53 protein-coding genes and 1 pseudogene (2 of these 54 only partly in view) are annotated in these 56994 nt (G+C 69.3%); 21 read left to right on the top strand and 33 right to left on the bottom strand.

Annotation, left to right across the window (positions count from 1 at the left end; all coding sequences use genetic code 11):
• Together NLX86_RS22645 and NLX86_RS22640 are read left to right on the top strand one after the other, a co-directional pair.
• On the top strand, positions 1–425 hold the end of the coding sequence (locus NLX86_RS22645; RefSeq protein ID WP_254373588.1) for a hypothetical protein. 532 nt of this gene lie to the left of the window's left edge; only the last 425 of its 957 coding nucleotides appear in the window; the start codon falls outside the window, past its left edge; it ends in the stop codon at positions 423–425.
• 284 nt (positions 426–709) lie between these two features.
• Positions 710–1192: an ATP-binding protein gene (locus NLX86_RS22640; RefSeq protein ID WP_254373587.1), complete on the top strand. Its 483-nt coding sequence runs from the start codon at positions 710–712 to the stop codon at positions 1190–1192.
• 137 nt (positions 1193–1329) lie between these two features.
• Here the strand turns inward: NLX86_RS22640 and NLX86_RS22635 are convergent, their stop codons facing one another.
• Both NLX86_RS22635 and fdxA read right to left on the bottom strand, forming a co-directional pair.
• Positions 1330–2424, bottom strand: coding sequence for a bifunctional succinyldiaminopimelate transaminase/glutamate-prephenate aminotransferase (locus NLX86_RS22635; protein ID WP_254373586.1), 1095 nt, complete (start codon positions 2422–2424; stop codon positions 1330–1332).
• A gap of 99 nt (positions 2425–2523) precedes the next feature.
• On the bottom strand, positions 2524–2844 hold the full coding sequence (gene fdxA, locus NLX86_RS22630) for a ferredoxin (protein WP_003985062.1): 321 nt from the start codon (positions 2842–2844) through the stop codon (positions 2524–2526).
• A 141-nt stretch (positions 2845–2985) separates the two neighbouring features.
• Here fdxA and NLX86_RS22625 point away from each other — a divergent pair, with 141 nt between their 5' ends.
• Positions 2986–3984, top strand: a complete 999-nt coding sequence (locus NLX86_RS22625) for a GNAT family N-acetyltransferase (RefSeq protein WP_254373585.1) — start codon at positions 2986–2988, stop codon at positions 3982–3984.
• Between the two features lie 31 nt (positions 3985–4015).
• The gene (locus NLX86_RS22620) at positions 4016–4852 is read left to right on the top strand and encodes a transglutaminase-like domain-containing protein (protein ID WP_254373584.1); all 837 of its coding nucleotides are present in this window, start codon (positions 4016–4018) and stop codon (positions 4850–4852) included.
• 69 nt (positions 4853–4921) lie between these two features.
• Here NLX86_RS22620 and NLX86_RS22615 read toward each other — a convergent pair whose 3' ends face one another.
• The 4 genes from NLX86_RS22615 to NLX86_RS22600 all read right to left on the bottom strand — a co-directional run bounded on the left by NLX86_RS22615 (position 4922) and on the right by NLX86_RS22600 (position 8656).
• Positions 4922–6970, bottom strand: a complete 2049-nt coding sequence (locus tag NLX86_RS22615; RefSeq protein WP_254373583.1) for a hypothetical protein — start codon at positions 6968–6970, stop codon at positions 4922–4924.
• A 165-nt stretch (positions 6971–7135) separates the two neighbouring features.
• Positions 7136–7534 (bottom strand): DUF6113 family protein, encoded by a 399-nt coding sequence (locus NLX86_RS22610; protein WP_254373582.1) that lies wholly within the window; start codon positions 7532–7534, stop codon positions 7136–7138.
• Entirely contained in the window at positions 7531–8424 is an 894-nt protein-coding gene (gene mshB, locus NLX86_RS22605) for an N-acetyl-1-D-myo-inositol-2-amino-2-deoxy-alpha-D-glucopyranoside deacetylase (protein ID WP_254373581.1), read from the bottom strand. Before mshB ends, NLX86_RS22610 begins: the two co-directional genes overlap by 4 nt.
• A 37-nt stretch (positions 8425–8461) precedes the next feature.
• Positions 8462–8656 (bottom strand): hypothetical protein, encoded by a 195-nt coding sequence (locus NLX86_RS22600; RefSeq protein ID WP_254373580.1) that lies wholly within the window; start codon positions 8654–8656, stop codon positions 8462–8464.
• Between the two features lie 203 nt (positions 8657–8859).
• On the opposite strand from NLX86_RS22600, the gene NLX86_RS22595 reads away from it, so the two are divergent.
• From NLX86_RS22595 to NLX86_RS22570, 6 genes are all read left to right on the top strand, one after another.
• On the top strand, positions 8860–11013 hold the full coding sequence (locus NLX86_RS22595; protein WP_254373579.1) for an alpha/beta fold hydrolase: 2154 nt from the start codon (positions 8860–8862) through the stop codon (positions 11011–11013).
• 323 nt (positions 11014–11336) lie between these two features.
• Positions 11337–12410 (top strand): ABC transporter permease, encoded by a 1074-nt coding sequence (locus tag NLX86_RS22590; protein ID WP_254373578.1) that lies wholly within the window; start codon positions 11337–11339, stop codon positions 12408–12410.
• 48 nt (positions 12411–12458) lie between these two features.
• Positions 12459–14255, top strand: coding sequence for an ABC transporter substrate-binding protein (locus NLX86_RS22585; RefSeq protein WP_254373577.1), 1797 nt, complete (start codon positions 12459–12461; stop codon positions 14253–14255).
• Positions 14256–14341: 86 nt separating this feature from the next.
• The gene (locus NLX86_RS22580; RefSeq protein WP_254373608.1) at positions 14342–15319 is read left to right on the top strand and encodes an ABC transporter permease; all 978 of its coding nucleotides are present in this window, start codon (positions 14342–14344) and stop codon (positions 15317–15319) included.
• A 12-nt stretch (positions 15320–15331) separates the two neighbouring features.
• Positions 15332–16402, top strand: coding sequence for an ABC transporter ATP-binding protein (locus tag NLX86_RS22575; RefSeq protein WP_254373576.1), 1071 nt, complete (start codon positions 15332–15334; stop codon positions 16400–16402).
• 12 nt (positions 16403–16414) lie between these two features.
• Complete coding sequence (locus NLX86_RS22570; RefSeq protein ID WP_254373575.1) at positions 16415–17536, top strand: ABC transporter ATP-binding protein; 1122 nt, start codon at positions 16415–16417, stop codon at positions 17534–17536.
• 65 nt (positions 17537–17601) lie between these two features.
• Here the strand turns inward: NLX86_RS22570 and NLX86_RS35120 are convergent, their stop codons facing one another.
• The 3 genes from NLX86_RS35120 to NLX86_RS22560 are packed head-to-tail and all read right to left on the bottom strand — an operon-like array spanning position 17602 to position 19665.
• A complete protein-coding gene (locus NLX86_RS35120) occupies positions 17602–17862 on the bottom strand; it encodes a hypothetical protein (RefSeq protein ID WP_374213936.1) in 261 nt (86 codons plus the stop codon).
• Positions 17751–18119, bottom strand: a complete 369-nt coding sequence (locus tag NLX86_RS22565) for an aldo/keto reductase (RefSeq protein WP_254373607.1) — start codon at positions 18117–18119, stop codon at positions 17751–17753. Before NLX86_RS22565 ends, NLX86_RS35120 begins: the two co-directional genes overlap by 112 nt.
• Before the next feature lie 37 nt (positions 18120–18156).
• Positions 18157–19665, bottom strand: a complete 1509-nt coding sequence (locus NLX86_RS22560; RefSeq protein ID WP_254373574.1) for an MFS transporter — start codon at positions 19663–19665, stop codon at positions 18157–18159.
• A gap of 58 nt (positions 19666–19723) precedes the next feature.
• On the opposite strand from NLX86_RS22560, the gene NLX86_RS22555 reads away from it, so the two are divergent.
• Positions 19724–20623 (top strand): helix-turn-helix transcriptional regulator, encoded by a 900-nt coding sequence (locus tag NLX86_RS22555; RefSeq protein WP_254373573.1) that lies wholly within the window; start codon positions 19724–19726, stop codon positions 20621–20623.
• Between the two features lie 98 nt (positions 20624–20721).
• On the opposite strand, the gene NLX86_RS22550 is transcribed toward NLX86_RS22555, so the two are convergent.
• The gene (locus NLX86_RS22550; RefSeq protein ID WP_254373572.1) at positions 20722–21174 is read right to left on the bottom strand and encodes an ATP-binding protein; all 453 of its coding nucleotides are present in this window, start codon (positions 21172–21174) and stop codon (positions 20722–20724) included.
• Positions 21175–21396: 222 nt separating this feature from the next.
• Between NLX86_RS22550 and NLX86_RS22545 the strand changes: the two genes are divergently transcribed.
• The 3 genes and pseudogenes from NLX86_RS22545 to NLX86_RS22535 form a co-directional block, all read left to right on the top strand.
• Positions 21397–22248 carry a helix-turn-helix transcriptional regulator gene (locus NLX86_RS22545; protein ID WP_254373571.1) on the top strand — a complete coding sequence of 284 codons (852 nt, stop codon included), beginning with the start codon at positions 21397–21399 and terminating at the stop codon, positions 22246–22248.
• 11 nt (positions 22249–22259) lie between these two features.
• Entirely contained in the window at positions 22260–22463 is a 204-nt protein-coding gene (locus tag NLX86_RS22540) for a DUF397 domain-containing protein (RefSeq protein WP_254373570.1), read from the top strand.
• Between the two features lie 105 nt (positions 22464–22568).
• Positions 22569–23016: pseudogene (locus NLX86_RS22535) on the top strand (serine hydrolase domain-containing protein); the annotation flags it as partial.
• 177 nt (positions 23017–23193) lie between these two features.
• On the opposite strand, the gene NLX86_RS22530 reads toward NLX86_RS22535, so the two are convergent.
• The 20 genes from NLX86_RS22530 to NLX86_RS22440 form a co-directional block, all read right to left on the bottom strand.
• On the bottom strand, positions 23194–23622 hold the full coding sequence (locus NLX86_RS22530; protein WP_254373569.1) for a hypothetical protein: 429 nt from the start codon (positions 23620–23622) through the stop codon (positions 23194–23196).
• 23 nt (positions 23623–23645) lie between these two features.
• Positions 23646–24044, bottom strand: a complete 399-nt coding sequence (locus tag NLX86_RS35115; protein WP_374213935.1) for a DUF4279 domain-containing protein — start codon at positions 24042–24044, stop codon at positions 23646–23648.
• Between the two features lie 58 nt (positions 24045–24102).
• A complete protein-coding gene (locus tag NLX86_RS22525; protein ID WP_254373568.1) occupies positions 24103–25761 on the bottom strand; it encodes a putative T7SS-secreted protein in 1659 nt (552 codons plus the stop codon).
• Complete coding sequence (locus NLX86_RS22520; protein WP_254373567.1) at positions 25761–26426, bottom strand: hypothetical protein; 666 nt, start codon at positions 26424–26426, stop codon at positions 25761–25763. Before NLX86_RS22520 ends, NLX86_RS22525 begins: the two co-directional genes overlap by 1 nt.
• Positions 26423–26851, bottom strand: a complete 429-nt coding sequence (locus NLX86_RS22515) for an SseB family protein (protein WP_374213933.1) — start codon at positions 26849–26851, stop codon at positions 26423–26425. Before NLX86_RS22515 ends, NLX86_RS22520 begins: the two co-directional genes overlap by 4 nt.
• Positions 26852–26905: 54 nt before the next feature.
• Positions 26906–27979, bottom strand: a complete 1074-nt coding sequence (locus NLX86_RS22510; RefSeq protein ID WP_254373566.1) for an ABC transporter ATP-binding protein — start codon at positions 27977–27979, stop codon at positions 26906–26908.
• The gene (locus NLX86_RS22505) at positions 27972–28961 is read right to left on the bottom strand and encodes an ABC transporter ATP-binding protein (RefSeq protein WP_374213934.1); all 990 of its coding nucleotides are present in this window, start codon (positions 28959–28961) and stop codon (positions 27972–27974) included. Before NLX86_RS22505 ends, NLX86_RS22510 begins: the two co-directional genes overlap by 8 nt.
• Positions 28962–28977: 16 nt before the next feature.
• Positions 28978–29967 (bottom strand): ABC transporter permease, encoded by a 990-nt coding sequence (locus tag NLX86_RS22500; RefSeq protein ID WP_254373564.1) that lies wholly within the window; start codon positions 29965–29967, stop codon positions 28978–28980.
• Positions 29960–30883: an ABC transporter permease gene (locus tag NLX86_RS22495; RefSeq protein WP_254373563.1), complete on the bottom strand. Its 924-nt coding sequence runs from the start codon at positions 30881–30883 to the stop codon at positions 29960–29962. The genes NLX86_RS22500 and NLX86_RS22495 overlap by 8 nt, the downstream gene beginning before the upstream one ends.
• Positions 30884–30937: 54 nt before the next feature.
• Positions 30938–32566, bottom strand: coding sequence for an ABC transporter substrate-binding protein (locus NLX86_RS22490; RefSeq protein WP_254373562.1), 1629 nt, complete (start codon positions 32564–32566; stop codon positions 30938–30940).
• A 157-nt stretch (positions 32567–32723) separates the two neighbouring features.
• A complete protein-coding gene (locus NLX86_RS22485; RefSeq protein ID WP_254373561.1) occupies positions 32724–33305 on the bottom strand; it encodes a Uma2 family endonuclease in 582 nt (193 codons plus the stop codon).
• 58 nt (positions 33306–33363) lie between these two features.
• Positions 33364–33621: a hypothetical protein gene (locus NLX86_RS34800; protein ID WP_308409627.1), complete on the bottom strand. Its 258-nt coding sequence runs from the start codon at positions 33619–33621 to the stop codon at positions 33364–33366.
• 58 nt (positions 33622–33679) lie between these two features.
• A complete protein-coding gene (locus NLX86_RS22475) occupies positions 33680–34504 on the bottom strand; it encodes a peptidoglycan recognition family protein (RefSeq protein WP_254373560.1) in 825 nt (274 codons plus the stop codon).
• Between the two features lie 150 nt (positions 34505–34654).
• Positions 34655–35815 (bottom strand): ABC transporter ATP-binding protein, encoded by a 1161-nt coding sequence (locus NLX86_RS22470; protein WP_254373559.1) that lies wholly within the window; start codon positions 35813–35815, stop codon positions 34655–34657.
• Positions 35808–36866, bottom strand: a complete 1059-nt coding sequence (locus tag NLX86_RS22465) for an ABC transporter ATP-binding protein (RefSeq protein ID WP_254373558.1) — start codon at positions 36864–36866, stop codon at positions 35808–35810. Before NLX86_RS22465 ends, NLX86_RS22470 begins: the two co-directional genes overlap by 8 nt.
• Positions 36867–36877: 11 nt before the next feature.
• Positions 36878–37822 (bottom strand): ABC transporter permease, encoded by a 945-nt coding sequence (locus tag NLX86_RS22460; protein WP_254373557.1) that lies wholly within the window; start codon positions 37820–37822, stop codon positions 36878–36880.
• Positions 37815–38744, bottom strand: coding sequence for an ABC transporter permease (locus tag NLX86_RS22455; RefSeq protein WP_254373556.1), 930 nt, complete (start codon positions 38742–38744; stop codon positions 37815–37817). Before NLX86_RS22455 ends, NLX86_RS22460 begins: the two co-directional genes overlap by 8 nt.
• Before the next feature lie 124 nt (positions 38745–38868).
• A complete protein-coding gene (locus NLX86_RS22450; protein WP_254373555.1) occupies positions 38869–40488 on the bottom strand; it encodes an ABC transporter substrate-binding protein in 1620 nt (539 codons plus the stop codon).
• 479 nt (positions 40489–40967) lie between these two features.
• Positions 40968–42839, bottom strand: coding sequence for a translational GTPase TypA (gene typA, locus NLX86_RS22445; RefSeq protein ID WP_254373554.1), 1872 nt, complete (start codon positions 42837–42839; stop codon positions 40968–40970).
• Between the two features lie 289 nt (positions 42840–43128).
• Positions 43129–45327, bottom strand: coding sequence for an ABC transporter family substrate-binding protein (locus NLX86_RS22440; protein WP_254373553.1), 2199 nt, complete (start codon positions 45325–45327; stop codon positions 43129–43131).
• A 368-nt stretch (positions 45328–45695) separates the two neighbouring features.
• On the opposite strand from NLX86_RS22440, the gene NLX86_RS22435 reads away from it, so the two are divergent.
• The 7 genes from NLX86_RS22435 to NLX86_RS22405 all read left to right on the top strand — a co-directional run bounded on the left by NLX86_RS22435 (position 45696) and on the right by NLX86_RS22405 (position 53397).
• Positions 45696–45944, top strand: coding sequence for a hypothetical protein (locus NLX86_RS22435; RefSeq protein WP_254373552.1), 249 nt, complete (start codon positions 45696–45698; stop codon positions 45942–45944).
• A gap of 60 nt (positions 45945–46004) precedes the next feature.
• Positions 46005–46832 carry a hypothetical protein gene (locus NLX86_RS22430; RefSeq protein ID WP_254373551.1) on the top strand — a complete coding sequence of 276 codons (828 nt, stop codon included), beginning with the start codon at positions 46005–46007 and terminating at the stop codon, positions 46830–46832.
• 14 nt (positions 46833–46846) lie between these two features.
• Positions 46847–48790, top strand: a complete 1944-nt coding sequence (locus tag NLX86_RS22425; RefSeq protein ID WP_254373550.1) for a fumarate reductase/succinate dehydrogenase flavoprotein subunit — start codon at positions 46847–46849, stop codon at positions 48788–48790.
• On the top strand, positions 48787–49572 hold the full coding sequence (locus tag NLX86_RS22420; RefSeq protein ID WP_254373549.1) for a succinate dehydrogenase/fumarate reductase iron-sulfur subunit: 786 nt from the start codon (positions 48787–48789) through the stop codon (positions 49570–49572). Before NLX86_RS22425 ends, NLX86_RS22420 begins: the two co-directional genes overlap by 4 nt.
• 232 nt (positions 49573–49804) lie before the next feature.
• Complete coding sequence (locus NLX86_RS22415; protein ID WP_254373548.1) at positions 49805–50095, top strand: hypothetical protein; 291 nt, start codon at positions 49805–49807, stop codon at positions 50093–50095.
• Positions 50096–50506: 411 nt separating this feature from the next.
• The gene (locus tag NLX86_RS22410) at positions 50507–52630 is read left to right on the top strand and encodes a TPM domain-containing protein (protein ID WP_254373547.1); all 2124 of its coding nucleotides are present in this window, start codon (positions 50507–50509) and stop codon (positions 52628–52630) included.
• A gap of 50 nt (positions 52631–52680) precedes the next feature.
• On the top strand, positions 52681–53397 hold the full coding sequence (locus NLX86_RS22405) for a PspA/IM30 family protein (protein ID WP_254373546.1): 717 nt from the start codon (positions 52681–52683) through the stop codon (positions 53395–53397).
• Positions 53398–53418: 21 nt separating this feature from the next.
• Here NLX86_RS22405 and NLX86_RS22400 read toward each other — a convergent pair whose 3' ends face one another.
• From NLX86_RS22400 to NLX86_RS22390, 3 genes are all read right to left on the bottom strand, one after another.
• Positions 53419–56052, bottom strand: coding sequence for a SpoIIE family protein phosphatase (locus tag NLX86_RS22400; protein WP_254373605.1), 2634 nt, complete (start codon positions 56050–56052; stop codon positions 53419–53421).
• 242 nt (positions 56053–56294) lie between these two features.
• Entirely contained in the window at positions 56295–56711 is a 417-nt protein-coding gene (locus NLX86_RS22395; protein ID WP_254373545.1) for an ATP-binding protein, read from the bottom strand.
• 138 nt (positions 56712–56849) lie between these two features.
• A protein-coding gene (locus NLX86_RS22390) for a (deoxy)nucleoside triphosphate pyrophosphohydrolase (protein WP_254373544.1) crosses the window boundary here: on the bottom strand, positions 56850–56994 show its 3' end. 260 nt of this gene lie beyond the right edge of the window; the window shows 145 of its 405 coding nt (coding positions 261–405); its start codon lies beyond the right edge, outside the window — the gene reads right to left on this strand; its stop codon occupies positions 56850–56852.

The following is a 56994-nucleotide window of genomic DNA, read 5'->3' as shown; positions in this document are numbered from 1 at the left end:
ACGCGGCGCTGCTGGCCGGCGCACTCACCGGCCGCAGTGCCGCGACCCTCACCTGCACCGCGCCCGGGGACGGCAAGCCGGGCGACCCGGCCAAGGTGCGGGCGGAGCTGGTACGCACCTTCGGGCCGGGGACGCTGCCCGGCACCGGGAAGGCCGGCGCGTCCGCCACGGCCGGCGGCAAGGGCGCGACGATCAGCGTGCCGGTGCGCACCACCGACCGGGCCGCGCGCGGGGGCGCCGCCCAGGAGCGGGGCTGGGAACTGGCCCACTGGGCGGTGGCCCACTCCGCCGCGCTGCGCATCGAGCGGGTCTCCTTCGCGGGCCGCGAGTGGACCGCCGGGGATTCCGGGGACGAATGGCGCGAGGCGGCCGATTCGGAACAGACGGCCGGTCCGGACGAGGTACGGATCAACATCGCGCACTAGTGCGGACCCTCACTCGGCAGGGGTAGTCCGGGCATTTTCGGCGCCCTGCGGAACCGTATCTCCGGAGCCTTTTTCCGCGCTCCGCGCGCATTCCGGAAAACCCTTGAGAGCAAAGGGATGTGACGATTCCGCAGGACGAAGACGCGGCAACACTTTGTCCGTTTTTAACCGGAACCGATAATGCGACGCATTGCCAACTCTTTACCTTGGCTCACCGCAACTTCTCCCTCCCCCACAGCGGTTGTCACTGCGTCGTCAACGTCGTCTCCCGTCGAAGGAGCAACATGTCCCTCCCCCTGACCCGCCGGATCGCCCGTGCCGCACTGCTGATCGCAGCGGGTGCAGCACCCGTGGTCGGTGCGGCCGGCTCGGCAAGCGCCGCGGGCCTCCCCGCCGCCCCCGACCTGGGTGGGCTGACCGCCGTGGACGCCGCGAGCGTCGGCGGCACGGTCGACGGCGCCACCCAGCAGGCCACCGGGCTCGCCGGTGAGACCGGCGGCAAGGCCGTCCAGACGGCCGTCCCGGCCGCGGGCAAGACCGGCGGCAAGATCGTCGGCACCGCCACCCCCGCCGCTCAGGAGGCCACCGGTGAAGCCGCCGGCAGCGCCGGCAACCTCCTCGGCGAGACCGCCGGAACCGCCACGGAGGGCGGCCTGCCCACCGACAGCCTCGGCTCGGTGGCCGCCCAGGACAGCCTGGGCGGCCTGACCGAGAGCGGCCTGCCGGGCGCCGGGACGCTGCCGGTCAACGCGCTGCCGATCGGCTAGTCCGCCCGCCCGCGCGTCGCGGGTACGCGAAGGGGCCCGGGGAGCACGAACTCCCCGGGCCCCTTCGTACGCACAGCCCCTTCGTACGTCAGCCCATGCGCGCGTACAGCCCATGCGCGAACAAGACCGGACGAGCCTCAGCCGAGGCGCTTGACCGCCGCCGCGACGCGCTCGTCGGTGGCCGTGAACGCGACCCGTACGAAACGGTGCCCCGCCTCGCCGTAGAAGTCGCCCGGCGCGACGAGGATGCCGAGCTCCGCCAGGTACGCCACCGTCTGCCAGCACGGCTCGTCCCGCGTCGCCCACAGGTACAGGCTCGCCTCGCTGTGCTCGATCCGGAAGCCGTGCGCCTCCAGCGCGCTGCGCAGGGCGGTGCGGCGGGCCGCGTACCGGGTCCGCTGCTCCGCGACATGCGCGTCGTCGCCGAGCGCCGCGACCGTGGCCGCCTGCACCGGGGCCGGCGTCATCATCCCGCCGTGCTTGCGGATGGCCAGCAGCTCGCCCAGCACCGCGGCGTCGCCCGCCAGGAACGCCGCGCGGTAGCCGGCCAGGTTGGAGCGCTTGGAGAGCGAGTGGACGGCGACGACCCCGTCGTACGAACCGCCGCAGACGTCCGGGTGCAGTACGGAAACGGGCTCGGACTCCCAGCCCAGCTCCAGGTAGCACTCGTCGCTGAAGAGCAGCACCCCGTGCTCGCGCGCCCACGCGACGATACGGATCAGCTCGTCCTTGGCCAGGACCCGACCGGTCGGGTTCGACGGCGAGTTGAGCCAGAGCAGCTTCAGGCCCGCCGGGTCGAGCAGTGTCGGGTCGTCGTAGACGACGGGCTCGGCGCCCGCCAGCCGCGCGCCGACCTCGTACGTCGGGTAAGCCAGACGGGGGTAGGCGACCTTGTCGCCCGCGCCCAGGCCGAGCTGCGTCGGCAGCCAGGCCACCAGCTCCTTCGAGCCGACCACCGGCAGGACGTTGGTGTGCTCGACCGAAACAGCCCCGAGCCGCCGCTCCACCCAGCCGGTGAGCGCGTCACGCAGCTCCGCGGTCCCCCACACCGTCGGATAGCCCGGGGAGTCGGCGGCCGCGACGAGTGCCCGCTGGATCAGCTCGGGCACCGGGTCGACGGGCGTACCGACGGACAGGTCCACGATGCCGTCCGGGTGGGCGGCGGCCGTCGCCCTGTACGGCTCGAGCTTGTCCCAGGGGAATACCGGGAGGCGGGAGGAGACTGGGGACAAGGTGCTTCTCTTTCTCGTACGTACGTGAGCGTGAGCAAACACCGCGGCCCCGTACGGCGGAGGTGCCGTGCGGGGCCACTGCCGTACGGGGCCGCGCAATCAGCCGTTCTGCGGCGGCAGCGCGGCGATGAAGGGGTGGTCACGCTCGATAAGACCGAGCTTGGAAGCACCACCGGGCGAGCCGAGCTCGTCGAAGAACTCGACGTTCGCCTTGTAGTAGTCCTTCCACTCCTCAGGAGTGTCGTCCTCGTAGAAGATCGCCTCGACCGGGCAGACCGGCTCACAGGCTCCACAGTCGACGCATTCGTCCGGGTGGATGTACAAGGACCGGGAGCCCTCGTAGATGCAGTCGACCGGGCACTCCTCGATGCACGCCTTGTCCTTGACGTCGACACAAGGCTGCGCGATGACGTAGGTCACGCTGTCGTTCCTCCTCGATAGGGCGCGGCGGGCCGATCTGCGGCTCCGTCCACGTGGCGCGCGGGAGCGCGGCGTCGTCGATGCCCACACCTAGTATCTCCGTTCCCGGGCACGATCCGAACAGGAGGGGCGGACAGAGCTGTGGAAATCACTGCCGGTGGACGGCTTGAGGTACGTATCACCCCTGCTGACGTGGGCAAACGCGTGTCGGTGCGGTGCTTGACCGATGATCCGAAGGCGCCGGAGAAGTTCACCGACACGGTCGGTGTTCTCACATCATGGGACAAGGGCGTGCTGCTCATCACACGCCGGACCGGTGAGAGCGTCCGAATCCCGGAATCCGCGCTGGTCGCGGGCAAGGTCGCGCCCTCCGCCCCGGCCCGCAGGCGGGGTCCCGCGGCGAGTTTCGAGGAGCTCGCGCCGGTGGCCGCCCGCGCCTGGCAGCCCGTCGAGAGCGAACGGCTCGGCGACTGGCTGCTGCGCGCCTCGTCCGGCTTCACCCGGCGGGCGAACTCGGTGCTGCCGCTCGGCGACCCCGGGCTGCCGCTCGACGAGGCGCTGGCGCACGTGACCCGGTGGTACGCCGCCCGGCAGCTCCCCGCGTACATCCAGACCGCCACCGGGGCGGAAGGCACACAGGAGCAGCTCTGCGCGGAGCTGGAGGAGCGCGGCTGGGTGCGGGAGGTCTCGGCGGAGCTGCGGATCGCCAGGCTCGCCCCGATCGGCGACCTCGACGCGGACGTGTCACGGGTCCAGCTCGCACGCACCGCCGACGACGCCTGGCTCTCGCGCTACCAGCGCTCCCAGGAGCCCGGTCCACACGTGCGTGCGGTCCTGGGCAGCGGTCCTTCGGTGTGGTTCGCGAGCGTGCCCGGTGACTCGGGCGACGTCCCGGCCGCCATCGGCCGGTGCGTCGTCGACGGGCGCTGGGCCGGCTTCATGGCCGTCGAGGTGGACCCCGCGTCCCGGCGGCAGGGGCTGGCCACGGCGGTGATGGCCGCCCTCGCCCGGCGGGCCCTGGAGGAGGGCGCCTCCGCGTCGTGGCTCCAGGTCGAGTCGGACAACGACGGTGCGCGTGCCCTGTACGACGGCATGGGCTTCGCCACCCACCACCACTACCACCACTTCCGGTCCGCGTAGGCCGGTCCCTCTGGACGGGTACACAGTTCGTATGCACGACAAATCCGGCGGACGGCGGGAGCAGTTCGCGGCCGAGGCCCGCGCCGAACGGCCCGACCTCGCCCTGCTGTGCCTGCTGGTGGGGGCGGAGGCCGATCCCGCGCTCGGCGAGCACGGGATCGACGAGGCCCAGATCGAACTGGACCGGCTCGCCGGCCTGCTTCCCTTCGCGCCCGGTGGCCCCCGTGCCTGGGCGGCGGCGCTCGCCGAGCTGCTGGGCGTGCGCTGCGGCTTCCGGGGCTCCCCGGCCGACTACCAGCGCCTGGAGTCCTCGCTCCTCCACGAGGTGCTGCGGCGCAGGCGGGGCCTGCCGATCCTGCTGTCGGTCGTGTGGATCGAGGTGGCCCGCCGGGCGGGCGCCCCGGTGTACGGGGTCGCGCTGCCCGGGCACTTCGTGATCGGATTCGGCGATCCGGCGGAAGCGGAACCGGTGCTGGCCGATCCGTTCGCCGGGGGCCGGCCGCTGACCGGTACGGACACGGAGCTACTGGTGGCCGGGGCGACGGGCGCCGCGCTGGACCCCTCGATGCTGGTCCCGGCCAAACCGCTGGAGATCGTGCTGCGCATCCTCAACAACATCCGGGCCTGGGCCGCGACCCGTCCGGAGCGCTCCGACGTACAGCTGTGGGCCCTGGACCTCTCGCTGCTGCTCCCCGCGCACCCGGCCAGTCTGCGCTACGACCGTGCCCAACTCCTCGTACAGCGCGGCGAGTTCCTGACCGGTGCGGCGGAGCTCGACGCGTACGCGGAGGTGGTGGCCGCGGTGGACCCGGCCACGGCGGACACCATCCGCGGCCGGGCCCGGGCGGCCCGGGCCATGCTGAACTGACCTCCGGGCCGGCCCGCGGCTCCCGTACTGGCTGGGGCGTACAGGCTGGGGCGTACCTGGCTGGGCGTACTAGCTGGGGTTCGTCTCGATCACGCCGGTGCGTTCCGCGGGCGTCTTGCCGCGCAGGATCTTGGCCAGCACGCCGGCCACGTCCTGCGGGGTGACGGCGGTCTTGTCGCCGTTGCCGCGCTGGATGAGGACACCGTCGAAGACGCTGCCGTACAGCTTCTTCAGCTCTTCGAGGTTGTACGTCTCGACGAGCTTGCCGTCGACGGCCTTCATCCCGAGGAACTTCGGCAGCGACTTGGTCGGGCCGAACTGGATGGACTTCCCGCCCGCCGACACCGTGACCAGCCCGGACATCGCGGGCTGCGCGAAGTCCTGCATCGCCTGGTCGAGCGCGGCCTTGTTGATCGTCGGCTCCTTGGAGACGACGGGCAGTTCGACCGCGCCGGCCCGGCCGGTCGCGACCTGGGCGCGGTAGGCGTCCTTCACCGAGATCATCGAGCGGCCGACATCCAGCGACTTCCCCGACTTGCCCGGTGCGGCGACGGCCTTGCCCGGCTCGAACCTGATCGTGCCCTCGGTGGCGGAGCCGGAGACTCCGGCCAGGTCGGTGAGGGCGACCTGCAGCTTCTCGGCGTCGACCGGGATCACCGGCTGAGCGACCCGCTCGCCGCCGAAGAGTGAGCTGATGACCGAGACCGGGTTGTAGTCGCTGCCCGCGGCGGCCCGTACGGTCTCCTGGCTGTCCAGCGTGAGCCCGGCCTTGTCCGGCTTGAGCTCCACCTGGTCGCCGCCGACGGTCAGTTGCAGCGGCTGGGCGGCGCGCTTGCCGAACGCGGCGTCGAGCTTGCCGACCGCCTCCTCCTTCGTGCCGCCGCCGATGTCGACGCCGAGCACCGTGGTGCCCTTGGGCACTTCGGAGTGGTTGAGCAGCAGGCCCGCGCCGTAGGCGACGCCGAGCAGGCCGAAGACGCCGACTCCGGCGAGTACGAGCTTGGAGCGGCCCTTCTTCGCCGGTGCGGACGCGCGCGGCGCGGGGGCCGGGGCCGGCGCGAGGTCGGGCCGCGGTCCGGACGGGGAGCCGTCGAGCGGCGCCAGGTCGGGGCGCGGGCCGCCGGCCTGGGTCGGCGGAGCGAACGGCGAGTGGTGGGACGGCGGTACCGCGGGGATGCCGCTGGTCAGCGTGTCACCGGAGACATGGGCCCGGTCGGGCGGTGTCGGTGCGGGCCGCTGCGGGGTGAGTACGGCGGTGTCGTCGCTCATCCGCGGCGGGCCGGCCGGGACCTCGCCGCCCTGGCGGAAGGCGGGCGGGAGCAGCGGCATGTCGCCGGAGGCGGGCCCGGTGGTGGGGCCCGTGGGACCGGCGGCGGCACCGGGCGGCCGCAGGCCGGGGCGGGGCGCGTCCGGCGGCGGCGCGAAACCGTTGCCGGCGGGGCGCGGGGCGGTGCCGGCCGACGGCGGCCCGGCCGGCCTGTTCTGCGCGGCCTGGCCGTTCTGAGGGCTCGGGCCGTTCTGGGCGCTCGGGCCGTTCTGCTGGGCCGCGGCCGAGAAGTACGGGAGGTCGGGACGTGCTCCGCCGCCTCCCGGCGCCGAGGGTGGCTGCGCACCCGCCGGTCCCGAACCGTTCCTACCGTTCGTACCGTTCGCGCCAGCGGCAGGCGCAGGGACCGGCGCGGTGGGGGCCGGCTTGCGCGGGGCGAACCAGGCGCTCGCCTTCTCCTCGGCCTGCGGCTCCTCCGCCGCGGCCTCCTCCTGCCGCGCGGCCGCGGGCTCCGCCCCGCCCTCGGGCAGCTTGCTGCTGCCGGTGCGCTCACCGCTGTCGCCCGCTGCCGCTGCCGCGTCCGAGTCGCTCATGGGCGTACGCATCACCACGGGCGGGATCGGCCGCGACCCCGGGATGTTGATCCGGATCCGGGTGGTCAGCGTGGTCTCGGTCTTCTTCTCCTCGGGCTGCGGCGGAGCAGGAGGTTCGGCTCTCTCCTCCGGCGCGTCCGGTCCCGACGGGTGCAGCGACGGATACTGGCGGGTTCCGTACGGCGGGGTACCCGAGGGGTAAGCGGCTCCACCGCGCCCCTGGGGCCCGGAGGACGAACTGTCAGTTTCACGACTCAAGGCAGGTTCTCCCGGTTGGCTCCGCCGCCCGTCTTTGTCCGTGCGCGGGCAGCTCGGCGGCGCGCACCACCATACTGGCCGCTGCCGACACGCACCGGACGACCGCCGGAAGCGGGGTTCCGACAGCCGTGCGCGCGTGCTTAATTCGGCGGCTGAAGTGGCACGTCACTTGCCAAGTCGGGCGCCCGGAACCGGTGGTTCCGAAAGACGCTGCAGGGTGGCGCACATCACAGCGGCGACGATCCCGCCCAGCAGGAAAACGTACGTACCCAGCCCCGCGGCAAAGATGAAGTCACCTTCCGGACGAGTGGCCGAAAGCAGCAGAAACGACAGCATCCAGCCCGCGGCGGCCGCCAGCACCCCCGCCGGACCGCCCGTGGCCCGCCGCCCCGCGTAGAAGAAGGCGGTGGTCGCCAGCAGGACGAGCAGCAACCCGCCGGGGAACCAGGCGCCCTGGACGAGCGCGCCTGCCATGCCGACCGCCACTCCGGCCACCACAAGCAGCAGATACAGCGCGATTCGGGCGGGGTTGAAGAGGGATGCCGGTGAGGTGGGCGGCGTCACTGGACCACCCCGGCAAACAGGTCGCTCTCGCGCTCGCCGGCCGGGGCTCCGGACCGGCCACCGACCAACTCGTAGAACTCGGCCGCGAAAAGCGGCTGCCCGAGGTCGTTCGACAGCGCGAAGAACGGGCCGTCCACCGCGATCTGGGTGGCGTGGGCCCGCATCGCGGCCGCCTTGGCCTCCGCGTACGCCGTGCCGTCGATCTCGGCGGTGATCCGCTCGTCGTCCACCACGCCGGGCACGTCGTCCACCGTGGCGATGCCGGGGAAGGGGATGTCCTTGCCCGCCGCGCGCAGCCGCGCGAAGCCGGCCTCGACGACCGAACGCGGCACCCGGTTCCAGTAGACCTTCGCGATCGTGTGGGGTGTGCCGAGGTCCCGGCGGTAGGCCGGCTCGGCGGCCAGCTCCGCGGCGCGCATGGCCACGCGGTGGGCCTGGATGTGGTCGGGGTGCCCGTAGCCGCCGTTCGGGTCGTACGTCACCAGCACCTGCGGCCGGCGCTTGCGGATCACCTCGACGAGGTATGCCGCGGCGTCGTCCACATCCGCGTTCCAGAAGGCGCCTTCGCGATGGTTCTGCGGGAGGCCCATCATTCCGGAGTCGCGGAAGCGGCCGGGACCGCCGAGGAAGGTGTGGTCGGTTACGCCCAGCTCCTTCATCGCGGCGGCCAGTTCACCGATGCGGTGGGCGCCCAGGGTGTCGTCGCGGTCGGCGGCCAGCTGCGCGAGGTCGGGCGGGATGACCTCGCCCTCCTCGCCCAGGGTGCAGGTCACGAGTGTGACCCGGGCGCCTTCGTTCGCGTACTTGGCCATCGTGGCGCCGTTGTTGATCGACTCGTCGTCGGGGTGCGCGTGCACCAGAAGCAGACGACGGGCGGGAAGGTCCGTCATGCGGAACAGCCTACGAGTATGCGGCCGGGGGGTGCTCCTAGAACTTGATGCCGCCGATCATCCCGGCGACGTTCGTGGTCAGTTCGCTGATGGTGGGCGCCACGGAGGAGCTGGCGAGGTAGAAGCCCAGCAGCATGCAGACCAGCGCGTGTCCGGCCTTCAGCCCGGCTTTCCGGACCAGCAGGAAGACGACGATCGCCAGCAGCACCACCGCCGAAATCGAGAGTGCCACGGCGGTTCACCTCCATATCCGGACGACTACATGGGCAGCGTTCATGGGCAGGGTTCATGGGCAGCACGCATGTGCCAGGGGGTTCTTACCCACCTAGTGCTACGAATCATAACTATCCGTACGAACGCATTGATCGGTGCACAGCAGCACGAGGGGCGCATGGTTCCGGGACAGCGAGTGGGACACCCCCATAGGGTCGGATCATGACGTCCGGAGAGTTCTCGTTCCCCCGCCAGTACGCCAGGACCCAGCGGTTCAGCCTCGGCGCGCCACGCGCGTTCACGGTGTCGCCGGACGGGGAGCGGGTCGTCTTCCTGCGCTCCTCCTCCGGTACCGACCGGGCGAATCTGCTCTGGGTGCTCGATCTCGCGGATGGGGCGCGGGAGCGGGTGGCCGCCGATCCCGCGGTGCTGCTGGGCGGCGCGGACGAGCAGCTGTCCGCCGAGGAGCGGGCCCGGCGCGAGCGCAGTCGCGAGGGGTCCGCGGGGATCGTCGGCTATGCGGTGGACGAGGCGGCCGAGTTGGCGGCGTTCGCCCTGTCGGGGCGGCTGTTCACCGCTGAACTGCGGGCCGGCACCGCCCGTGAACTGCCCGTGCCCGGTCCGGTCATCGATCCGCGTCCGTCCCCGGACGGCCGGTACGTCGCGTACGTGGCGCAGGGCGCCCTGCGGGTGACCGGGGCGGACGCCGACGGCGAGCACCGTGCAGATGGCGACCGGGCGGTCGCCGAGCCGGAGAGCGCGACCGTCTCGTACGGCCTCGCCGAGTTCATCGCCGCCGAGGAGATGGGCCGTTCACGGGGGTTCTGGTGGTCGCCGGAGTCCGACCGGCTGTTGGCGGCCCGGGTCGACGACGCCTCCGTGGAGCGCTGGTGGATCTCGAACCCGGCGTTTCCGGACCGGGCGCCGGAGCGGGTCGCCTATCCCGCGGCCGGCACCCCCAATGCCGAGGTGCGGCTGTTCCTGTTCGGCCTGGACGGCAGCCGTACGGAGGTGGTGTGGGACCGGGCCCGTCACCCCTATCTCGCGCGCGTGCACTGGTCGGCCGCGGGCGCACCGCTGCTGCTGGTGCAGTCCCGTGACCAGCGCAGCCAGCGCTGTCTGGCCGTAAACCCGGAGAGTGGCGCGACACCGCTTGTGCACGCCGACGAGGACCCGGCGTGGCTTGAGCTGAGCGCCGGGGTGCCCGCGTGGGCTCCGGACGGACGGCTCGTACGGATCGCCGACGAGGGCGGGGCGCGGGTGCTCGCGGTCGGCGACCGGCCACTGACCGGGCCGCAGCTGCATGTGCGGGCGGTCCTGGACATCGCGGACTCGGACGTGCTGGTCTCGGCGTCGGCGGGTGAGCGGGCCGAGGCGCCGGAGACGGGTGAGATCCATGTCTACCGGGTCAACGAACTGGGTATCGAGCGCGTATCCCCCGCGGCCGGGGTCCACACCGCGGTGCGGTCCGGGCCGGTGACCGTGCTGGCGTCGGCGTCAACAGCGCACAGCGGCGCGGCCGTCCAGGTGCTGCGCGAGGGCAAGCAGGTCGCGGTCATCGCCTCGTACGCGGAAGAACCCGCCCTCCGGGCCGGTGTGCAGCTCACCGAGGGGGGCGCACGGCGGATTCCGTGCGCCGCGCTGCTCCCCTCGCACTACACGGAGGCGGATGGGCCGCTTCCGGTACTGCTGGATCCGTACGCCGGACCGCACGGCCAGCGGGTCGTCGCCGCCCACAACCCCCACCTCACCTCCCAGTGGTTCGCCGACCAGGGCTTCGCGGTGGTCGTGGCCGACGGCCGGGGCGCTCCGGGCCGCTCACCGGCCTGGGAGAAGGCGATCAAGGACGACTTCACGCTGACCCTCGACGACCAGATCGAGGCGCTCCACGATCTCGCCGGCCGCTTCCCGCTGGACCTCGGCCGGGTCGCGATCCGCGGCTGGTCGTACGGCGGCTATCTGGCCGCGCTGGCCGTGCTGCGCCGTCCGGACGTCTTCCACGCGGCGATCGCGGGCGCCCCCGTCACCGACTGGCGGCTGTACGACACGCACTACACCGAGCGGTATCTCGGCGATCCGGGCGAACGGCCCGGGGTGTACGACGCGAACTCGCTGCTGACCGGGGACGGCCGGCTCTCCGGTGCGGCGGAAGGGGCCGGGCAGCAGAACCGGCCGCTGATGATCATTCATGGTCTGGCCGATGACAACGTGGTGATGGCCCACACCCTGCGGCTCTCCTCGGCCCTGCTCGCCTCGGGCCGCCCCCATGAGGTGCTTCCACTGACGGGCGTCACCCACATGACCCCGCAGGAGGAGGTCGCGGAGAACCTGCTCCTGCTCCAGGTGGACTTCCTCAAGCGGGCGCTGGCGCACTGACGGGTACGGGCGGACCGGCCGGGACACATGGCGCCCCGGCCGGCCTACGGCACCCGCACGGCCGTACGCTGTCCAGACTGACGGGTTCGTATATCGGAGCTGCGACAGCCAAGTTGCCTGTGTGTTAACGAAATTGATGGGCATTTATATGCCTATGTCAATAGGCAGAAAGCGCTGTCAAGCACGCCGTCACGTCGATCTGCACAACCTTCGCTCAAGATGTCATCCCGCGGCGCGTCTTCCCCCGTTCGGCTCTTGACTGGCATAGACCTCCATTGCCACAGTCCGCTCATCCCGCGGCATTCTCGGAGGCGCGCGTAGCGATGACGAGTCCATCCCAGGCTGCATCCCATGGAGCTGACGCAACCTCCGCTGTCCCTGACTTGCCGTCGGGTCCGTCGGGTCCATCGGGTCCATCGGGTCCATCGGGTCCATCGACGAAGGAGGCCGAGCAGCTCGCGGGCCGGTCCCCCGGCCGGCTGGCCTGGCGCCGGTTCCGGCGCGACCGTACCGGCGTGATCTCCGCGTACGTCGTGCTGTTGTTCTTCCTCGTCGCCGCCCTGGCGCCGGTGATCGCCTGGCTGTACGGCAAGGACCCGTACACGACCTACGGCCTGGACCGCCCCGAGCTGCTCGATCCGGTCACCAGCTATCCGATGAAGCCGAACGGCGGTATCGACGGGGAGTTCTGGTTCGGCATCGAGCCCAAACTCGGCCGCGACGTCCTGATGCAGCTGGTGTACGGAATCCGCACCTCACTGCTGATCGGCCTGGCCGCGACGGTGCTCTCGACGCTCACCGGAATCATCATCGGCGTGACGGCCGGCTATCTGGGCGGCCGTACCGACTACTTCCTCGGCCGATTCATCGACCTCCTGCTGTCCTTCCCGCAGCAGCTGTTCTTCGTCGCCTTCATGCCGGTGGTCACCGCGCTCTTCGTGAGCCCTCAGAAGGAGACGCCGACCTACTTCCGGGTCACGGCGCTAGTCATGGTGCTGTGGTTGCTCGGCTGGATGACCCTGGCCCGGCTGTTGCGGGCCCAGGTGCTCAGCCTCAGGGAACGGGAGTTCATCGAAGCCGCCAAGGTCACCGGCGCCCCGCCGTGGCGGATCATCCGCAGGGAGCTGCTGCCCAACCTGACCACCCCGATCCTCGTGCAGTCCACGCTGATGCTGCCGAACTTCGTGACGCTGGAAGCCGGGCTGTCCTTCCTCGGCGTCGGCCTGGTGGAGCCGACCCCGGACTGGGGGCGGATGTTCGCCAACGGCGCCGACTTCTACGAGGGCGACATCACGTACATGTTCTTCCCCGGCATCGCCATGGTGGTCTTCGTGGTCGCCTTCAACCTGCTCGGGGACTCGGTCCGGGACGCCATCGACCCGAAGACCAGGCGTTGACGCAAGGCCAGAAGCATTCCGTCCGATGAGGCAGGTGCATTCACCACCATGACGTCCAACATTCAGCTTCGGCGCAAGGTACGGCTTTCCGCGATTGCCGTGGCGGCGGGCGCGCTCGTGCTCTCCGCGTGCAGCAGCGGCGGTGGTGGCGACAGCAAGGAGAAACAGGCCAAGGAGCCGGAACTCGCGCAGCAGTCGATCAGTATCGGCACGGCCGCCGACTCCACCGGCCCGGCGCCCGAGCTCGCCGGCGCCAAGCCCGGCGGCACCGTCAGCGTCCTGCAGCGCGACGCCTTCGAGCACCTCGACCCGGGCCAGATCTACGTCAGCGACGAGCTGATCATGCAGACGCTCTACAACCGCACGCTCACCACGTACAAGGTCGACGACAAGACCGGCAAGGTGACGCTGGTCGGCGACCTCGCCACGGACACCGGCAAGCCCTCCGACGGCGGCATGACCTGGACGTACACCCTCAAGGACGGGCTGAAGTACGAGGACGGCAAGCCGATCACCGCCAAGGACGTCCGGCACGGCATCGAGCGGCTGTACGCGAAGTACCAGACCAACGGCCCGACGTATCTCCAGCAGTGGCTGTCCGGGGCCGGCCAGGAGTACCGCAAGGCGCTGCCCGACGGCCCGTACGGCGGAAAGCACCTGCCGGACAGCGTGCTCGCGACGCCGGACGACAAGACGATCGTGCTGAAGTTCAGCCAGCCGCGCGCCGAGGTGCCGTTCGCGGTGGCCATGCCGAACATCACGGCCGTACCGGCGGCCAAGGACACCAAGGAGAAGTGCGACAAGGCGCCGCTCGCCTCCGGCCCGTACAAGGTGCAGAACTTCAAGCCGGGCAAGAGCATCGAGTTCGTCAAGAACGAGAACTGGGACGCCAAGACGGACGCCGTACGCCACCAGTACGTCGACAGGTTCCAGGTGTCCTTCGGCCACCAGTGGGTCGACTCCACCCGTCGTCTCCTCGCCGACCAGGGCGCGGACAAGACCGGTATGACGTGGACCAACGCCGTCGACCCGTCGCAGATCTCGACCGTCCTGGGGAACAAGGCCGCCACGCCCCGCACGCTCACCAAGACCCAGCCGTACGTCGATGTCGTCAGCTTCAACATGGACCGGATCAAGGACAGGCGGGTCCGCGAGGCGCTTGCCCGGGCCTGGCCGTCCGGGCAGGTGCTCCAGCAGTACGGCGGCCAGAAGGCGGGCGAGGTCGCCGGTTCACTGGTCGGCCCGACGCTGAAGGGCTACAAGGAGTTCGACCCGTTCGAGAAGAGGAAGTACCCGGCGGGCAACCCGGAGAAGGCGAAGGCGCTGCTGAAGGAGGCGGGCGCGGAGGGCAGGACGATCGTGTACGCCTACGCCAACACCGGTCCCGCGCAGAACGCCGCGGTGGTCGTGGAACGGGCGCTGGAGAAGGCCGGCTTCCAGGTGGAGAAGAAGGAGATCGACTCCTCCACCTACTACACGCAGATCGGCAAGGTGAAGAACCAGTTCGACGCCTACCGCTCCTCGTGGGGCGCCGACTGGCCGTCCGCGTCGACGGTCGTCCCGCCGCTGTACGACGGCAAGAACGTCTACGACGACTCGGCGAACTACTCGCACCTCAACTCCAAGCCCGTCAACGACGAGATCGCCCGCGTGGAGAAGATCGGCGACATCGACCAGGCCGGCGACGAGTGGGTGAGGGTCTCCCAGAAGATCCTCACCGAAGAGGTGCCGCAGGTGCCCCTCTTCTTCAACCGGCTGTACACGCTGTGGGGCTCCGGCCTCGGCGGTGTGAAGTGGCACGAGCCGTACGGCGCGGTGGACCCGACCGCGGTCTTCGTGAAGTAACCGCCGGAACCGCCCAACAGGCCCCCGCCCGGCCCATTCCGCGTCAGCCGGGCCGGGCGGGGCCCCTTCCCGGAAGCCCGTTGACCATGCTGAGATTCCTCACCCGCCGAACCCTCGGCGCCCTCGTCATCCTGCTGGTGATCAGCGCGGTCACCTTCTTCCTCTTCTTGGCGCTGCCCGCCGAACCCGCGCGGCTCGCCTGCGGCAAGAACTGCGATCCCGCGGCGCTCAAGATCATCAACGAGAACCTCGGCCTCGACCAGCCCGTGCCGGTGCAGTACTGGGACTTCATGGTGGGGATCTTCGCCGGGCGGGACTTCGCCGTCGGGCACTGCGACGCGCCCTGCTTCGGCTACTCCTTCGTCAACCAGGAGCCGGTCTGGGGCACGATCGTCGACCGCTTCCCGACCACCCTCTCGCTCGCGATCGGCGGCGCGGCCGTCTTCCTGACGGTCGGCGTCGGTATCGGCCTGCTCGCCGCCGCACGCCGCGGCACCTGGCTCGACAAGGTCTTCAGCTCACTCTCGCTGCTCGGCTCGTCGATGCAGATCTACTTCGTCGGCGTGCTCTGCCTCGCCCTGTTCGTCAGCAATCTCGGGATCATGGACCAGCCCGCGTACCACTCCTTCACCGAGAACCCGGGCCAGTGGTTCGCCGGGATGCTGCTCCCCTGGCTCGTTCTCTCCATGATCTTCATCGCCAACTACAGCCGGATGACCCGGTCCCTGATGGTGGAGCAGCTACAGGAGGAACACGTCAGGGCGGCCCAGGCCAAGGGCATGGCCCGCCGTACGGTCTTCTTCCGCTACGCGATGCGCGGCGCGGTCGCCCCGATCATCACCATCTTCGGCATGGACCTGGGCTCGCTCTTCGGCGGCGCGATGATCACCGAGTACACCTTCACGCTGCACGGCATCGGACGCCTGGCCGTCGAGTCCGTACAACTCACCGACCTGCCGATGCTGATGGGCGTGATGCTGATCAGCGCCACGGCGATCGTCTTCTTCAACATCGTCGTGGACGCCGTGTACGCCCTGCTCGACCCGCGCGTGCGGCTGGCCTAGGAGTTCGGGAACATGACCATCCTGACCAAGACGGAGGGCGCGCCGCCCGAGGGCACCCCGGCCGCCGCCGGCGCCTTCCTCTCCGTACACGACCTGTACGTCCACTTCGCGACCGAGGACGGCACGGTCAAAGCGGTCGACGGGCTGTCGTTCGATGTGAGGCGCGGCCGTACGCTGGGCATCGTCGGCGAATCGGGCTCAGGGAAGTCCGTGACAAGCCTGTCCGTACTCGGCCTGCACGACCCGCGGAGCACCCGGACCCGGGGCGAGATCATCCTGGACGGCCAGGAGATGACCGGGGCCGACGAGCGGACGCTCGGCCGGCTGCGCGGCAACAAGGTCGCCATGATCTTCCAGGACGCGCTGACGGCGCTCTCGCCGTACTACACGATCGGCCGGCAGATCTCCGAGCCGTACCGCAAGCACACCGGGGCCTCGAAGCGGGAGGCGTGGTCGCGGGCGGTGGAGATGCTGGAGAAGGTCGGCATTCCGCAGCCGAAGCTGCGGGCGCACGACTACCCGCACCAGTTCAGCGGGGGCATGCGGCAGCGCGCGATGATCGCGATGGCGCTGGTCTGCAATCCGGAGCTGCTGATCGCGGACGAGCCGACGACCGCGCTCGACGTCACCGTGCAGGCGCAGATTCTCGACCTGCTGCGGGATCTCCAGCAGGAGTACGGCTCGGCGATCATCCTCATCACCCACGACCTGGGCGTCGTCGCCAACACGGCGGACGACTTGCTGGTGATGTACGCGGGCCGGGCGGTGGAGCGCGGTTCGGTACGGGAAGTGCTGCGGGCCCCCCGGCACCCGTACACCTGGGGCCTCCTCAGCTCCATGCCGCGCCTGGCCTCGGACGTGGACGAACCCCTCATCCCCATCCCGGGCACCCCGCCGAGCCTGCTCGCCCCGCCGCCCGGCTGCCCGTTCCATCCGCGCTGCGAATTCGTCGCGGAGGTCGGCGGTACGCGCTGTACGGACGAGCGCCCGGAGCTCCCGGCGGGCCGGGGGTCCGCCTGCCACCTCACACCCGACCAGAAGCGGTCCATTTTCATCGACCAGATCAAGCCCCGGCTGGGCTAGGGAGCCACGACCATGAGAGACGACGTCACCCTCCCCGCCCCACGCGACGACGTCCCCGTCGCTCCCGGCGAGGTCCTGCTCACCGCGACCGGCCTGACGAAACACTTCCCAATCCTCGCCGGATTCCCCTTCAAACGGCGGGTCGGCGCGGTGCAGGCGGTCGACGGAGTCGACCTGACCGTGCACGCGGGCGAGAGCTTCGGCCTGGTCGGCGAGTCGGGGTGCGGCAAGTCGACGACGGGCCGGCTGCTGACCCGCCTGCTGGAACCGACGTCGGGACAGATCACGTACCGGGGCCGGGACATCACCCACGCGACGCGCAAGCAGCTCGCGCCGGTCCGCTCCGAGATCCAGATGATCTTCCAGGACCCGTACGCGTCGCTCAATCCGCGACAGACGGTCGGCACGATCATCGCGGGCCCGATGGAGATCAACGGCATCAGCCCTCCGGGCGGCCATGAGAGGCGTGTCCGCGAACTCCTCGACATCGTCGGCCTGAACCCAGAGCACTTCAACCGCTTCCCGCACGAGTTCTCCGGCGGCCAGCGCCAACGCATCGGCGTTGCTCGCGCGTTGGCCCTTCAGCCCAAGCTCATCGTGGCGGACGAGCCGGTCTCGGCGCTCGACGTCTCCATCCAGGCACAGGTGGTCAACCTCCTCCAGCAGCTCCAGCGGGAGCTGGGCATCGCGTTCCTCTTCATCGCCCACGACCTGGCGGTGGTCCGGCACTTCTCGCAGCGGGTCGCGGTGATGTACCTGGGCAAGGTGGTGGAGACGGGCGACCGCGCGTCGATCTACACTCGCCCCCGCCACCCGTACACCCATGCCCTGCTCTCGGCGGTCCCGGAGGCGACGCTCGGCGAAGAGTCCGAGCCGCACGAACGCATCCGCCTGGCGGGCGACGTCCCGTCCCCGATCCGCCCCCCGTCGGGCTGCCGCTTCCGTACGCGCTGCTGGAAGGCGCAGGAGCGGTGCGCGTCGGAGGAACCGCCGCTCGCACGGATCGAGGGCAACGCGGAGGGCCACCTGACGGCGTGCCATTTCCCGGAGGACCCGACGACGGCGGCGCGGGAAGAGGACGTGATCCTGGACCCGGCTCCAGCCGCGATTGAGGAGGAGACTGACACCCGTTGACCGAGTTCAGCCAGCCTCCGCTCGGAGGCGGACCCGCGCCCGCGCCACGGTGGCCACGTACGGGTTCATCTTCCACGGGCCGAATCGATGAGCACCTGACCGTACTCCGCGATGCTCTTGCGCAGCCGCGCTCTGCCCTCGTCGGTCCCGGAGGCGGGGCCCAGCATCAGCCGTCGCTGCTGTTCCACGATGAACGGCCATGAGGCGATGGCGATCAGGGCGAAGAGTAGTTGGGCGGCCTCCTGCGGGTCGCTGATGCCGAGCGCCTCGCTGAGCTTGTCGCACTTGCTCCTGTAGTAGGCCTGCCGCTCCTCTTGGCCGGGCAGGTCCTTCGTACCGTAGTGCAGGCCTTCCCAGGCAACGGTCCGAGGGCGGCTCCCAGCATCTCCTCCGACTGGCCGCCGGAGTACATGTCGGCCGTGTCGATGAAGTTGACCCCGGTGTCCGCCGCTGTGTCGATGAGCCGACGCGCCTCGATGACGGAGAGGCCGCCCATGTGCTGGAAGCCGTTCTTGCCGCCGAGCGTCATCGTGCCGAGCGACAGCTCCGACACCAGCAGCCCACTGCGGCCCAGTTGACGCATTCTCACGCTGATCTCCTTGTACGGATCGTGGTCCGGGTCAGGGGCGGACCGGACCCGCAGGCTCCGTCACGGGCTCCGGCCCGGCCTCCGCGGCCGGAACACCGGCCGGGGCGGCGCCGGAGGTCGCCGGCTGCGCCCTGCGCAGACAGACCGCGGCGATCACGACACCGGCCAGCAGCACGACGGTGTCCACCAGCACGCCCAACTGGACGCCGTTCAGGGTCGCCCATGCGCCTGAGGTGCCTTCCGGCAGCGAGTTCATCCGGCTCGTCGCCAGCGTGCTGATCACCGGGATGCCCACGGTGAGGCCCACCAGCTGCGCGGTGTTGGCCAGACCGCTTGCCAGGCCCTGCTCCCCGTTCGGCAGACCCGAGGTGGCGATGATGGTGTACGCGACTACCGCGAGCATGTGGCCGCCACCAGCCAGGAACGTACCGGCCAGCAGCAGCAGGAGACCGTTCTCCTGGGGCAGCAGGAAGAGAAGCCCGGTGCCGAGGGCCTGCACGGTCAGTCCGAAGATCAGGGCGCCCCGGGGACCCGTGCCGGCGACCACCTTGGGAGCGATGACTCCGGCGCCCACGGCGGCGATGCCCAGCGCCGCGAAGGACACACCGGTGGCCACAGCGGACATGAACAGCACATTCTGCATGTACAGCGTCATGAGAAAGACCACAGCGGTCATCATCGAGAAGGTGATGAGACCGGCCGTGTTGCCCCAGGAGACGGATCGGCGGCGCAGCACGTGCAGCGGAGCCAGCGGAGCGGAGCTGCGCCCCTCGATGACCAGGAACGCTGCCAGCAGGGCCACACCGGCGGCGATCGCCCCCAGGGTGCCCGGAGCGGTCCAGCCCTGGTGCTCGGCCTGGGTGATGCCGTAGATCAGGCTCAGCAGCCCGGCGGTCACCGTGATCGCGCCGGGCACGTCCAGCTTGGTCCGCCGGGCGACACGGCTCTCCTTGACGAGGAACGGGGTCGCGATCACAGCGAGGACACCCACCGGGACATTGACGAAGAGGGCCCAGCGCCAGCCCAGGGTGTCGGTGATGAGACCGCCCAGCACCACGCCCGAGAGGAACCCGAGTGAGAGCAGCGCACCATTGATGCCGAGCGCTCGCTCACGCTGCGGCCCCTCGGGGAATGACGTGGTCAGCAACGACATCGCGGACGGCGTCAGCATGGCGGCTGCCAGTCCCTGACCGGCGCGGGCCGCCAGCAGCATCTCGGCATTCGTGGCGAGACCGCCCAGCAGGGAGGTCAGCGTGAAAAGGACGAGACCGGCGATGAAGAGGGCCCGGCGGCCGAAGAGGTCGGCCGTACGCCCGAAGAGCAGGAGGAATCCACCGGAGGGCAGCGCGAACGCGGTGACCACCCACTGGAGATTCGAGATCGAGAAGCCAAGGTCTTCACCAATGGTGGGCAGAGCGACGCTCAGGATCGAAAAGTCCAGCGCCACCATGAACTGGGCCGCACAGAGCAGTACGAGGACTGCGCCGTACCTGGGGCGCGCTGCGGAGGATGCCTCGGTGCGAGGCGTCATCGTCTTCATGTCGAGCAGCTTCAACGAATTGATCGGGACATGAGTAGAGCCAACTTATGGTGGTGTCATGACCACCACTCATACGCGGGGAGAGGCCGGCACGGCGAGCGGCCTTCGCCGGGAAGCACTCCGGGACTTCCTGAGGACCCGGCGCGCCAGGGTCACCCCCGAGGACGTCGGACTGCCCGGTGGCGGACGCCGCCGCACACCTGGTCTGCGCCGGGAGGAGGTCGCCACCCTCGCCGGCATCGGGGTCACCTGGTACACCTGGCTCGAGCAGGGCCGGGGCATCAACGTGTCCGACTCCATGGTGGCGTCCATCAGCCGAGTGCTGATGCTGGACGAGACCGAGCGCACGCACCTGTACCGCCTGGCCGGACTCAACCCGCCGCAGCACGCCCAGGAGGAACCAGCCCGACCCGCACCTGAGCTGGAACGACTGCTCGAGGCATGGATGCCCCGTCCGGCCTATGTGCTTGACCGCTGGTGGAACTTCGTTCTGATCAACCACTCCGCCAAACTCGTGTTCGGCCTCTCGGGCGAGGACGACAACTGCCTCGTCTCGTTCTTCACCAACACGACATACCGGGCCCGATTCACCCACTGGGACGACATGGCGCCGTCCGTCGTCGCGAACTTCCGCAGCACCGCGGCGGCTTACTCACACGATGAGCAGTTCGCCGAGATCACCGAGCGGCTCGCTGCGCAGAGTCCGGAATTCGCCGACCTGTGGGCCCGGCACGACGTGCGGCATGAGGCGTTGGGCATCAAGAGCGTTACCCACCCGGTCGTCGGACGGCTGGACTTCGAGCACACGGTCTTCAACCTCGCCGATCGCCAGGACCTGCGCATCACCCTCCATCTCCCGCAGAACGGCGCGCTGGCGGAGGCCAAGATCGGCCGCTTGCTCGCCCACGCGTCCCCCTCGGACCGGGCCGCACTGCGACGCGTGCCGTCGGCCGGGTGAAGCCCGCGGCGGCTGTCGGCTGAGCCGACGTGCGGTGTGTGCCGCGCCGGGCCGACCAGCGCCGAGAACAGCCCAGACCCACCCGGGCGCGGGCTCCGTCATACCCGGGCGATGCATGTCCGCAGCTCGAACCAGACGCCCTTGCCGTTGTTTCCGCCCACTCCGAGGGGCGCACCGGGCCCGGTCCCCCACTGCCCGTCGGTGAGCACCTCCACGAGCCATAGCCCGCGCCCGCCTTCGCCGTTGGCGTCGACGTCCCTTATGACGGGGGCCCGCCCATCCCCGTCGTACACGGTGACGCGGATATACGCGGCCTCGACGGCGAGCCATAACAGCGAGCCGATGCCTTTGGCGTGCACGCAGGCGTTGGTAACCAGCTCGGAGGTGCACATGGTCGCGGCGTCGATGAGGGCGTCGAGCTCCTGCGAGCGGAGGACGGAGGCGACGAAGTCGCGGGCTACGCGGGGCGAAGTGTCGAGGGGCGGACAGAAGAGGGTGTACGAGTGGGGCACGCCGAGGCCGCTGGGGGGCCAGAGTTCGGGTTCGGGCATGGGCCATCAACTCCGTGGATGCGGGGCTACTTTGGTCGGTTGGTGGCGGTGCCCGCCGGATCAGGACAGGCGGGTGCTCTTCCAACCAGGTGTGCTGGATGCACTACCGAACGTAGCGGACAGGGTTGCTACGTAGCAACGCTGTCCGCGCAACTTCCCACGAACGCGGTAGACCGTGGCAGGGTGAACACCGCACACTCAGCCGCGAGATGAGGGATGGCCATGCCGCCGAGGAGTAGCCCCACGGCGCGCCAGGAACGCCTGGGCGCTGAACTGCGCAAGCTGCGCGAGGCCGCAGGCGTCACGGCACGCGAGGCCGCGGCGCTGCTCGGATCCGGTGCGACCCAGGTGAGCCACCTTGAAGCAGGCCGATTCGGCACCAGCGAGGAGCGAATTCGCAGACTCGCCGCTCACTACGCCTGCGCGGACGCCAAGTTCATCAACGAGCTGGTGGCGATGGCCACCGAGCGAGGCCAGGGCTGGTGGGAGGAGTACCGGGGCATCCTGACGCCCCGGTCTCTCGACCTCGCCGAACTTGAACACCAGGCCCGTTACCTGCGCCAGGTGGAAGTCATCCATATCCCCGGCCTGCTCCAGTCGGAGGGCTACATGCGGGCGATGTTCGCCTACGGTGTCCCCGAATTGCCGGCATCCGAGCTGGAGCCGAGGATCGCGTACCGGCTGCGCCGCCAAGAGATCCTCACCGGCTCCAGTCCCGCCCCATTCGAAGTCGTGATCCATGAAGCGGCCCTGCGCATCAAGGTCGGCAGCGCCAAGATCGGCCGCGCTCAGCTCGAGCACCTGCTCAAGGTCTCCGAACTCGGCAATGCCACGCTGCGGGTGATCCCCTTCGACGTCGAGGGCTTCGCAGGCTCCGGCTACTCCATGCTGTACGCGGGCGGACCTGTCCCCGAACTGGACACGGTCCAGCTCGATGCCGCACACGGCAGCATCTTCCTCGATGCCGCGCCCCAACTTCGGAAGTACCGAACCCTCTTCGCGAAGATCGAGGGTGCGGCACTGCCCGCCGCGAAGTCGCGAGACTTCATCCATCGCATCGCGCAGGACATGTGAAAGGCCCCGTCGTGCCGTCATCAATCAACTGGCAGAAGTCCTCGTTCTCCGGAACGGGCGACGACAACAATTGCGTGGAACTGGGCGCATCCAAGGTGGGGATCCACCTCCGGGAAAGCGAGACCCCGCCTGCGGCCCTGACCACCACACCCGCCCGCGTCCGCGCGCTCATAGCCGCGATCAAGACCGGCGCTCTGGCCAACGCGGGCGGCTGAGCGGAATCCCGGCACCAGTCCCGTCCGGCATCCTCCCGACAGTCCGACCAGTCGGTGCGTTGCATGCCAGCCGAGCCGCGCTGAAGCGACGACGGAGGGACCCCTATGACACAGCCTGTGCCGCAGATCGACGGCCACTGCGACGAGCGCTTCGCCGCCGTGCGTGCCGCGTTCGAGGCGAACTTCCGTGAGCGCGACGAGCTCGGCGCGGCCGTGTCCGTACAGCTCGGCGGCGAGACCGTGGTCGACCTCTGGGGCCGCTGGGCAGATGCCGTGCGCAGCCGGGCCTAGGAGCGGGAGACTCTGGTCAACGTATGGTCCACGACCAAGGGACCGACCGCGCTCTGCGCGCACATCCTCGCCGCGGGCTGCTCGACCTAGAGGCGCCGGTGGCCACGTACTGGCCGGGGTTCGCGGCGGCCGAAAGGACACCCTCCCCGTACGCCACCTCCTCTCCCACCGCGCGGGCCTGGCCGGACTCCGTGAGCCGCACACGCTCGCCGACCTGTACGACTGGGAACTGGCCACCGCCAGGCTGGCGGCCACCGAACCGGCTCATGCGGCCTGGCGGACCCGGAGGCGGGCCTCAGCCTGGGCTACGTGATGAACCGAACGGGCCCCCACATCGCAGACGCCCCCCGCAAGATGGCCCTGATCGATGCGGCGTACGCGGCGCTGTAACCCGGACCGCCGCACCGGAGGGCTTGGAACGCTCCCGTCTCAGATTCGGTCAGTCGAGCCAAGCCAGGGGGTCTTCTTCGGGGACTCCAGAAACGGTCAGGGTCGTAAACGTGACGGGCACCGGCAACGTCGCCAGATCCGCAAGCGCTCTTGGCGAAAGAATCATCCTCGAACCCGTCTCAGCCGTGCCGGAGATACTCACGTGAACCTCATGGCCCGCCCGAATCAATTCCGTCACCGATTCAACGCAGGGCGCGAACCGAGCTACAAGTGCACCCACTTGATCTTCCACATTGCCAGAGAAACGTTCATCGTATGCGTAGGCCCACCAGGTCGAACCGTGATGAACGCCAACTCCTTCACGAAGATCGGAGGGCGCGAGGTTCAGCGCCTCACTAATGATTTTCGAGTCAATCGCCTCCCCGGTGACTACAAATGAGGTAACCGGAGTCCCCCAGGTTCCATTTGACGGAGTCATGAACTTTCGCCCTCTTCTGTGAGTTATCGGTCATTAAGGTTGGGGATTAGCGTCAGCGGAATATGAAGACGCGACATCCTCAATAGCTGCCCATGAGTGAATAGCAGATTCGAATCATTTGTAGCGAACCCGTGAACCGAGATGAATACCTCAAAACCATCCCCTGCCAGGGCCGCGAGCCGATCTTGCTTCTCTTCAACCACCCCCAGAAGGTTGTCCAACTGGTCAGCGAAGCTCCTGGACGTGTGTTCATCGCACTGGAGCCGCCACCGCCCGTCAGTCTCCCCGGCCGGCTCCCATCGGCTGGGTCCCGGGGGGCGCACCGAGGTCGGCATCAGCCCTAGACGTTCGCTAATCCTGTCGGGATCCAGGTCGCGCCCCTTGACGACGAGGGATACGTCGGTCAATTTCCATGGTTGCATTGAGTTCTCCTCTCCATTCATGCCAGTATCCAAATCGCTCAACTTATACTGGTCCACCCTAATTCTCAAGTTCTCGACAGGCCGCCCAATGGACGTTCCCCATCCCCGGGTGAAGCAGATCATCCAGCCTCGTCCTTCGAGCGACTGTGGTCGAATTTTCATACACCGTGAACCCTCCCGGACCCTGCGGCTCGGGCGGACCGAGCGTGTAATTCGGTATTCGATCACCTGAATAATACGTCTCTACCGCCAATCCGGGATATGAACCTCCTTCCACAGCAACTCCATTCAATCCTGGAATTCTTTCTCCATGTTGGACATAGAATGATATCGATGTTCCCGGAGGGACGACCACCTCCCCGGCTTCACGTTGCAGGTATCCGTGCCCTGCGAGGACGGGTTCACCGTCGGCTCGGCCACCTCTGAGTACGCGGCTTGCATAGTAACGACCGTCGTCGTCCGGCCAGCGGCGTGACAAGACCTCGGGGTTGCTCTCCAATACTGCCCTCTTCACCTCCTCGAATGGAGGTAGATCGGCCCCCGAGCCCCTGCTGGTCATTGGGTCAAGAAGTGTGTGTCCTGGGGTCGGTGCGATCCCATCTTTGAGTCCGGCGCGGAGGCCCGCTCGCAGCGTGCCAGCGCCCTTCGTGCCCACCGCTTCCGGGAGCATTCGGCCGACGAACTCCATCGGGTCCTTCTTGAAGGTCTCCCACGCCTGCGTGAGTGCGCGCTCCGGCTGTGCGGTCGTCGAGACCAGGCCCGACAGCGTCATGCTCGCTGTCTCCATGAACTGCGCCGGGTTCTTGATGTTGTGGATGTCCATCGGGTTCAGGCTCCGCGCGAAGTTCGCCAGACCCGCAACGCCCTTGATCGCACCGCCGCCCAGGTGGAGGAGTTCCACTCCGTTGGCGGCGTTGAAGTCCGCGAAGTTGTCGGTCCACCGGTCCAGCGGGGGCCGTTCCGCCGGGGCGTGAGCCAGGGCCGCGTCGAGCACCCGCTGCACCGTCTCCGATGCCGTGTTCCGCTGGCGGCGGACCTCCGTCAGGAGCTCCTGGGCCCGCTCCCGCATGCTCGTGCCGGGGTCGTTGAAGTCGGCGAGGGGCGGACCCGGGTCCTTGCCTGCCTCTGCCGCCGTCTTGTAGGCGTCAGCCTTGTCGTTGTAGGCGGCGGCTGCCGTCTTCGATGCCTCCCGGCCCTGGCGATAGAGGTCGATCGCTTCCTTGGCCTGGTCCTGGGCCCATTTCACCGTATCCGCGTACGCGTCCAGCGCCTTCCCGGCGGCCTCGCACGCGTCCGCCGCGTGCAGCCACTTCGCCGGGTGCATCGCGAACTCCTCGCGGAAGGCGTTGGCTGCCTCGCCCTTCCAGTTCGACGAGTCGAGCGCCTTCATGCCCTGGCCGACCCGGTCAAACGCGCCGAAGAAGTCCTTCAGGTGCTTGGCGCTCTCGCGGATCGCAGTCGGTGAGCCGTGGATCAGTTCGTTGGCCTGCTCGGTCTGGCCGAGCTGCTGCTCACCGACCTCCGCCCCGAGGCTGGAGGCGATGCTGTCGCCCACGTCTTCGACTTTGTCGGCGACACCGTCTGCCCCGACCATGCGGAACATGTCTCCGCCCAGGTCGGTGCCCAGGTCGACGCCCTTGCCGACGATCCTCTTGCCTGCGTCAACACCGTCCTCGATGCCCCGGAGGACATCGTTGGCCACGTCCTTCAAGCCCATCAGCCTTCTCCCCCGTCCCCGTTCTGCTGATGCTCCGCCGCCTTCGCCCGCTCATCCGGCGACGGGCCGAAGGTCTCGTCGAGCTGGGCGTCGAACTCGTCGCGCTGCCCCGCCGCGTCAATCCCCTGCTGGACCACGCCCAGCATGCCCACCTCGCTTGTGGCCACGTCGCGGCCCGCGTCCTTCCAGCCCTGCGCCGCGTTCCCCAGAGCCTCCTGCGCGGACTCCTGGCTGTAGTCGAAGTCGTCCGTGTACATGTTGTCCCCGAACACGTCGCCCCAGGACTTCTTCGTGATCTCGTCCTCGGTCGCGTGCGGGTTGCCGATCCCCGCGTTCACCGCGACCTTGAACGCGCCCTGGAGGTACTGCTCCTGCTCGTGGAAGACTCCCGCCGAAAGCCCCACCTGCTGCGCGAAGTTGTTGCCCTCCTGCACCAGGCTGCGTACGCCCCACTCCCAGCGCTCGCAGAACGTCCCGAACTTCGCCGTCAGACCGGCGCTCCCGGTTTCCAGTCCGGTCAGGGCGATGTCGGAGAAGCCCCGACCCATGCCGGCCTGCCCCACCATCCCCAGTTCCTTCAGCTCCGCCAGAGCAGCCGTCAGCCCCTGGGCGATCAGGCCGAGCGCCTCGTTCGTCGCCGCCAGGTCCGGATCCGGGCCGCTCATGCGTCCACCGCCACCGCGTCCGGCACGATCCCGACGACCGGCGGGAAGAGGACGCCGTCCTCGTCGCCCGCGTCGAGGGCCACTCCGCACGGACCGTCCACCAGCGGCACCATCGCATCGAGGATGCGCGCGCCGAGGATGCGTTCGTACGTCCACTCCCGCGCGCCCTCGCCCCGCGCCCGGGCGAATGCCGCGAGCGTCCCCTCGTCCGAGAACGCGCACAGCCAGCGGATTCCGCCCAGCTCCGCCGTCCAGAAGTTGCCTTCCGCGTCGAGTGGTACGAGTACCGCCGTACGCCTGAACTCCCCCAGCAGTGCCGCGAACTCCCGCCGTGCGCGTCTTTCCATGTCCGCCGCGTCGGTGGGAGGAGCCCCCGCCGCCTCCACCACATCCGCCAGGCGTATGCCGTCCCCGTTCGAAGTCATTCGAGAAGGATCACACGCACCGCTTCACCATCGCAACGCGCAACGACCGTCCGCTCAGAGGGACTTCGTCACCGGTCCGGTGTCTTCCGAGCCACCCGGCACCACATGCTTCTCCTCCGCGAAGTGGCAAGCCGAGTCGTGCTGCGCCGGGCCCTCGGCCAGCCGGAACTCCGCCGGCACCGCCAGCAGCGGTACCTCCAGTGCGCAGCGCTCCTGGGCCTTCCAGCAGCGCGTACGGAAGCGGCAGCCCGACGGGATGTTCGCCGGGGACGGGACGTCTCCCGTCAGGATGATCCGTTCGCGGTGCTCGCGGGCGGCCGGGTCCGGGACCGGTACGGCCGACAGCAGCGCCTGCGTGTACGGGTGGGTCGGGTGTTCGTAGATCTGCTCGTCCGTGCCGATCTCGATGATGCGGCCGAGGTACATCACCCCCACCCGGTCGGAGATGTGCCGGACGATCGACAGGTCGTGGGCGATGAAGATGTAGGACAGGCCGAAGTCGTTCTGGAGCTGGTCGAGGAGGTTGATGACCTGGGCCTGGACCGAGACGTCGAGGGCCGACACCGGCTCGTCCGCCACGATGATCTCCGGCTGGAGGGCCAGCCCCCGCGCGATGCCGATGCGCTGGCGCTGGCCGCCCGAGAACTGGTGCGGGTACCGGTTGATGTACTCCGGGTTGAGGCCGACCACGTCCAGCAGGTCCTGGACCTTGCGCCGCCGGTCGCCCTTCGGGGCCACCTCCGGATGGATCTCGTACGGCTCGCCGATGATGTCGCCGACCGTCATACGGGGGTTGAGCGAGGTGTACGGGTCCTGGAACACCATCTGGATGTTCCGCCGGACCGCCTTCAGCGCACGCCCCGACAGCTTGGTGATGTCCTCTCCCTTGTACCTGATGACGCCTGCCGTCGGCCGCTCCAGGTTGACCAGCATCTTCGCGACCGTCGACTTGCCACATCCGGACTCGCCGACGATGCCGAGCGTCTCGCCCTGGTAGAGGTCAAAGTCGACTCCGTCGACCGCCTTGACCGCGCCGATCTGCTTCTTGAACAGCACCCCGCGGGTCAGCGGGAAGTGTTTGACCAGGTCGCGCACTTCGAGAATCGGCTCCTGAACAGGATCAGCCATGGAGGCACTCCTTCCAGAAGTGGCAGGCGCTCCGGCGGGTCTCCGACACGGCGTACAGCGGAGGCACGTCCGTACGGCACACCTCCTGCGCCATCGGGCAGCGCGGGTTGAAGGCGCAGCCCGGCGGGATGTTCATCAGGTTCGGCGGCAGGCCCTTGATCGCGTACAGCTCCTGGCCCTTCTGGTCCAGGCGCGGGATCGAGTCGAGCAGGCCACGGGTGTACGGATGGGCCGGGGCCCGGTAGATCTCGTGCACCGGTGCGGTCTCCACGATCCGGCCCGCGTACATCACCGCGATCCGGTCGGCGACGTCCGCGACGACACCCAGGTCGTGGGTGATGAGGATCAGGCCCATGTTGAGTTCGCGCTGCAACTCGGCGAGCAGGTCCATGACCTGGGCCTGGACCGTGACGTCGAGGGCCGTCGTGGGCTCGTCCGCGATGATCAGGTCGGGCTCCAGGGCCAGCGCCATCGCGATCATGATGCGCTGGCGCATACCGCCGGAGAACTGGTGCGGGTAGTCCCCCACCCGCTCCTTCGCGGCCGGGATGCGCACCCGGTCCATCAGCTCGACCGCCTTGCCGCGGGCGTCCTTCCGGGACAGGCCCTGGTGGACGGTGAACATCTCGCCGAGCTGTGCGCCGACGCTCAGTACCGGGTTCAGCGACGACAGGGCGTCCTGGAAGATCATCGCCATGCCGGCGCCGCGGACCTTGCGCCGCTCGTCCTCCCGGAGCGTCAGCAGGTCGCGGCCCCGGAAGAGGATCTCGCCGCCAGTGATCCGCCCCGGCGGGATGTCGAGGATGCCCATGACCGCCTGCGCGGTGACGGACTTGCCGGAGCCGGACTCGCCGAGCACGGCGAGCGTCTCGCCCTCGTGTACGGAGTAGTTGACCCCGTTGACCGCCTTGGCGACCCCGTCCCGGGTACGGAACTCCACGTGCAGGTCCCGTACTTCGAGCAGCGTGTCCCCCGTACCCACAGCACTCACCGGCACCTCACCTCAGCTTCGGGTCGAGGGCGTCGCGCACCGCGTCGCCGAGCATGATGAACGCGAGAACGGTGACCGCGAGCGCGCCCGCCGGCCAGAGCAGCATGTGCGGGGCGTTGCGGATGTACGCCGACGCCGAGGAGATGTCGATGCCCCAGGAGACGGCCGGCGGCTTCAGTCCGACGCCGAGGTACGACAGGGTCGCCTCCAGCGCGATGTACGTACCGAGGGCGATGGTCGCGACGACGATCACCGGGGCGACCGCGTTCGGCGCGATGTGCCGCAGCAGCATCCGGGAGTTGCCGGCGCCGAGCGCCCGCGCCGCCTGGACGTAGTCGTTGTGCTTGGCGGTGATGACCGAGCCGCGGGCGATACGGGCGATCTGCGGCCAGCCGAGCAGCACGATGAAGCCGATCACCGGCCAGACGGTGGTGCTGGTGATGACGGAGAGGAAGACCAGGCCGCCCAGCACCACCGGGATGCCGAAGAAGACGTCGGTGACGCGGGAGAGTACGGAGTCCCACCAGCCGCCGAAGAAGCCGGCCAGCCCGCCGAGCACGCTGCCGAGCAGCGCGACGCCGACGGTGGCGAAGACGCCCACCGTCACCGAGGTGCGGGCGCCGTAGACCGTACGCGTATAGACGTCGCAGCCCTGGCCGTTGAAGCCGAAGGGGTGGCCGGGCTGCGAGCCCTCCTGGGCCTTGCCGAGGTCGCACTTGAGCGGGTTCCCGCTCGCGATCAGCGAGGGCCAGATCGAGATGATCACCAGGAAGACGATGATCAGCCCCGAGACGACGAAGACCGGGTTGCGGCGCAGGTCGCGCCAGGCGTCGGACCAGAGGCTGCGCGCCTTCTCGCCGTTCCCGGTCGGCCCGGCGCCCGGCCCGGGGCGCTTCTCCAGGGTCTCCGCCTCGGAGGTGGCCAGGTCCATCGCGCCGCCCATGCCCGTGGGAGCGATCGCGCCGTCGTCGGATCGGTCGGGGGGCTGCTCAGGCATACCGGATCCTGGGGTCGAGAACGGCGTACAAGAGGTCGACGATCAGGTTCGCCACCAGGAAGACGAGCACGAGTACGGTCACGAAGCCGACCACGGTCTGCGAGCTCTGGCGCAGGATGCCCTGGTAGAGCTGGTAGCCGACGCCGTGGATGTTGAAGATCCGCTCGGTGACGATCGCCCCGCCCATCAGGGCGCCCACGTCGGTCCCGATGAAGGTGACGACGGGGATCAGCGAGTTGCGCAGCAGGTGCCGGCTGATCACCCGGTGCCGGGGCAGGCCCTTGGCGACGGCTGTACGGACGTAGTCGGCGCGCGCGTTCTCGGCGACCGAGGTACGGGTGAGCCGGATGACGTACGCCAGGGACACCGAGGCGAGCACCAGGCCGGGGACGAGCAGTTCGTCGAAGGTGGCCTCGCTGGAGACCGAGGGCTTGATGACGCCCCACTTCACCCCGAGCAGCAGTTGCAGGAGCAGGCCGGTGACGAAGGTCGGGACCGAGATGACGACGAGGGTGACGAGCAGTACACCGGTGTCGACCGGGCGGCCGCGCCGCAGGCCCGTCACCACGCCCAGACAGATGCCGATGACGATCTCGAAGGCGATGGCGACGACGGTGAGCCGGATGGTGACCGGGAAGGCGTCGGCCATCAGCTCGGTGACCTTCTGCCCGTTGAACGCGGTGCCGAAGTCGCCGGTGAAGACGTTGCCCATGTACGTCGCGTACTGCTGCCACACCGGCTTGTCGAGGCCGAACTCCTTGCGGAGCTGGGCGGCGGTCGCCGGGTCGCACTGCCTGTCGCCGCAGAGGCCCGCGATGGGGTCGCCCATCACGTTCACCATCAGGAAGATCAGCAGTGTGGCGCCGAAGAAGACCGGGATCATCTGCAGCAGCCGCCGGATCACATAACGTCCCATGAACGGCTCCATGGCTCCGAGGGTCGTGGGAGGCGGAAGAGCTGCGGCCCGACGTCAGTTGACCTTGATCTCGTTGTACACAGGGACGCTGAACTGATCGAGGGTCACATTCGAGAGCTTCTCCGCGTAGCCGGCGCTGCCGTTCTGGTACCAGAGCGGGACGGCGCCCATGTCCTCGGCGAGGATCCGCTCCGCGTCCTGGAACTTGGTGACCGCCTTGGCGGTGTCGGTCTCGGCGTTGGCCTCGTTGATGAGCTTGTCGAACTCCGGGTTGCTCCACTTGCCGTCGTTGGACGAGGCGTTGGTGAAGTAGAGCGGCTCAAGGAAGTTCTGGATCAGCGGGTAGTCCATCTGCCAGCCGGCCCGGAACGGACCCGGCATCTTGCTCTGGGTGATCTGGTTGCGGAAGTCGGCGAAGGTGCCGATCGGGTTGCCGACGCACGCCTTGTCGTTGCCGAGCACGTTGTTGATGCTGTTGCAGACGGCGTCGACCCACTCCTTGTGGGAGCCGGTGTCGGCGTTGTACGTGATCTTCAGCTGGCCGCCGGGAATGCCGCCGCCCTCGGTGATCAGCTTCTTCGCCTCGGCCGCGTTGTACTCGCAGGCCTCGCCGCACAGGCCCTCCTTGAAGCCGCCGTCCTCGCCGAGGACCGGGGAGGTCCAGTCGGTGGCCGGGGTACGCGTCTTCCGGAAGATCGTGTCGGTGATCTGCTCCCGGTTGATCGCCATCGAGATGCCCCTGCGGACCTTCTCGGCTCCTGCCTTCTTCCAGGCCGGGTCGTAGTAGGGGAAGGCGAGGGTCTGGATGATGCCGGCCGGGGTGTTGATGTACCGGTCGCCGAGGTCGGCCTGCACGTTCTTCAGCTGCGAGGCCGGTACGTCGTCGACGAGGTCGAGGTTTCCGGCCGTCAGATCGGTGTAGGCGGTGTTGTTGTCGGTGTAGACCTTCAGGTCCACGCCGGCGTTCTGCGCCTTGTCCGGCCCGGGGTACTCCTCCCACTTCCGCAGGCTCATCCGGGAGCCCTTGGTGTAGGACTGGACGGTGTACGGGCCGTTGCCGATGGGCTGGGAGAGCCAGGCCTCGTGGTTGTCGAAGAACGCCCTGGGCAGCGGCACGAAGGCGGAGTAGCCCAGTGTGTCGGGCCAGGTGGAGAACTTCTGCGTCAGCCTGACCGTGAAGGTCTTGTCGTCGGTGACCTTGAGTCCGGAGAGGGTCTCGGCGGTGGGCTCGCCGGATTCGGGGTGGACCTCGTCATAACCCTCGATGTAGCCGAAGAAGTAGGCGTTGCGCTGGTTGTTCTTGAGGTGCGCCCCGTAGTTCCAGGCGTCCACGAAGGACTGCGCGGTGACCTTCTCACCGTTGCTGAAGGTCCAGCCGTCCTTGAGGGTGACGGTGAAGTTCTGCGAGTCGGTGGTATCGATCTTCTCCGCGAGCATGTCCGTGGCCTCGCCGGTCTTGGGGTCGTACTCCTTGAGGCCGCGGAAGACCATGTCGAGGACCTTGCCGCCCTGGACCTCGTTGGTGTTCGCCGGCTCCAGCGGGTTCTGCGGGTCTCCCCAGGAGGAACTGACCATCCCCGCGCCGTCGCTCCCGCTGCCGCTGTCGCCACCGCCGCAGGCCGTCGCCGCGAGGGCGACGGCCAACGCGCATACGGCCCACTTGGCGTGCGTGGCTGCGCGCATGGAGTGCCTCCTCAGGGTCCCAAGTCTCACTTAGGCCCAAATAACCCCATACGAAGATGGAACGCACCTTCAAACCAGCTGTCCGTGCCTTCTGCCACGCAGAAACCCCCGGATGCCCGAGCAGGCGTCCGGGGGCCTGCGGCGTCCGGCCGTACTTTCAGCGCACCCAGTTCTTCAGCGGCTCGGTGTCCAGTACCAGGCCGAGCGGCTCGGGGAGCACGACCCGCTTGCCGAACGGCACCGTATGCGCCTGCTCGTACCGGACCCCGTCCGGCTCCGAGTAGACGGTGACCTCGCAGCTGTCCCGGTCGATCAGCAGATAGACCGGGATACCGGTCTCCGCGTAGGCACGGGGCTTCTCGACACGGTCGCGGCGGTCGGTGTCCGAATCGTACGAGGTGACCTCCACGACCAGCAGGGCCGGTCCGGGGTCCGCCCACTCTCCGTCGCCCACGAAGGCGTCGCCGTCGGCGAGCACGCCATCCGGTCTCGCGTGACCAGTGCGATAGCTCAGCACCCGAAGCCCCTGGTCGTGCAGCCACAGCTCAGGACGGGCCTGGATACAGATCCGCGCCAGCCACTGGATGATCCTGCCGTGGTCTCCGTCGGGCGCCGGCTTGACCCCCAGCTTGCCGTTGATGAATTCCAGCCGAAGCCCCTCGGCCGACCTGGCAGCAAGGCGCGCAAGCTCTTCGAACTCTTCCGGCAGCATCTGCGGCCGGTCATCGATCGCGGTCATGTGCGGTCCTCCTTCGCCTGCGACCATCGTACGTACCGCTGTCCCCTGGAGGGATGGCTCACGCCGAGAGACCCAACGCAGCCGACAGGCGACAAGCCACCGCCCCGAAGGCCGGCCAGGAGTTCTTGGCGAGGTCGGCCTCCGAGTGGGCGAGGTCGGCCCCGGCGCTGTGCAGATCCGTCTCGGGCCGGCCGATCTCGACGGTGTCGATCTCTTGAGCAGCCCGCAGATCTCCCGGGCGTCCCCCGGCCCGGCCGGCCGCACGGTCAGCATGCGTCCACCGCGATGACTTGAGTTGCGAAGTCCATCGGGCCACTGTCGGGCGGTGGCGCCCTCTGGTGCAAGCAGGCTTCAGCCGGGCGGGGGCAGGTGCGTCACTCGCGGTCGCGCCCCAGGTCGAGCGCGCTGTCCGGCAGGTACTCGGACAGACGACCAGCTCGCTCGCCCCAGCCCACGCCCCAGTCCTTGTTCCTGACGCCGTTCCAGAGCGGCTCCGACACGTCGTCGCCGGTTCTGGCCGCCACGTCCTGGCGCAGCTGTGGCAGCAGTGCGTAGAGCCGGTCGCCCGGGCATGCGGTGGCGTTGAAGTCGCGGTGTCCGTAGATCTCGGACGCCGGCAGCCCGTACTGCAGGCAGACCGTCGCGCACAGCTCCACCAGCGCCGCGTACTGGACGATGGGCGGTTCGACCGTGCTGTACGTGCCCTCGTTCTCGATGCCGATGGCGACGGTGTTCTGCCCGACGCAGTGCGCCGACTCGACATGCCGCTCGCCGCCGCGCAACTCGGCCAGGCTGTGGTGCCGGCCCTCCGTCACATACGCGCCCCGGCTGATCGTGAAGTGCTGGCCGGTGTCGATCCAGCCGTGGGTGTCCATGTGGTACGTCTGGATCGCCCGCGCCAGCGCGAAGGCCCGCGCCTGCGAGTAGTCGGTCACGTTCGCGGTGGCCGTGTGATGCACGATGATCCTCCGCGGCGGTGCGGACAAGACCCTGACGGGACTGCTCGGGGCTCTGGCGCCCCACGCCGAGCAGTCGAAGATGACCGGCCCGGCCGCGGCGGCGTACGCGCGTCCGGCCGCGGCGAACGGGACGAGCGCCGCCGCCCCGAGGGCGAGCGCCGCACCGGTGAACAGGGTCCGGCGGGTGGGCCGGGGCTCTTCGTCGGTGGTGGTCCTGGTGATCTGACGTCCATTCAGCACGGGCCCATTGAAGGCGAGGCACCGAGGTGAATCATGGAGGCGCCCCGGCGGAACATCAGAGCATCAGACAAGAGGACGCCCGGGCCGTAACGGCCCGGGCGCCCTGTGAACGCGTACGACGTGTACGACGCCTACCACGCGTACGGAGAACTACGCCGCGTGGACGACGTCCTTCTCCTCAGCGAAGTGACACGCCGACTCGTGCGCGGCCGGGGTGTCCTGCCCCACGAACCGCTCCGGGATCGCGAGCAGCGGCACCTCGGTGGCGCACTTCTCCTCGGCCTTCCAGCAGCGGGTGCGGAAGCGGCAGCCCGACGGCGGGTTGGCCGGCGAGGGGACGTCACCGGTGAGGATGATCCGCTCGCGGCCCTCGCGGGCGGCCGGGTCCGGAACCGGGACCGCCGACAGCAGCGCCTGGGTGTAGGGGTGCGTCGGGTGGTCGTAGATCTGCTGGTCGGTGCCGATCTCGGCCATCTTGCCGAGGTACATCACACCCACCCGGTCGGAGATGTGCCGGACGATCGACAGGTCGTGCGCGATGAAGAGGTAGGAGAGGTTGAACTCGTCCTGGAGCTTCTCCATCAGGTTGATGACCTGCGCCTGGACGGAGACGTCCAGCGCCGACACCGGCTCGTCGCAGATGATGATCTCCGGGTTGAGCGCGAGGCCGCGGGCGATGCCGATGCGCTGGCGCTGGCCGCCGGAGAACTGGTGCGGGTACCGGTTGATGTACTCCGGGTTGAGACCGACGACGTCGAGCAGCTCCTGCACCTTGCGGCGCCGGTCGCCCTTCGGGGCCACCTCGGGGTGGATGTCGAAGGGCTCGCCGATGATGTCGCCCACCGTCATACGGGGGTTGAGCGAGGTGTACGGGTCCTGGAACACCATCTGGATGTTCCGCCGGACCGCCTTCAACGCGCGCCCGGACAGCTTGGTGATGTCCTGGCCCTTGTAGAAGACCTCGCCGGCGGTCGCGCTCTCCAGCGTCATCAGCAGCTTGGCGACGGTGGACTTGCCACAGCCGGACTCGCCGACGATGCCGAGGGTCTCGCCCTGGTAGAGGTCGAAGGAGACCCCGTCCACGGCCTTGACCGCGCCGACCTGCTTCTTGAACAGGATGCCCTGGGTCAGCGGGAAGTGCTTGACCAGATTGCGGACCTGGAGGATCGGCTCACCACGCTGGGCGGGCGCCTCGATGGCGGCGACCGACGCGGCCTCGGTGGCCGCGTTGACGGTCTCCACCTCGGTGACGTTCGGGGTGGCGTCAGAGACTTCCGACGGGGTCGCGTCGCTCTTCTTGAGCTCAGCCATGGATCGTCTCCTTCCAGAAGTGGCACGCGCTTCCGCGGCCCGGCAGCTCGCCGCCGTCCAGCTCGGTGACCGGGAGCAGGGCCGGGATGTCCCTACGGCAGATGTCCTGCGCCGACGGGCATCGCGGGTTGAAGGCGCAACCGGTCGGAATACGGGTGAGGTTGGGCGGCAGGCCCTTGATCGCGTAGAGCTCCTGGCCCTTCTGGTCCAGGCGCGGGATCGAGTCGAGCAGGCCGCGGGTGTACGGGTGCGCGGGCCGCTTGTACAGCTCGTGCACCGGGGCGGTCTCCACGATCCGGCCCGCGTACATGACCGCGATCTTGTCCGCGACGTCGGCGACCACGCCGAGGTCGTGGGTGATCAGGATCAGGCCCATGTTGTACTCGCGCTGCAGTTCCGCGAGCAGGTCCATGACCTGGGCCTGGACGGTCACGTCGAGCGCGGTGGTCGGCTCGTCCGCGATGATCAGGTCGGGCTCCAGGGCCAGCGCCATGGCGATCATGATGCGCTGGCGCATTCCGCCGGAGAACTGGTGCGGGTAGTCGCCCACCCGCTCCTTGGCCGCCGGGATGCGCACCCGGTCCATCAGCTCGATGGACTTGGCCTTGGCCTCCTTCTTGGACAGGCCCTGGTGGACGCGGAACATCTCGCCCAGCTGGTAGCCCACGGAGAGCACCGGGTTCAGCGAGGACAGCGCGTCCTGGAAGATCATCGCGATCTTCCGGCCGCGGATGTTCCGCCGCTCCTCGTTGCTCATCCTGAGCATGTCCTCGCCGCGGAAGAGGATCTCTCCCTTGGGGATCCGGCCGGGGGGCATGTCGAGGATGCCCATGATCGCCTGAGCGGTCACGGACTTGCCGGAGCCGGACTCGCCGAGCACGGCGAGGGTCTCGCCGGCGCTGACGCTGTAGTTGACGCCGTTGACGGCCTTGGCCACGCCGTCACGCGTGTGGAACTCCACGTGCAGGTCGCGGACTTCGAGCAGCGGGCCGCCGTTGTCGTCCGTACCGCGCCGGGAAGGAACGCTTGCCGTCTTGTCGATGATGGTCATGTACGCCTCCCTCAGCGCAGCTTGGGGTCGAGGGCGTTGCGTACCGCATCGCCGAGCATGATGAACGCCAGGACAGTGATCGACACCATGACCGACGGGACGATCAGGACAAACGCGGCGTTACGCAGCTGCTCCTGACCCGATGAGATGTCGACGCCCCACGAGACGGTCGGCTCGGCGAGACCGATGCCCAGGAAGGACAGGGTGGCCTCGGCCGAGATGTAACCGCCGAGCGCGATGGTCGCGACGACGATCACCGGCGCCATGGCGTTGGGCAGGATGTGCCGGAGCAGGATGCGGGTGGTCGAGGCGCCGAGCGCCTTGGCCGCCATGACGTAGTCGGCCTGCTTGATGGTCAGCACCGAACCGCGGGCGACACGGGCGATCTGGGTCCAGCCCAGGAAGGCCAGCGCCAGGATCACGACGTAGAGGTGACGCTCGGTGAACGAGGTCAGCACCACCATCGCGCCCAGGATGAAGGGAACGCCGAAGAAGATGTCGGTGATCCGGGACAAGATGGTGTCCCAGATGCCGCCGAAGTAGCCGGCGAGCATGCCGACCACGGTTCCCAGGGCGGTGACGATGGCGGTCACACCCACGGCTACGGCGATCGAGGCACGGGCTCCGTAGATCACACGCGCGTAGATCGAGCGGCCCTGGATGTCGTAGCCGAACCAGTCCTCCCGGAAGAAGCTGCCCCAGTTGGGCTGCTGGAGGTAGTGCTTGGCGAGGTCCGCGTGGCGCGGGTCGGCGCTGGTGAACAGGCCGGGCGCTACCGCCATCGTGAGCAGGATGGCGATCAGCACGCCGGAGACCAGGAACAGCGGGTTGCGGCGCAGGTCGTGCCAGGCGTCGGACCAGAGACTGCGCGGCTTGCCCACCTTGGCCACCGGCTGATTGACCGGGGTCTCGACGGCGGGCTGGTCCTTGACGGTGTCCTTGAGTGCCTCAGGCATAACGGATCCTCGGGTCCAGGACCGCGTAGAGCAGGTCGACGAGCAGGCTGGCTACGAGATAGACGACCACGATCAGGGTCACGATGCCCACGACGGTGGCGCCCTCACGGTGCCTCAGCGCGGAAAATACGTTGTAGCCGACGCCCTGAACGTTGAAGATGCCTTCGGTGACAACCGCTCCACCCATCAGCGCGCCGATGTCGGTGCCGAGGAAGGTGACCACGGGAATCATGGAGTTGCGCATCAGGTGTACGCCGATGATGCGACGGCGCGGCAGCCCCTTGGCCACCGCGGTGCGCATGTAGTCGGAGCGCAGGTTCTCCGCGATCGACGTACGGGTGAGGCGGGCGACGTACGCCAGGGACAGCGAGCCGAGAACGACGGCCGGCAGGAACAGCTCGTTCCATTCCGCCAGTGCGCTGACGTTCGGGTCGACCCAGCCGAGCTGGTGGGCGAAGAAGAACTGGGCGAGGAAGCCCAGGACGAACGACGGAACCGAGATCAGCAGCAGCGTCAGGACGAGCAGGCCGCGGTCCCGGAACGTGTCGGCCTTCAGCCCGGCGAAGACGCCGAGTGAGATGCCGACGAGCACGGTGAAGGTGAAGGCGAACAGGGTGAGCCGGATCGTGATCGGGAACGCATCCGCGATGATGTCGGCCACGGGCTGCCCGCTGGCGATCTGCGTGCCGAAGTCGCCCTGGAACAGATTGACGAGATAGTTCCAGTACTGGTGCCAGAGCGGCAGATCGAGCCCGAGGTCCTTCTTCATGGCTGCGATCTGAGCTGGATCGACGGCCTGCTCTCCGGCGAGCGCACGCACGGGATCACCGGGCAGCGCGAACATCATGGAGAAGACCAGCAACGTTGACCCGAGAAAGACCGGGATCATCTGGAGCAGTCGCCGCGCGACATAACGCCCCATGTTTGCCTCCGATATGGATAACTGCAGCCCCAGGGGCCGCTCCCTGGATTCAGGGAGCGGCCCCGGGGCCTACCGCCAGTTGCGGTGGCGGGTGACGGCCGAGTGGGGGTGGCCCGCAGGCTGTTTACTTGGCGGTGACGCCGGTGATCTCGAAGTCACCGTGGAAGTCGACCTTCACGTTGTCGACAGCCTTGGAGTGACCGCCGTTGATCTTGTACTCCCACAGCGGGATGGCCGGCATCTTCGTCAGAACCAGCTTCTCCGCCTCCTGGTAGAGCCTGATGGACTCTTCCAGGGACTTGGCGTTGTCTGCCTTCTTGAACGCGGCGTCGACCGCCTTGTCGGAGAACCGGCCGTTGTTCGCCTCGGCGGTGGTGCCGTACAGCTCACGCATAAAGTTGGCGTTCACCGGGTAGTCGGCGACCCAGCCACCGCGGTACATCGACTTGACCTGGTCGTTGTCGCGCGCTTCCAGGTCGGTCTGGAAGTCCGGCTTGGCGTCCGGGACGCACTCGACGCCGGTGGAATTGCGGATCGACTCGCAGACCGCGGTCACCCACTCCTTGTGGCCACCGTCGGCGTTGTACTGGATCCAGAACTTGTTGCCCGGGACGCCGCCGCCCTCGGTGACCAGCTGCTTCGCCTTGGCCGCGTTGAACGTGAACACGTCGCTGCCCAGGTCCTGCTTACCGGCGACACCCTCGGGGATGAAGCTGGTGGCCGGCTTGCGGGTGCCGTTGAGGACGGTCTTGGTGATCGTCTCGCGGTCGATCGCCATCGACAGACCCTGGATGACCTTCGGGTCGATGCCCTTGAAGGTCTTGGAGTAGAAGACCGGGACGAGCGACTGGATGGCCGCGTACGGCTGCTCGATCGCGCGGTCCCCGAGGTCCTGCTTGTACTTCGGCAGGTCCTTCGGGCCGACCTGGCGGATCATGTCCAGGTTGCCGGACAGGAGGTCCTGGTACGCGGCCTCGACCGTCGCGTAGTTCTTGAACAGGACACCCTTGTTCTGGGCCTTGTTCGGGCCCTGGTAGTCAGGGTTGGCCTTGACCTGGATGAGCTTCTTGTGGTCCCACTTCTCGAAAATGTAGGGACCGTTGCCGACCGGCGCCTGACCGAACGCCTTGGTGTCCTTGTAGAAGACCTCGGGCAGCGGCGCGAAGGTCGCGTAGCCGAGCTTGTACTCGAAGTACGGCACCGGGGCGGTGAGCTCGATGGTGAAGGTGGTCTCGTCGACGACCTTCAAGCCCGACATCTTGTCGGACTTCGGAGCGCCCTTCTCCGGGTGGACGTCGGCGTAGCCGGCGATGTCCGAGAACCAGAAGGCGTTCTGCTGCTTGTTGTTGATGTTGGCGTACCAGTTCCACGACTTGACGTACGACTCGGCCGTGACCGGGGTGCCGTCGTGGAACTTCCAGCCGGACTTGAGCTTGACCGTCCACGTCTTGGAGTCCGTGGTCTTAACCGACTCGGCGTTGGTGTAGACGATCTTGCCGGCCGAGTCGAAGTCCAGCAGCTGGGTGAACAGCGACTGGATGACGTAGCTGCCGAGCGACTCGTTCGTGTCGGCCGGGATCAGCGGCTTCTGCGGCTCACCGACGTCGATGGAGACGTAGCCCGCAGGCTTGCCCTTCTCCTTCGAAGCCGAGTCACTGTCGCTCTTGCCGCCGCCGCACGCCGTCGCCGACAACGCCACGACTATCGCACCTGCGACCCACTTGGCGCTCTTGGCACCACGCATGGGTTCCTCCTCATGAGTCCACTGATCACTACAAGAGGGGGACTTGCACACCTCGCCGACACCCCTGACGGCGATGAAGCAAGTACCCCGAGTGTGCTCGTGAGTCGGCGCTCCCCACAGCGCGTGACCCATTGACCCGAGCTCAATGGAGCCAACTATTAAGTACGCCTGGGCGGTAAACCACACTTAGAGGGTCTCGTTTTGACAACATCAGCCACCCTCAGATGACCGAAATCCGGACAAAGTGATCACAGACAGACACCCGCGAAACGGACTGTTAACGCAACTTCCGGATAGCGATGGCCGCTATCCGGACATGTGTCCATTGTCCGGCTGCCCAAAAGAAGTTGACCCGACGGCACATTTCTGTCATTGATCGCCCCCACCGGAACGACTAACGGCCCGGCCCCCACGATGGTTCCGTGGTGGCCGGGCCGTTTGTACTGACGAGGCGTCAGCAGCGCGTCAGCGCCGCCGGGTCAGCGCTTGGCGCGCGACGCGGCGCGGCCGCGCTCCTTCTGGTCCAGGACGACCTTGCGGATGCGGACGGTCTCCGGGGTCACTTCGATGCACTCGTCGTCGCGGCAGAACTCCAGCGACTGCTCCAGGGAGAGCTTGCGCGGCGGCACCACGTTCTCGGTGTTGTCCGCGGAAGCCGCACGCATGTTGGTGAGCTTCTTCTCCTTGGTGATGTTCACGTCCATGTCGTCGGCGCGCGAGTTCTCGCCGATGATCATGCCCTCGTACACCTCGGTGCCGGCCTCGACGAAGATCACACCCCGCTCCTGGAGGTTGATCATCGCGAACGGCGTCACGGAACCGGAGCGGTCGGCGACGAGCGAACCGTTGTTACGGGTGCGCAGATCGCCGAACCACGGCTCGTGGCCCTCGAAGATGGAGTGCGCGATGCCCGTACCGCGGGTCTGCGTCAGGAACTCCGTACGGAAGCCGATGAGGCCACGCGACGGGACGATCCACTCCATCCGGATCCAGCCGGACCCATGGTTGGTCATCGTCTCCATACGGCCCTTGCGGGTCGCCATCAGCTGCGTGATGGCGCCGAGGTGCTCCTCGGGCGAGTCGATCGTCATGCGCTCGATCGGCTCGTACGTCTTGCCGTCGACCTTCTTGACGACGACCTCGGGCTTGCCGACGGTCAGCTCGAAGCCCTCACGGCGCATCTGCTCGACGAGGATGGCCAGCGCCAGCTCACCGCGGCCCTGCACCTCCCAGGCGTCGGGACGCTCGGTGGGCAGCACGCGCAGCGAGACGTTACCGACGAGCTCGCGGTCCAGGCGGTCCTTCACCAGGCGGGCGGTGACCTTGTGGCCCTTGCCGCCCTTGCCGACCAGCGGCGAGGTGTTCGTACCGATGGTCATCGAGATCGCGGGCTCGTCGACCGTGATGAGCGGGAGGGCGATCGGGTTCTCGGGGTCGGCCAGGGTCTCGCCGATCATGATCTCCGGGATACCGGCGATCGCGCAGATGTCGCCCGGGCCCGCCTTCTCGGCCGGCTTGCGGGTGAGCGCCTCGGTCATCATCAGCTCGGTGATGCGGACGCTCGTGACGGTGCCGTCACGCTTGATCCAGGCGACCGTCTGGCCCTTCTTCAGCTCGCCCTGCTCGACACGGCAGAGGGCGATACGGCCGAGGAAGTTGTCGGCGTCCAGGTTGGTGACGTGCGCCTGGAGCGGGGCGGACTCGTCGTACTCCGGGGCCGGCACGTGCTCCAGGATCGTGGAGAAGAACGGCTGCAGGCTGTCGCTGTCGGCCGGGACGGTGCCGTCCTCCGGCTTGGTCAGCGAGGCGACGCCGTCACGGGCGCACGCATAGACGATCGGGAACTCGATCTGCTCCTCGGTCGCGTCCAGGTCCAGGAACAGGTCGTACGTCTCGTCGACGACCTCGGCGATCCGGGAGTCGGGGCGGTCCGTCTTGTTGATGCAGAGGATGACCGGCATCTTGGCCTGGAGGGCCTTGCGCAGCACGAAGCGGGTCTGGGGCAGCGGGCCCTCGGAGGCGTCGACCAGCAGGACGACCGCGTCCACCATCGACAGACCGCGCTCGACCTCACCACCGAAGTCGGCGTGGCCGGGGGTGTCGATGATGTTGATGGTGACGGGGGCGCCGCCGGCCTTGGGGTGGTACTTGACCGCGGTGTTCTTGGCCAGGATCGTGATGCCCTTCTCACGCTCCAGGTCGTTCGAGTCCATCATGCGGTCGTCGAGGTGCTCGGCGGCGTGCGCGGCAAAGGCGCCGGCCTGCTTCAGCATGGCGTCGACGAGGGTCGTCTTGCCGTGGTCGACGTGGGCGACGATGGCGACGTTACGAATGTCGTGGCGCGTGGGCATACTGGCGGCGCTTCTCCCGGAATCGTGGATGGTTCGCGTACGGTCCGGTACGCGTGCCTGCCGGGCGGGAACCTGCCACGGCCTTACCCCATGGTACGTGGCGCGGGAGGAACCGGCCGCTCGGGGGCTGTCAAGAGGCCGGACGGCTGGAGATGGGCGGGAAACTCCGGAGAGGGGTGAGCCATACAAAACCACAGGTCAATGGGTACTTACGACCTTGCCCGCCGGCGCGGCCGACGGGCAAGTGACTTGAGCAGGTTCTGAGCTTGCGACCGGCTGTCCCTAGGGGCTACCGGCCTTTCCGGGCCTTTTCTGCCCTCTTGAAGCCGATGTCCTGATACCGCGGTGAGCCCAGTCCGAAGGCACCCGCGTTCGCCACGGACGGCTTGGCGGCCACCAGCTCGGGGCGTTGGTAGAGCGGGATGGATCCGGCCGCCGCCCAGATCCGCGCATCGGCCCTCCGCACCAGATCGCGGGCCTCGTCCTCGTCCAGCTCGGCCAGCGCCTGGTCGAAGAGCTGGTCGATGTGGTCCGTACCGACGCGGGTGTAGTTCTGCTCCACCAGCAGCGAGCCGTCGGCCGCCGGCTCGGGCTTGGCGAAGATCGGCCGGGCGTCGGTGGCGGGGAAGGCGGTGGCCGGCCAGGAGTACAGCGCGAGGTCGTACTCGCCCGAGGCGATGTGGTCCTTGAAGAAGCTCTCGTCCGCGACCTTGACGATCTCCGTACGGATGCCGATGGAGTCCAGCATCCGCGAGATCCTGGTGCCGACGGCCCGCAGGGCTTCCGAGCCGGAGCCGGAGGGGAGCACGAAGCGCAGGCTCAGCGCCTTGCCGTCCTTGGCCATCAGGCCGCCCGCCGCGGGTCCGGCGGGAGCCGGCGGCGCCGCGGTGCCCTTCGGTGCGTACGCGCCGGCGATGGGGTAGTTCCTCGCTTCGGTCCTCGGCCGGTCCGGGGCATCCCGCACGGCTGCCTCCGGCGGGGCCGGTGCGAGCACGTGGGTGGAGTCGGTGCCGCGGGCGGCGCCGACGGGCTTGGAGTCGTCGTCCTCCTGGCCGACGATGTACGTACCGTCGTCAGCGGACCCGGATCCGGACCCGGGCCTGGACTCGGAGCCCGCCTTGGCGTCCGGCTTGGCGTCCGGCTTCTTCTCGGCGGCCTTCTTCTCGTCCGCCGCGCTGCCGGCCTTGGTGTTCTCCGTCTCCTCGCGGACCGGACCGCCCCGCCGCCAGCCGGCGTCGGCCAGCAGCGCCTGTGCGGCCTCGGTGTCCTGGCCGCCGAGGGCTCCGCTGTTGTCCGCGTACGCACGCTGACCGGCCAGCGCGAGATGGCTGCCGAGCGGCTGCACGGGCAGGCCGAGCGGCTTCAGTACCACCTCGGCGAGCTCCTGCCGGTCCAGCGCGCGGGCCACCGCGCGACGCACCCGCTCATCGGCGAGCGGACCCGAGGCGCCGTTGAGCGCGAGCTGGGTGTAGGCGGGCTCGAGGGACTTGCGGACCACAAAGCCGCGCAGCGCGGCCATGAGCGCCGAGTCTGGGGTGTCGGCCGCCGCGCCCTTGCCGTTGGTCAGGGGGCTCGGGCCCGCTCCGCCCGTCTTCTGCCGCGCGGACAGCCAGATCCGGTCGGCGCCGCCCTTGTCGATCTCGGCGAGGTCGAGCTTGCCGGCGGCCAGCGCGGCAGTCCGCTCCGCCAGCGGCACCGCCGTGAAGACCAGGGCGTCGAGCTTCGGGGGCTGCCCCCACCAGCGGGGGTTGCGGCCCAGAGTGGCCTTGCCCGCCTTCTTGTCGACGCTCTGGAGGACGAAGGGGCCCGCTGTCGCCTTGAGCTGGGTGCGGGCGCCCTCGTTGAAGGCGTCCGGCGTGCCGGTGACGTCCTTCGGATAGAGCGGGGTGAAGAGGGACTGCCAGTCGGCGTACGGCTTGGCGAAGGTGACCTTCACCTCGAGGTCGTTCGCGCCCCGCTCGATCTTCTCGATCCGCTCGTAGCCCGCGTTACGGGCGGTCCAGTACGCAGAATCCTTTCCGCGCAGCGCCCGCCACTGGGCCACGAAGTCGGGCGCGCCGATCTCCCGGCCGTTGCTCCACACCGCCTCCTGGTTGAGCTTGTACACGACCACCTGCTTGGGCTCGCGCTCGACGACCTTCGCGGACTCCAGGTAGTCCGGGTTGCGCACCGCCCGGCCGCGCTCGTCCAGGGTGTAGAGGGCCGGCAGTACGGCGCCGGCGATGCGCCCGGTGGTGGCGTCCGCGTCGGCCTGGAAGGCGTTCAGGGTCTCCGGCATGGCGTCGACGGCCCAGCGCAGGGCGCCTCCGTCGGCGACCAGCTCCCGGTTCGCGGCGCCGATGTCCTGGACCGCGGCCACGGTCCCCGTCTCGTCGTCGCCGGCGCTGCAGCCGGCCAGGAGGGGGAGCGCGAGTACGCCCGTGGTGAGGAGAGTTACGGAACGGCGCCTTCTGGGTGCCGTCCCGCGCGGGACGCCGACGTGGGACATGGCTGGTACCTCCGGGGCGGATGCCGGGTTTGATCACGTATGGCGGTATATGGAGCTGATCACACTGACGCGTTCGCCCCCCAATGAAAGGGACAGCCCCGAACCGTCGTCGGCGACACGTCGGGGCGCGGGACGAAGCCCACCCGTGCGGCCCAACGGAGAAGCGGGCATCGCGTCGCCGAAAGAGACAAAATGGGGAAAAGGTACGAACACAGTGGGGGCGCACTCCACGGGCCACGCGCCAGGAAGTCCTGCACATCCCTTCACAAGGAGGGATGTGACGCGCGACACTCGCAGGCGCATACGGAACCTCCGGGGCCGCCCCCAGACCCGCATGCCACCGCCCCCTGCGGAAGTGAGGACACGACATGTCCCAGCAGGACGACCTGACGGCAGTTCAACGCCGCCTCGACGAGCTGGTCAACCGCGTCGGAGAGCTGGAGCAGACCGTGGAGCAGCTGCGCCACGGCCCGCCCTCCCCGGCCGCCACGCCCCGGCCGCCAGACCGATCCGGGCTCCCCGATCTGGTCCACATCCCCGACACCCCGTACAACAGCGCGCTGTGGACGGACTCGGACGACGAGGGCCTCGGTCTCCGCGACCGGCACGCGCCCTAGCGGGTGTCCGGACGTAGCCCGCCCCACTCCACGACGCCCCACTCCACAACGGAGTCCTCGTTGGCCACAGGCACCGAACCATCCCCAGTGAATACGGGCGGCGGCGTGTACGACGCCTCGCGCGCCGCCATCGCCGCCCGCCATCTGCGGACCGACCGCTGGTGGCTGTCGCCGGCCCTGACCGCGGCCGGGCTGCTCGCCTTCGTCGTCTACTCGACCTGGCGGGCATTCGCGAACGCCCACTACTACGCGGCACCGTACGTCTCCCCGTTCTACTCGCCCTGTCTGGCGAAGAACTGCGAGCCGATGAAGGACGGCCCCAACTGGGAGATCTTCGGCAGCTGGTGGGGCCTGTCCCCCGCGCTGCTGATCCTGATCTTCCCGCTCGGCTTCCGGCTGACCTGCTACTACTACCGCAAGGCCTACTACCGGGGCTTCTGGGCCTCGCCGCCGGCCTGCGCGGTGGCCGAGCCGCACCAGAAGTACACCGGTGAGACCCGTTTCCCGCTGATCCTGCAGAACATCCACCGCTACTTCTTCTACGCGGCCGTCCCGGTCGCCGGCATCCTCACGTACGACACCGTGCTCGCCTTCCGCGACGAGCAGTACGAGTGGGGCCATATGGGCCTGGGGACGCTGATCTTCCTGATCAACATCCTGCTGATCTGGGCGTACACCTTCTCCTGCCACTCCTGCCGGCACATCATCGGCGGCCGGCTCCGGCACTTCTCCAAGCACCCCGTCCGCTACCGGCTGTGGGGCTGGGTCGGCAGGCTCAACGAGCGGCACATGCTGCTCGCCTGGGCCTCGCTGATCAGCGTCGCCGCCGCGGACTTCTACGTGTACCTGGTCGCCTCCGGCGCCTTCGACGATCCGAGGTTGTTCTGAATGGGAGAGGCTGGATGACGCAGCTCGAACGGCAGCTGTGGGACGTCGTCGTGGTCGGCGCCGGCGGCGCGGGACTGCGGGCCGCCATCGAGGCACGGGAGCAGGGCGCGCGTACCGCGGTGATCTGCAAGTCCCTCTTCGGCAAGGCCCACACGGTGATGGCCGAAGGCGGAATCGCGGCCTCGATGGGCAACGTCAACGAGGGCGACAACTGGCAGGTGCACTTCCGCGACACCATGCGCGGCGGCAAGTTCCTCAACCAGTGGCGGATGGCAGAGCTGCACGCGCAGGAGGCGCCGGACCGGGTCTGGGAGCTGGAGACCTGGGGCGCGCTGTTCGACCGTACGCCCGACGGGAAGATCTCCCAGCGCAACTTCGGCGGACACGAGTACCCGCGGCTCGCCCATGTCGGCGACCGGACGGGTCTGGAGCTGATCCGCACCCTCCAGCAGAAGATCGTCTCGCTTCAGCAGGAGGACTTCCGCGAGTTCGGGGACTACGAGGCGCGGCTGAAGGTCTTCCAGGAGTGCACGGTCACCAGGGTCCTCAAGGAGGACGACCACGTCGCGGGCGCCTTCTGCTACGAGCGGGAGTCCGGCCGGTTCTTCGTACTGGAGGCGCCGAGCGTCGTCCTGGCGACCGGCGGCATCGGCAAGTCCTTCAAGGTGACGTCGAACTCCTGGGAGTACACCGGCGACGGCCACGCGCTGGCGCTGCTCGCGGGCGCACCGCTCCTCAACATGGAGTTCGTCCAGTTCCACCCGACCGGCATGGTCTGGCCGCCCTCGGTGAAGGGCATCCTGGTCACCGAGTCGGTGCGCGGCGACGGCGGCGTGCTGCGCAACAGCGACGGCAAGCGGTTCATGTTCGACTACATCCCCGATGTCTTCAAGGAGAAGTACGCGCAGACGGAGGAGGAGGGCGACCGCTGGTACGAGGACCCGGACCACAACCGGCGTCCCCCCGAGCTGCTCCCCCGCGACGAGGTCGCCCGCGCCATCAACTCCGAGGTCAAGGCGGGACGCGGCTCCCCGCACGGCGGGGTGTTCCTGGACGTGTCGACACGGATGGCGGCCGAGGTGATCCGGCGCCGGCTGCCGTCGATGTACCACCAGTTCAAGGAGCTGGCGGATGTCGACATCACCGCGGAGGCCATGGAGGTCGGCCCGACCTGCCACTACGTGATGGGCGGAATCGCCGTCGAGTCCGACACCGCCGCGACCGTGGGCGTCCCCGGCCTGTTCGCGGCGGGCGAGGTCGCGGGCGGGATGCACGGTTCCAACCGGCTCGGCGGGAACTCCCTCTCCGACCTGCTGGTCTTCGGCCGTCGCGCCGGACTGCACGCCGCGCGGTACGCGGCGGGGCTCGGCGCCGCCCGTCCTGGCATCGAGGAGAGCCAGATCGACGCGGCGGCGGCCGAGGCGCTGCGCCCGTTCAGCGCGGAGGGTCCTGAGCCGGGCGAGCAGAACGGCCGGCCGCCGGAGAATCCGTACACGCTGCACCAGGAACTCCAGCAGACGATGAACGACCTGGTCGGGATCATCCGGCGGGCGCCCGAGATGGAGCACGCGCTGGAGAAGCTCGGGGACCTGCGGGTACGGGCCCGGCGGGCCGGGGTGGAGGGGCACCGGCAGTTCAACCCGGGCTGGCACCTCGCCCTCGACCTGCGGAACATGCTGCTGGTCAGCGAGTGCATCGCGCTGTCGGCCCTGGAGCGCACGGAGAGCCGCGGCGGGCACACCCGCGAGGACTGCCCGGACATGGACCGCGCTTGGCGCCGGATCAACCTGCTCTGCCGGCCGGCCGACCCCTCGGGCGGGCTGGCGGCCGCGGATCCGGAGCAGGGCCAGATCGAACTCGTCAGCACGACGACCGAGCCCATCCGTCCCGACCTGCTCGCCCTCTTCGAGAAGGAGGAGCTGGTCAAGTACCTCGCCGAAGAGGAGCTTTTCGAGTGACCTCGACCGCAGCCAGCAGTTACACGGCCAACTTCAAGGTGTGGCGGGGCGACCAGGACGGCGGCGGCCTGCAGGACTTCGCGATCGAGGTGAACGACGGCGAGGTCGTCCTCGACATCATCCACCGCCTCCAGGCCACCCAGGCGTCCGATCTCGCGGTCCGCTGGAACTGCAAGGCAGGCAAGTGCGGTTCGTGCAGCGCCGAGATCAACGGCCGGCCCCGGCTGCTGTGCATGACCCGGATGTCGGTCTTCTCGCGCGAGGAGACGATCACGGTCACCCCGCTGCGCGCGTTCCCGGTGGTCCGGGACCTGGTGACGGATGTGTCGTTCAACTACGCGAAGGCCCGGGAGATCCCGTCCTTCGTGCCGCCGCCGGGGGTGAAGGCGGGCGAGTACCGGATGCAGCAGATGGATGTGGAGCGCTCGCAGGAGTTCCGCAAGTGCATCGAGTGCTTCCTGTGCCAGGACACGTGCCATGTGGTGCGCGACCACGAGGAGAACAAGACGGCGTTCGCGGGTCCGCGCTTCCTGATGCGGGTCGCGGAGCTGGACATGCACCCGCTGGACGCGGCGGCCGACGCCGGCCTGGACCGCAGAAAGACCGCGCAGGACGAGCACGGGCTCGGCTACTGCAACATCACCAAGTGCTGTACGGAGGTCTGCCCGGAGCAGATCAAGATCACCGACAACGCGCTGATCCCGCTCAAGGAACGCGCGGTGGACAAGAAGTACGACCCGCTGGTCTGGCTGGGCAACAAGATCCGCCGCCGCGGGGAGTGAGCGGACATGGACGAAGAACTCCTGGGTGCGGACGGGTCCGAAAGCGTCAGGCGTCGCAAGCGGGCCTCGTTCCTGAACTGGCTCGCCGAGGGCGGGCTGCCGGCCCTGACCGACCCGGAAACGCCGCCGGGCCGATCCGCGTCCTGTTGTACCCGGGTGCGCAGACCCCTGCGGAGCCGAATGAGATACGGGCACAATGGGACTTCTCGCCACCATGAGGAGTTCAGGAACGATGGAGGACCAGCCTGCCGAACCTCCGCAGGACGAGCAGATCACCGCGAGCGTGACGGTCACGGGGGCAAGGGCCGCCATACTGCGGGATCTGGCCGCTGTTCTCGGCCGCACGCCTGAGGAGGTCATCGAGGAGTGGGCCGCGGGATCTCTTACGATCCCGTCGGAGCCGATCGGTGACGATCCGCGCGTGCCCGAGTGGGGGCTGTTCGACGGTCCGGCCGATCTCGCCGCCCGCACGGACGAGTACCTCCGAGAGGGATTCGGCCGGTGCCCGACGTCCCGCCCGTAGCAGTCGCGGACACCCTGCGTTCTGGTCGCCGCCCACAACCGGCGCGATGCTGATCAGCAGTCCGCGGTGGCGGCCCTCAACGCCCCCGCGAATCCTGATCGTCTCACCGCTGGTGCTGGCGGAGCTCGACCACTTGCTCACGCGACGCGCTGGGGAGCGCGCAGCGCTCGACGCGGTCACGAGTCTCGGCGCCCTCGCGCGCCTCGGGGGGCGGACACGGTCAACGCCGCCTTGGCCTGGCGGCTGACACGGCCGGTGATCTTGCCCTTCGACCATCACTACAGCGACGCGATCGCACCCCGCGCACGAACCGAGCCACGGCTCGAGGTGATACCGGGACCGCGCCGCTGAGCGGATCGCTGCCGGTCCGCCCGGTCGCGATGGCCCGTAACACCCCATAGCCTCTCTTATGTGACGCAGTCGCCCATATGTCCCGCCAGGTTCCCCCTCGCCGTACGGGCCGTCCTTGCCGCCGTCGCCGCGCTCGTGCTCGCGGTCGGCGGGCCCGGGGGCGCCGTGCCGTCGGCTCGGGCCGATGATCCGATCGTGCTGTCCCGGGAGGGGCAGATCACCGACCGGGTGGGGGCGCTCGGCGACCGGCGGAGCGCCGTTGCCGCGTCACTCGACCGGCTGTTCGACAGCGAGCGGGTGCAGCTCTTCGTCGCGTACGTCCGTGATTTCTCCGGCAGGTCCGCGCAGAGCTGGGCCGACGCGACCGCCGAGCGCAGCGGGCTCGGGCAGAGCGACCTGCTGCTGGCCATCGCGACGCACGACCGGCAGTACGCCTACTCCGCCTCCCTGGACTCCGGGTTCACCGCAGAGCAGCTCCGGGACGTCGCCGGCACCGCCGTCGAGCCCGCGCTCCGGCAGAACGACTGGGCGGGCGCCGCGATCGGCGCCGCCGACGGATACGCCGCGGTGCTGGCCGGCCGGCCCGTGCCGACCCCGGCGATCACGCCGGGCCCGGCCGACCCCGGGGGCCCCGGCACCGGTGGGGAGAGCGGCGCCGGGGATCTCGTACTGCCCATCGTGGCGGTGGGCGCGGTCGGCGCGCTGGCGGCGTACGCGTACACCCGCAGGAAGCGGCGGGCCGGGACGCGGACCACACCCCACGGACACCCCGGCTGGGGCGGACCGCAGGAGCCGCCGCCGACGCCGCTGCCCGAACTGGACGCCGAGGCCCGGCGGCTGCTCGTCGAGACCGATGACGCCATCCGCACCAGCGCCGAGGAACTGGGCTTCGCCACAGCCCAGTTCGGGGACGAGGCGGCCCTGCCGTTCACCGAGGCGGTCACGTACGCCAAGACCGAGCTGACCGCCGCCTTCCGGATCCGGCAGCAGTTGGACGACGCCTTCCCCGAGGACGACGCGACCCGCCGCCGGATGCTGGAGGAGATCGTCGCGCGGTGCACCGAGGCCGACCGGCGCCTCGACGCCGAGTCGGCGGACTTCGACCGGCTGCGCGCCCTGGAGCAGAATGCCCCTCAGGCGCTGGCCACCGCCGAGGAGGCGTTCCGCGAGCTGACCGGCCGTACCGGCACCGCCGAGGCCACCCTCACCGCGATGCGGCAGCGGTACGCCGGCTCCGCGGCCGCCCCCGTCGCCGGGAACGCCGAACAGGCCGGGGACCGGCTCGAGTTCGCCGCCACCAGCCTCGACCGGGCCCGGCAGGCGGTCGACAGCGGCGACAACGGCAAGGGCGCAGTGTTCGTACGCGCCGCCGAGGGCGCCGTCGGCCAGGCCGCCACCCTCATCGCCGCGATCGACCGCCGCGCGCAGGAGCTGGCGGAGGCCGCGGGCAAGCTGCCCGGTGCGCTGGACGAGACCGAGACGGATCTCGCCGATGCGCGCGGTCTGCTCAAGGGGACGCCGGTCGGGGTGTCCACCGCCGACCTCCAGGGCCGCATCGGACGCGCCGAGGCCGTCCTCGCCGGCGTACGGCAGGAGCAGGAGAGCGGCCGGTACGACCCCATCGACGCGCTGCGCCGGATCGAGGAGGCCGACGCGGTGCTGGACGAGGCGCTGTTGGGCGCCCGGGAGCGGGAGGTGAGCAGCCGGCGCGCTGGGGCCCTCCTCGACCAGGCGCTGCTGACCGCGCGCAGCGCGATCGGCGCGGCGGCGGACTACATCACGACCAGCCGGGGAGCGGTCGGCAGCCAGGCCCGCACCCGGCTCGCGGAGGCCCAGCGGCACCTGGAGCAGTCGCACGCGCTGGCGCGGTCGGACGCCACGGCTGCCCTGGCGGAGGCGCAGCAGGCCGACGCGCTGGCCCGGCAGGCGCAGTCCCTGGCCGAGCAGGACGTGCGCGGGTACAGCAATCCGTACGGCGGGGGCGGTATCGCCGGCGGGCGCGGGGGCGGCGGCATGGGCGGCGCCATGCTCGGCGGAATCATCCTCGGCGAGATCCTGGGCGGTGGCCGCCGGGGTCGCGGGGGCTTCGGCGGGGGCGGGTTCGGCGGCGGCTTCGGCGGCGGGCCCGGCTCGTTCGGGGGCGGCGGCACACGCGGCCGGATGGGCGGCGGTGGCCGGTTCTGACTCTTCCCCTTCATCGACCCCCTTCCGTCTTCCGTACAAGGAGAACCCTGATGACCAAGCAGACGATCCTCGGCCGTGTGACCCAGCTGGCGAAGGCCAATATCAACGCCCTGCTGGACCAGGCCGAGGAGCCGGAGAAGATGCTCGACCAGCTGATCCGCGACTACACCAACAACATCGCGGAAGCGGAGGAGGCGGTCGCCACCACCATCGGCAACCTGCGGCTCCTGGAGCAGGACCACCAGGAGGACGTGGGCGCGGCCAGAGAGTGGGGCGGGAAGGCGCTGGCCGCCAGTAAGAAGGCCGACGAGCTGCGGTCGGGCGGATCGGCGGCGGAAGCCGACAGGTTCGACAACCTGGCCAAGGTGGCACTCGGCCGCCAGCTCCAGTCGGAGCAGGAGGCGAAAACGGCCGAGCCGACGATCGCCGCCCAGACGGAGGTGGTCGACAAGCTCAAGAACGGCCTGGACCAGATGAAGAACAAGCTCACACAACTGCAGGCGAAGCGTTCCGAGCTGGTGGCCCGCGCCAAGACGGCGCAGGCCCAGCACACCATGATGGACGCGGTGAAGAACGTCAACGTCCTCGATCCGACAAGCGAGTTGAGCCGGTTCGAGGACAAGGTGCGGCGCGAGGAAGCGAAGGCGATGGGCAAGCAGGAACTCACCGCCTCTTCGCTGGACGCGCAGTTCGAGAGCCTGGACAGCCTCGCGGACAGCGCGGAGGTCGACGCACGGCTCGCTGCCCTCAAGGGCCGTGCCGCCTGAGGCGGTACGGGGGCGCGCCCTCTAGTACATGCTGAGCAGCTGCTCGACGGAGAGTTCGGCCGCCGGTTGTCCGTCCGGCAGCGGCAGTTCGAACCAGACGGTCTTGCCGCGCGGCGTCCGGCGGCTGCCCCATGCCGCGCTGAGCAGGCCGACGAGCTGGAGCCCGCGGCCGCCCTCGTCGGTGTCGCGCGCCCGCCGCCGGCGCGGCTGGACCAGGCCGGAGTCCCACACCTCGCAGACGAGCGTACGGTCGCGCAGCAGCCGGAGCCGGATCTCACCCTCCCCGTACCGCAGGGCGTTGGTGACGAGCTCGCTCACCAGCAGTTCCGTGGTGTCGACCAGGGCTTCGAGGTCCCACGCGATCAGCCGGCCACGGGCCAGTTCGCGGGCCCGGCCCACTGAGCGCGGCTCCCGCGGCAGCTGCCAGTCGCCCACCGCGTCCTGCGGCAGGCCCTGGACTCTGGCCATCAGCAGGGCGATGTCGTCCTCGCCGTGCCGCGTGTCCAGGGTGTTCAGTACGTGGTCGCAGACGTCCTCGAGCGATCGAGAGGGGTCGGCGCGCAGCCCCGTCGTTGAGGAGTGGTGGCCGGGCTGGGGGCACCTCCCAGCGGTAGCTGGGGGAGGGCGGGAGGGATCGGCGAGGGCGCTCCGCAGGCTCCGCAGGCCCTCGTCGAGCGGATGGTCGCGGGACTCGACCAGACCGTCGGTGTACAGGGCGAGGAGCGCGCCCTCGGGCAGCTCCACCTCGACCTCCTCGAACGGCTCGCCGCCGACGCCCAGCGGCATCCCGGGCGGCACTTCGAGCAGCAGCGCCGGCCGGCTGGGCTCACCGGGCTCTCCGGGCTCGACGAGGACGGGCGGGAGATGGCCTGCGTTGGCGAAGGTGCAGCGGCGGGTTACCGGGTCGTACACCGCGTACAGGCAGGTGGCGAGGTAGACCTCGGAGAGGTCGGCGTCCCGGGACTGGAGGGCGGCCCGCGGGGCCTGCCGGCCGCCTCCGGGGGCGCCGAGGCCGCGGGCGATCTCGTCCAGCGCGGACAGCACCTCGGCCGGCTCCAGGTCCAGCAGCGCCAATGTCCGTACGGCAGTGCGCAGTTCACCCATCGCGACGGCGGCCCGCAGTCCGCGGCCCATCACGTCGCCGACGACCAGGGCGGTGCGGTGGCCGGGCAGCTCGATGACGTCGAACCAGTCCCCGCCGACCTCGGTGGCCGTATTGCCGGGCAGGTAGCGGCAGGCGATGTCGAGCCCGGCGGCCTCGGGGTCGCCGGGCGGCAGCAGGCTGCGCTGGAGGATCAGCGCGCGCTCGTGCTCCCTCCGGTAGAGGCGGGCGTTGTCGATACAGACCGCGGCGCGGGCCGCCAGCTCGACGGCGAGCGCCCGGTCCCGCTCCCCGAAGGGCTCGCTGCCCTTGGTGCGGGAGAACTGGGCGAGCCCGACGACGGTGTCGTGGGCGACCATCGGCACGGCGAGCGTGCACTGGATGAGGTCGTCGGACGCCGGGTCCTCGATCAACCGGGGTCGGGCGGTGCGCAGCGCGCCCGCGCACGGCGAGTTGAACGGATAGCGGTGGACGGCGCCCACCGCGATCGGGCCAGGGTCGCTGCCTTCCGCGACGCACCAGGGAGCGGCCAGCGGGGCGTCGGAGACGGCGCTGGCGAAGGCGACCCGGCGCAGTTCGGCGCTGCCTCCCCCGTAGCCTCCGGTATGAGGGGACCCCCAGCGGCCGGGCGGGGCCTCGTCGCCGGCGAGCAGCCCCTGGTAGAGGTCGACGGACGCCAGGTCGCAGAAGCCGGGGACGGTGACGTCGAGGAGTTCCCGGGCGGTGGTCTCCAGGTCCAGCGAGTTGCCGATCCGGGCGCCGGCCTCGTTCAGCAGGGCGAGGTTGCGCCGGGCGTTGGCGGCCTCGCGGGCCGCGAGGTGGCGGCGGGTGACGTCGGTGCCGAGGCCGGCGACCCCGACGGGGTGGCCGGCGCCGCTGTGCACCCGGTAGAGGTTGATCGACCAGTGCCTGCGTTCCTTGCTGCCCGGTGCCGCGCCCACGAGCTGCATGTCGGTGACGGCCTCGCCGGTCTCCAGTACCCGCTGGAGCGCGGCGGTCATCCGGTCCGCCTCGGCGCGGGAGAGGTAGTCGTGCACGGTCTTGCCGCGGTGGTCGTCCGCCGCGCCGCCGAAGACGGTGGCGAAGCGCCGGTTGGCGCGCTGGACCGTCAGATCTGTACCGAACAGCAGGAAGCCAAAGGGGGATTGGCCGAATATCGCCTGTGAGGCGGCAAGATCGGTCTCAATCCGCCGCAGCGCACCGACGTCGACCACGATACAGAGCGCGGCCCGGTCGCCGCCCTCGGTCTCGGTCGGCATCACATAGATCTCGGCGACCCCGTGCGCGCCGCCCCGGTCCGGCATCCGGAAGGGAACCAGGCCGGTCCACTCCTTGCCGTCGAGTATCTCGGCGACCTTGCGGTGTCCGCGGTCCCGCGCCTCGGCCGGCAGGAACGCCTCGACCGGATCCTTGCCGACGGCATCCCGCGCGGCCAGCCCGAACAGTTCCCCGGCCCTCAGACTCCACTGGTCGATCAGCCCGTCGGGCCCGATCGAGAAGGACGCGACCCTGATGTAGTCGTAGATCGAGCCAGGCGGACTGCTCTGCCACATCGCGTCGCCCGTCGGCTCCTCGGGCGTTTCCGCCTTGGCAGGTATCTCGCTCACGCGACCGTCCCCTCCAGCTCACCGCACCCGGACCGGCCTTGACGGCAGTATTCAGCACTACGGCCATTGGCGGCACGGCGTTCACGATCACAGCACGGTCTCGTTCATTTTGAGCCGGTGATTCGCGATCGTTGTGCTCCCCGTCGTGGTCCCTCGTTGGTGTCCCTCGTTGGTGTCCCTTCACTCTCTTAACCGGGCAGGGCCAGCTCGAACCACACGGTTTTCCCCGACTCGTCGTGGCGGGTTCCCCAGCGCTGCGCCGAGACTGCCACCAGATGCAGGCCCCGGCCCCCCTCGTCGTCGGCCGCGGCCTTGCGCTCCAGCGGCGGGTCCGGCAGCGGATCGGAAACCTCCACGAGCAGGGCTGTACGTACGGACGGGGCGTCACCGGCCGCATCGAGCCGGGCCAGCCGGACCCCGATCGGGCCGGAGGCGTACCGCAGGGAATTGGTCACCAGCTCGCTGACCAGCAACACCGTCACATCGCTGACCGTGTCGAGACCCCAGGCGCGCAGGGTTGCGCGCACGACATGGCGGGCGGTTCGCACCGCGTCGGGCTCGGCGGGGAAGGTCCACTCGGCACAGTCGCCGTCGGTGTGGATCAAAGCCGATCACTTCCCGGACCAAGAGCGGACTGATGTCCGGTCATCAGGGGGTTTAAGGCGGACTAATAGCCACATACCCTGCATTCCGGGCGCACTACCGCTCCCGATGGCGCACTGTGGCGCGAACGGCGTACACCGTCAACCGCGCGCCCCCGCCCGGAGTCGGCGTACCGCCTCGGCCACCGCGGGCCTGTCCTGATCCAGCCAGTCGACCTCGCCGACCTGATCGGGCCCGAGCCAGCGCAGTTCGTCATGGTCCTCGAGCGGACGCGGCTCGCCGGAG

This window comes from Streptomyces sp. A3M-1-3, assembly GCF_024213665.1.
Lineage (GTDB): Bacteria > Actinomycetota > Actinomycetes > Streptomycetales > Streptomycetaceae > Streptomyces.
The sequence above is the reverse complement of the archived record's forward strand: the minus strand, read 5'-3'. Positions and strand labels throughout refer to the sequence as shown.

Excerpts from the sequence above, each read along its gene's own strand:
- NLX86_RS22580 (WP_254373608.1), top strand. The coding sequence starts at position 14,342 with ATGCTGAGATTCCTCACCCGCCGAACCCTCGGCGCCCTCGTCATCCTG.
- NLX86_RS22595 (WP_254373579.1), top strand. The coding sequence starts at position 8,860 with ATGACGTCCGGAGAGTTCTCGTTCCCCCGCCAGTACGCCAGGACCCAG.
- typA (WP_254373554.1), bottom strand. The coding sequence starts at position 42,839 with ATGCCCACGCGCCACGACATTCGTAACGTCGCCATCGTCGCCCACGTC.
- NLX86_RS35115 (WP_374213935.1), bottom strand. The coding sequence starts at position 24,044 with ATGCAACCATGGAAATTGACCGACGTATCCCTCGTCGTCAAGGGGCGC.
- NLX86_RS22415 (WP_254373548.1), top strand. The coding sequence starts at position 49,805 with ATGGAGGACCAGCCTGCCGAACCTCCGCAGGACGAGCAGATCACCGCG.
- NLX86_RS22640 (WP_254373587.1), top strand. The coding sequence starts at position 710 with ATGTCCCTCCCCCTGACCCGCCGGATCGCCCGTGCCGCACTGCTGATC.
- NLX86_RS22565 (WP_254373607.1), bottom strand. The coding sequence starts at position 18,119 with ATGCGTCAACTGGGCCGCAGTGGGCTGCTGGTGTCGGAGCTGTCGCTC.
- NLX86_RS22405 (WP_254373546.1), top strand. The coding sequence starts at position 52,681 with ATGACCAAGCAGACGATCCTCGGCCGTGTGACCCAGCTGGCGAAGGCC.
- NLX86_RS22520 (WP_254373567.1), bottom strand. The coding sequence starts at position 26,426 with ATGAGCGGCCCGGATCCGGACCTGGCGGCGACGAACGAGGCGCTCGGC.
- NLX86_RS22510 (WP_254373566.1), bottom strand. The coding sequence starts at position 27,979 with ATGGCTGATCCTGTTCAGGAGCCGATTCTCGAAGTGCGCGACCTGGTC.
- NLX86_RS22620 (WP_254373584.1), top strand. The coding sequence starts at position 4,016 with ATGCACGACAAATCCGGCGGACGGCGGGAGCAGTTCGCGGCCGAGGCC.
- NLX86_RS22550 (WP_254373572.1), bottom strand. The coding sequence starts at position 21,174 with ATGCCCGAACCCGAACTCTGGCCCCCCAGCGGCCTCGGCGTGCCCCAC.
- NLX86_RS22530 (WP_254373569.1), bottom strand. The coding sequence starts at position 23,622 with ATGACTCCGTCAAATGGAACCTGGGGGACTCCGGTTACCTCATTTGTA.
- NLX86_RS22440 (WP_254373553.1), bottom strand. The coding sequence starts at position 45,327 with ATGTCCCACGTCGGCGTCCCGCGCGGGACGGCACCCAGAAGGCGCCGT.
- mshB (WP_254373581.1), bottom strand. The coding sequence starts at position 8,424 with ATGACGGACCTTCCCGCCCGTCGTCTGCTTCTGGTGCACGCGCACCCC.
- NLX86_RS22560 (WP_254373574.1), bottom strand. The coding sequence starts at position 19,665 with ATGAAGACGATGACGCCTCGCACCGAGGCATCCTCCGCAGCGCGCCCC.
- NLX86_RS22555 (WP_254373573.1), top strand. The coding sequence starts at position 19,724 with ATGACCACCACTCATACGCGGGGAGAGGCCGGCACGGCGAGCGGCCTT.
- NLX86_RS22495 (WP_254373563.1), bottom strand. The coding sequence starts at position 30,883 with ATGGGACGTTATGTGATCCGGCGGCTGCTGCAGATGATCCCGGTCTTC.
- NLX86_RS22470 (WP_254373559.1), bottom strand. The coding sequence starts at position 35,815 with ATGGCTGAGCTCAAGAAGAGCGACGCGACCCCGTCGGAAGTCTCTGAC.
- NLX86_RS22455 (WP_254373556.1), bottom strand. The coding sequence starts at position 38,744 with ATGGGGCGTTATGTCGCGCGGCGACTGCTCCAGATGATCCCGGTCTTT.
- NLX86_RS22585 (WP_254373577.1), top strand. The coding sequence starts at position 12,459 with ATGACGTCCAACATTCAGCTTCGGCGCAAGGTACGGCTTTCCGCGATT.
- NLX86_RS22485 (WP_254373561.1), bottom strand. The coding sequence starts at position 33,305 with ATGACCGCGATCGATGACCGGCCGCAGATGCTGCCGGAAGAGTTCGAA.
- NLX86_RS22500 (WP_254373564.1), bottom strand. The coding sequence starts at position 29,967 with ATGCCTGAGCAGCCCCCCGACCGATCCGACGACGGCGCGATCGCTCCC.
- NLX86_RS22490 (WP_254373562.1), bottom strand. The coding sequence starts at position 32,566 with ATGCGCGCAGCCACGCACGCCAAGTGGGCCGTATGCGCGTTGGCCGTC.
- NLX86_RS22515 (WP_374213933.1), bottom strand. The coding sequence starts at position 26,851 with ATGACTTCGAACGGGGACGGCATACGCCTGGCGGATGTGGTGGAGGCG.
- NLX86_RS22465 (WP_254373558.1), bottom strand. The coding sequence starts at position 36,866 with ATGACCATCATCGACAAGACGGCAAGCGTTCCTTCCCGGCGCGGTACG.
- NLX86_RS22545 (WP_254373571.1), top strand. The coding sequence starts at position 21,397 with ATGCCGCCGAGGAGTAGCCCCACGGCGCGCCAGGAACGCCTGGGCGCT.
- NLX86_RS22590 (WP_254373578.1), top strand. The coding sequence starts at position 11,337 with ATGACGAGTCCATCCCAGGCTGCATCCCATGGAGCTGACGCAACCTCC.
- NLX86_RS22400 (WP_254373605.1), bottom strand. The coding sequence starts at position 56,052 with ATGTGGCAGAGCAGTCCGCCTGGCTCGATCTACGACTACATCAGGGTC.
- NLX86_RS22435 (WP_254373552.1), top strand. The coding sequence starts at position 45,696 with ATGTCCCAGCAGGACGACCTGACGGCAGTTCAACGCCGCCTCGACGAG.
- NLX86_RS22450 (WP_254373555.1), bottom strand. The coding sequence starts at position 40,488 with ATGCGTGGTGCCAAGAGCGCCAAGTGGGTCGCAGGTGCGATAGTCGTG.
- NLX86_RS22570 (WP_254373575.1), top strand. The coding sequence starts at position 16,415 with ATGAGAGACGACGTCACCCTCCCCGCCCCACGCGACGACGTCCCCGTC.
- NLX86_RS22460 (WP_254373557.1), bottom strand. The coding sequence starts at position 37,822 with ATGCCTGAGGCACTCAAGGACACCGTCAAGGACCAGCCCGCCGTCGAG.
- NLX86_RS22525 (WP_254373568.1), bottom strand. The coding sequence starts at position 25,761 with ATGGGCTTGAAGGACGTGGCCAACGATGTCCTCCGGGGCATCGAGGAC.
- NLX86_RS22575 (WP_254373576.1), top strand. The coding sequence starts at position 15,332 with ATGACCATCCTGACCAAGACGGAGGGCGCGCCGCCCGAGGGCACCCCG.
- NLX86_RS22425 (WP_254373550.1), top strand. The coding sequence starts at position 46,847 with ATGACGCAGCTCGAACGGCAGCTGTGGGACGTCGTCGTGGTCGGCGCC.